At 64.7% G+C, this 57671-nt stretch carries 42 protein-coding genes (2 of these 42 cut by a window edge); 11 read left to right on the forward strand and 31 right to left on the reverse strand.

Going from position 1 to position 57671, the window contains the following annotated elements:
* Positions 1 to 2154 carry the 5' portion of a DUF1592 domain-containing protein gene (locus MJ601_RS03785; RefSeq protein WP_242123425.1) on the reverse strand. 324 nt of this gene lie to the left of the window's left edge, so 2154 of the gene's 2478 nt are visible here — the first part of the coding sequence; its start codon is at positions 2152 to 2154; its stop codon lies beyond the left edge, outside the window.
* A 335-nt stretch (positions 2155 to 2489) separates the two neighbouring features.
* Here MJ601_RS03785 and MJ601_RS03790 point away from each other — a divergent pair, with 335 nt between their 5' ends.
* Positions 2490 to 3950: an adenosine deaminase family protein gene (locus MJ601_RS03790; protein WP_242123427.1), complete on the forward strand. Its 1461-nt coding sequence runs from the start codon at positions 2490 to 2492 to the stop codon at positions 3948 to 3950.
* Here the strand turns inward: MJ601_RS03790 and MJ601_RS03795 are convergent.
* The 3 genes from MJ601_RS03795 to MJ601_RS03805 form a co-directional block, all read right to left on the reverse strand.
* Complete coding sequence (locus MJ601_RS03795; RefSeq protein ID WP_242123429.1) at positions 3937 to 5334, reverse strand: uracil-xanthine permease family protein; 1398 nt, start codon at positions 5332 to 5334, stop codon at positions 3937 to 3939. The genes MJ601_RS03790 and MJ601_RS03795 overlap by 14 nt on opposite strands.
* Positions 5331 to 6446 (reverse strand): purine nucleoside permease, encoded by a 1116-nt coding sequence (locus tag MJ601_RS03800; protein ID WP_242123431.1) that lies wholly within the window; start codon positions 6444 to 6446, stop codon positions 5331 to 5333. Before MJ601_RS03800 ends, MJ601_RS03795 begins: the two co-directional genes overlap by 4 nt.
* A 76-nt stretch (positions 6447 to 6522) precedes the next feature.
* The gene (locus MJ601_RS03805; protein WP_242123433.1) at positions 6523 to 8970 is read right to left on the reverse strand and encodes a TonB-dependent siderophore receptor; all 2448 of its coding nucleotides are present in this window, start codon (positions 8968 to 8970) and stop codon (positions 6523 to 6525) included.
* A gap of 530 nt (positions 8971 to 9500) precedes the next feature.
* Here MJ601_RS03805 and MJ601_RS03810 point away from each other — a divergent pair.
* The gene (locus MJ601_RS03810; protein ID WP_242123436.1) at positions 9501 to 10442 is read left to right on the forward strand and encodes a LysR family transcriptional regulator; all 942 of its coding nucleotides are present in this window, start codon (positions 9501 to 9503) and stop codon (positions 10440 to 10442) included.
* A 66-nt stretch (positions 10443 to 10508) separates the two neighbouring features.
* The gene (locus MJ601_RS03815; RefSeq protein ID WP_242123438.1) at positions 10509 to 11039 is read left to right on the forward strand and encodes a phosphoribosyltransferase; all 531 of its coding nucleotides are present in this window, start codon (positions 10509 to 10511) and stop codon (positions 11037 to 11039) included.
* 4 nt (positions 11040 to 11043) lie between these two features.
* Here the strand turns inward: MJ601_RS03815 and MJ601_RS03820 are convergent, their stop codons facing one another.
* The 18 genes from MJ601_RS03820 to MJ601_RS03905 all read right to left on the reverse strand — a co-directional run bounded on the left by MJ601_RS03820 (position 11044) and on the right by MJ601_RS03905 (position 30681).
* Positions 11044 to 11607, reverse strand: a complete 564-nt coding sequence (locus MJ601_RS03820; protein ID WP_242123440.1) for a nucleotidyltransferase family protein — start codon at positions 11605 to 11607, stop codon at positions 11044 to 11046.
* Positions 11608 to 11625: 18 nt separating this feature from the next.
* The gene (locus tag MJ601_RS03825; RefSeq protein WP_242123442.1) at positions 11626 to 12639 is read right to left on the reverse strand and encodes an adenosine deaminase; all 1014 of its coding nucleotides are present in this window, start codon (positions 12637 to 12639) and stop codon (positions 11626 to 11628) included.
* Between the two features lie 83 nt (positions 12640 to 12722).
* Positions 12723 to 13418: an HAD family hydrolase gene (locus MJ601_RS03830; protein WP_242123444.1), complete on the reverse strand. Its 696-nt coding sequence runs from the start codon at positions 13416 to 13418 to the stop codon at positions 12723 to 12725.
* On the reverse strand, positions 13415 to 14713 hold the full coding sequence (gene guaD / locus MJ601_RS03835) for a guanine deaminase (protein ID WP_242123446.1): 1299 nt from the start codon (positions 14711 to 14713) through the stop codon (positions 13415 to 13417). Before guaD ends, MJ601_RS03830 begins: the two co-directional genes overlap by 4 nt.
* On the reverse strand, positions 14710 to 15630 hold the full coding sequence (gene xdhC / locus MJ601_RS03840; RefSeq protein ID WP_242123449.1) for a xanthine dehydrogenase accessory protein XdhC: 921 nt from the start codon (positions 15628 to 15630) through the stop codon (positions 14710 to 14712). Before xdhC ends, guaD begins: the two co-directional genes overlap by 4 nt.
* Positions 15627 to 17936 (reverse strand): xanthine dehydrogenase molybdopterin binding subunit, encoded by a 2310-nt coding sequence (gene xdhB, locus MJ601_RS03845; RefSeq protein WP_242123451.1) that lies wholly within the window; start codon positions 17934 to 17936, stop codon positions 15627 to 15629. The genes xdhC and xdhB overlap by 4 nt, the downstream gene beginning before the upstream one ends.
* Complete coding sequence (gene xdhA, locus MJ601_RS03850; RefSeq protein ID WP_242123453.1) at positions 17929 to 19362, reverse strand: xanthine dehydrogenase small subunit; 1434 nt, start codon at positions 19360 to 19362, stop codon at positions 17929 to 17931. The genes xdhB and xdhA overlap by 8 nt, the downstream gene beginning before the upstream one ends.
* Before the next feature lie 2 nt (positions 19363 to 19364).
* Positions 19365 to 19697, reverse strand: coding sequence for a hydroxyisourate hydrolase (gene uraH, locus MJ601_RS03855; protein ID WP_242123455.1), 333 nt, complete (start codon positions 19695 to 19697; stop codon positions 19365 to 19367).
* A complete protein-coding gene (locus MJ601_RS03860) occupies positions 19694 to 21127 on the reverse strand; it encodes an FAD/NAD(P)-binding protein (protein ID WP_242123457.1) in 1434 nt (477 codons plus the stop codon). Before MJ601_RS03860 ends, uraH begins: the two co-directional genes overlap by 4 nt.
* Positions 21124 to 21576 carry a 2-oxo-4-hydroxy-4-carboxy-5-ureidoimidazoline decarboxylase gene (gene uraD, locus MJ601_RS03865; RefSeq protein WP_242123459.1) on the reverse strand — a complete coding sequence of 151 codons (453 nt, stop codon included), beginning with the start codon at positions 21574 to 21576 and terminating at the stop codon, positions 21124 to 21126. Before uraD ends, MJ601_RS03860 begins: the two co-directional genes overlap by 4 nt.
* Positions 21573 to 21953: an oxalurate catabolism protein HpxZ gene (hpxZ, locus tag MJ601_RS03870; RefSeq protein WP_242123461.1), complete on the reverse strand. Its 381-nt coding sequence runs from the start codon at positions 21951 to 21953 to the stop codon at positions 21573 to 21575. Before hpxZ ends, uraD begins: the two co-directional genes overlap by 4 nt.
* Positions 21950 to 22837: an allantoinase PuuE gene (gene puuE, locus MJ601_RS03875; RefSeq protein WP_242123463.1), complete on the reverse strand. Its 888-nt coding sequence runs from the start codon at positions 22835 to 22837 to the stop codon at positions 21950 to 21952. Before puuE ends, hpxZ begins: the two co-directional genes overlap by 4 nt.
* On the reverse strand, positions 22834 to 24015 hold the full coding sequence (locus MJ601_RS03880) for a pyridoxal-phosphate-dependent aminotransferase family protein (protein ID WP_242123787.1): 1182 nt from the start codon (positions 24013 to 24015) through the stop codon (positions 22834 to 22836). Before MJ601_RS03880 ends, puuE begins: the two co-directional genes overlap by 4 nt.
* A gap of 43 nt (positions 24016 to 24058) precedes the next feature.
* Complete coding sequence (locus MJ601_RS03885) at positions 24059 to 25294, reverse strand: allantoate amidohydrolase (RefSeq protein WP_242123464.1); 1236 nt, start codon at positions 25292 to 25294, stop codon at positions 24059 to 24061.
* Positions 25288 to 26838: a gamma-glutamyltransferase family protein gene (locus MJ601_RS03890; protein ID WP_242123789.1), complete on the reverse strand. Its 1551-nt coding sequence runs from the start codon at positions 26836 to 26838 to the stop codon at positions 25288 to 25290. Before MJ601_RS03890 ends, MJ601_RS03885 begins: the two co-directional genes overlap by 7 nt.
* Positions 26839 to 26867: 29 nt before the next feature.
* Complete coding sequence (locus MJ601_RS03895; protein ID WP_242123466.1) at positions 26868 to 28205, reverse strand: NCS2 family permease; 1338 nt, start codon at positions 28203 to 28205, stop codon at positions 26868 to 26870.
* A complete protein-coding gene (locus MJ601_RS03900; protein ID WP_242123468.1) occupies positions 28202 to 29545 on the reverse strand; it encodes an AtzE family amidohydrolase in 1344 nt (447 codons plus the stop codon). Before MJ601_RS03900 ends, MJ601_RS03895 begins: the two co-directional genes overlap by 4 nt.
* Positions 29542 to 30681, reverse strand: coding sequence for a bile acid:sodium symporter family protein (locus tag MJ601_RS03905; protein WP_242123471.1), 1140 nt, complete (start codon positions 30679 to 30681; stop codon positions 29542 to 29544). Before MJ601_RS03905 ends, MJ601_RS03900 begins: the two co-directional genes overlap by 4 nt.
* Before the next feature lie 283 nt (positions 30682 to 30964).
* On the opposite strand from MJ601_RS03905, the gene MJ601_RS03910 reads away from it, so the two are divergent.
* The 3 genes from MJ601_RS03910 (at position 30965) to MJ601_RS03915 (ending at position 35229) form a co-directional block, all read left to right on the forward strand.
* The gene (locus tag MJ601_RS03910; protein WP_348635555.1) at positions 30965 to 33817 is read left to right on the forward strand and encodes a TonB-dependent receptor domain-containing protein; all 2853 of its coding nucleotides are present in this window, start codon (positions 30965 to 30967) and stop codon (positions 33815 to 33817) included.
* An 87-nt stretch (positions 33818 to 33904) separates the two neighbouring features.
* Complete coding sequence (locus tag MJ601_RS21915; protein WP_281061200.1) at positions 33905 to 34027, forward strand: hypothetical protein; 123 nt, start codon at positions 33905 to 33907, stop codon at positions 34025 to 34027.
* A 188-nt stretch (positions 34028 to 34215) separates the two neighbouring features.
* Positions 34216 to 35229 carry an aldo/keto reductase gene (locus MJ601_RS03915; protein ID WP_242123476.1) on the forward strand — a complete coding sequence of 338 codons (1014 nt, stop codon included), beginning with the start codon at positions 34216 to 34218 and terminating at the stop codon, positions 35227 to 35229.
* Between the two features lie 40 nt (positions 35230 to 35269).
* Here the strand turns inward: MJ601_RS03915 and MJ601_RS03920 are convergent, their stop codons facing one another.
* The 5 genes from MJ601_RS03920 to MJ601_RS03940 form a co-directional block, all read right to left on the reverse strand.
* On the reverse strand, positions 35270 to 36175 hold the full coding sequence (locus tag MJ601_RS03920; RefSeq protein ID WP_242123478.1) for a LysR family transcriptional regulator: 906 nt from the start codon (positions 36173 to 36175) through the stop codon (positions 35270 to 35272).
* A 109-nt stretch (positions 36176 to 36284) separates the two neighbouring features.
* Positions 36285 to 37628, reverse strand: a complete 1344-nt coding sequence (locus tag MJ601_RS03925; RefSeq protein ID WP_242123480.1) for a family 8 glycosyl hydrolase — start codon at positions 37626 to 37628, stop codon at positions 36285 to 36287.
* Positions 37625 to 39151 carry a glycoside hydrolase family 43 protein gene (locus MJ601_RS03930; RefSeq protein WP_242123482.1) on the reverse strand — a complete coding sequence of 509 codons (1527 nt, stop codon included), beginning with the start codon at positions 39149 to 39151 and terminating at the stop codon, positions 37625 to 37627. The genes MJ601_RS03925 and MJ601_RS03930 overlap by 4 nt, the downstream gene beginning before the upstream one ends.
* A gap of 322 nt (positions 39152 to 39473) precedes the next feature.
* Entirely contained in the window at positions 39474 to 42713 is a 3240-nt protein-coding gene (locus MJ601_RS03935; protein WP_242123484.1) for a TonB-dependent receptor, read from the reverse strand.
* A gap of 218 nt (positions 42714 to 42931) precedes the next feature.
* A complete protein-coding gene (locus MJ601_RS03940; protein WP_242123486.1) occupies positions 42932 to 43681 on the reverse strand; it encodes a FadR/GntR family transcriptional regulator in 750 nt (249 codons plus the stop codon).
* Positions 43682 to 43869: 188 nt separating this feature from the next.
* Here MJ601_RS03940 and manD point away from each other — a divergent pair, with 188 nt between their 5' ends.
* The 3 genes from manD to MJ601_RS03955 all read left to right on the forward strand — a co-directional run bounded on the left by manD (position 43870) and on the right by MJ601_RS03955 (position 49203).
* Positions 43870 to 45087 (forward strand): D-mannonate dehydratase ManD, encoded by a 1218-nt coding sequence (gene manD / locus MJ601_RS03945; protein ID WP_242123488.1) that lies wholly within the window; start codon positions 43870 to 43872, stop codon positions 45085 to 45087.
* Entirely contained in the window at positions 45075 to 47705 is a 2631-nt protein-coding gene (locus MJ601_RS03950) for a glycosyl hydrolase 115 family protein (RefSeq protein ID WP_242123490.1), read from the forward strand. Before manD ends, MJ601_RS03950 begins: the two co-directional genes overlap by 13 nt.
* Positions 47706 to 48324: 619 nt before the next feature.
* Entirely contained in the window at positions 48325 to 49203 is an 879-nt protein-coding gene (locus MJ601_RS03955) for an OmpA family protein (protein WP_242123492.1), read from the forward strand.
* Between the two features lie 45 nt (positions 49204 to 49248).
* Here MJ601_RS03955 and MJ601_RS03960 read toward each other — a convergent pair whose 3' ends face one another.
* Positions 49249 to 50562, reverse strand: a complete 1314-nt coding sequence (locus MJ601_RS03960) for a sigma-54-dependent transcriptional regulator (RefSeq protein WP_242123494.1) — start codon at positions 50560 to 50562, stop codon at positions 49249 to 49251.
* Entirely contained in the window at positions 50559 to 52310 is a 1752-nt protein-coding gene (locus MJ601_RS03965; protein WP_242123496.1) for a sensor histidine kinase, read from the reverse strand. The genes MJ601_RS03960 and MJ601_RS03965 overlap by 4 nt, the downstream gene beginning before the upstream one ends.
* Positions 52311 to 52521: 211 nt before the next feature.
* Here MJ601_RS03965 and MJ601_RS03970 point away from each other — a divergent pair, with 211 nt between their 5' ends.
* Complete coding sequence (locus tag MJ601_RS03970; RefSeq protein WP_281061202.1) at positions 52522 to 53862, forward strand: dicarboxylate/amino acid:cation symporter; 1341 nt, start codon at positions 52522 to 52524, stop codon at positions 53860 to 53862.
* A 57-nt stretch (positions 53863 to 53919) separates the two neighbouring features.
* Positions 53920 to 55350: an alginate export family protein gene (locus MJ601_RS03975; protein ID WP_242123497.1), complete on the forward strand. Its 1431-nt coding sequence runs from the start codon at positions 53920 to 53922 to the stop codon at positions 55348 to 55350.
* Here the strand turns inward: MJ601_RS03975 and MJ601_RS03980 are convergent.
* Positions 55347 to 56690: an alkaline phosphatase family protein gene (locus MJ601_RS03980; RefSeq protein WP_242123500.1), complete on the reverse strand. Its 1344-nt coding sequence runs from the start codon at positions 56688 to 56690 to the stop codon at positions 55347 to 55349. The genes MJ601_RS03975 and MJ601_RS03980 overlap by 4 nt on opposite strands.
* Positions 56691 to 56694: 4 nt before the next feature.
* Positions 56695 to 57671, reverse strand: the 3' portion of a protein-coding gene (locus MJ601_RS03985) for a TonB-dependent receptor (RefSeq protein ID WP_242123502.1). Its footprint extends 1369 nt past the window's final position; only the last 977 of its 2346 coding nucleotides appear in the window; its start codon lies beyond the right edge, outside the window; it ends in the stop codon at positions 56695 to 56697.

Below are 57671 nucleotides of genomic sequence, written 5' to 3' on the forward strand. Positions count from 1 at the left end.
GCCCGCATCGGTCTGGCGGAAGCCGCCGACCGCGTCGAAATTCTCCAGCGCGAAGCCAAGCGGGTCCATCTTCACATGGCATGCCGCGCAACTGGGATTCTTGCGGTGCAGTTCGAGCTGTTCGCGCGCGGTCAGCAGGCGGCCGTCATGCTTGTCCTGAAGGGCGGGGACGTCGGGCGGAGGGGGAGGGGGCGGCGCTGCGAGCAGATTGTCGAGGATCCACTTGCCCCGCTTCACCACCGATGTGTGGTTGCCATAGGATGTGACGGTGAGGATGCTGGCCTGCCCCAGCAGGCCGCCGCGATGGGAGGCCGGGTCCAGGCTGACGCGGCGCATCGCGGTGCCGTTGACGCCGCCGATGCCATAATGTTCGGCCAGCCGCTGGTTGAGGAAGGTATAATCCGCCGCGATGAAATCGAGCAGGCTGCGGTTGGTCTGCAACACATAGCTGAAGAACATTTCGGTCTCGCGCGCCATGGCGCTGCGCAGCCGCGCGTCGAATTTGGGAAAGACGCTGATGTCGGGGCGCTGCTGGTCCAGATTGCGGAGGTAGAGCCACTGGCCGGCGAAATTCCTGGTGAGGGCTGCGGACTTCGGATCGGCCAGCATGCGCGTGACCTGCGCATCGATGACGCCGGGCTTCTGCAACTGGCCGCTTTCCGCGAGACGGAGCAGGGTGTCGTCGGGAATGCTGCTCCACAGGAAGAAGGAAAGGCGCGACGCCAGTTCCAGATCGGTGAGATGGCGCACCGAACCGGGCGTGCTGCCCGCGGGATCCCGTTCGACCAGGAAGAGGAAGTGGGGCGAGACGAGGATCGCCTCCACCGCCGCCTCGACGCCATGCTCGAAATCGGATTGTGCGCGTTCGCTGGCATAGACGCGCATCAGCGGGGCCATGTCGCCGGCGTTTACCGGACGGCGATAGGCGCGCCGGGCGAGCGTGGCGATGATGCGACGGGCGCAGGCCGGTTCGGCCGAGGCGCGGGAGGGCGTGCACAGGAAGATGCGCTGGCGGCTGGGCGTCCTGGCGATGCCGTGCGGTGAAAAGGGTCCGGCCACGTCAATCTGAAGCACGTCGCGCGGGAAATTCCGCTGCGAATAGCGCGGCGACATGCGATAGGATGGCACATCGACGGATTTCACCCGGACGCCATCGACGGACACGTCCATCGGCAGCATCACCGGCGCATCGGTGGGGATCGGCACCTTGTCCAGATCGTTGCGCACCGTCTGCACGCTTTCGTCGGGGGCAAGCTGGCGGCGGAAGGAGAGGCCGATGACATGCGTTCCGGCCTTCAGCGGCACCCGGACGCTGATCTTGTCCTCCTTCAACCGGTCCGTTTCATTGTTGGTGTTCGCGTTCAGCCAGCCGCTGATCTCGTAGTCGGCGTCATAGCGCGCATAATAGGTGAAGGCGCCGCCTCCCCGCGATCCGAGCGGCAGATCGTCGCTGGCGCGCTCATTATAGGCGGGGCGGCCGCTGTTCATGACCGAACCGTCCTTGGGCACTTCATAGGAAGTGACGAACTCCCTCGCGGAGGTGAGACCCGTCGCCATGCGGCCGACCTTGCCCGCGACGGCGACATAGCGGTCCATCAGGGTCGGCGAGACACTCAGCACATCGGCGATATTGTCGAAGCCATAGCCTGAATTGTCCTGCGGCAGGTCGCGGCTGACATCAATGTCGAGCGCCAGCAGGTCGCGCACGGCATTGGCATATTCGACGCGGTTGAGGCGGCGGATGGTGGCCCGGCCCGGATCGGGATGGGCAGCGGCATAGGCATCGAGCGAGCCTTCCAGCCACTGGACGAAGGCGGCCCTGGCGGCGGGGGTGGGCTGCGGCTTGTTCAGGGGCGGCATCTCCCCCTGCCGGACGCGGCGTAGCACTTTTTCCCAGATGTCGATATGGGCGCCGTGCTGAAGGTCCGCATTCTGCAGATCGTCCAGCGACAGATTGGCAATCCGGTCGCTGTCATTATGGCAGCGCGAGCAATAGTCGCCGAACAGATCGGGCGGAGCATCGGGCGCGACGGATGCGGTGGCGGCGGGCAGGGGCGGCGTCGCTTCCGGCCGGGCCAGGACGGATGCCGCAGCAACAAGGGCGCTCAACGCCAATATGCTTCCCGGCCAGGCCGGGCGCCACTTCAGGCTCATCAATGCCCCGTCCATTGCACGAACGGCATGTGCCGCTCATTCGGTCATAACGGACCACGGCCGGGCTTCCGCCGTTTGCCCGCCTGTTCCCCGTGCCCGTCGGCCTATTGTGGAACCGGAAGCGCGTCCATCGACGTTAATGGGACGACGGAATCGCAAAATTAGGGCGGCTTGCCGCCGCTCTGATTTAGGCAACGCGACGTCCGCAATATCCTCATTGAACATGATCTCGGCCGCCATCAGAAGGGCGGCACTATGGCTTCTGGGGCTTGGGGGTTAGGAAAATGCGCCGGTCTGCGTTGTTGATGGCATATTTGCTGAGTGCGGCACCGGTCATGGCCCGCACCCCTGCGCAGCCGCCTTCCAACGAGGCGCGGACCGCTGCCTATCTTGACAGCATCAAGGACAGCGGGCCGCGCCTGCGCGTGTTCCTGCAGGCCATGCCCAAGGGTGGCGATCTGCACAATCATGCGGGCGGCGCGAACTTCGCCGAGGATTATCTGCGCTGGGCGGCGGCGGACGGGCTGTGCATCACGGCCGAGGGCCATCATATCGTCGATCCCCCCTGCGACGCGCCCGGCCGGATGCCGGCGGCGGGGCTGGAGCAGAAATATCCGGATTATTCACGCGCCATCGACGCCCTGTCCACACGCGGTTTCGAGGCGGGTGTGGGTGATCCCACCGTGTCGGGCTATGACCGTTTCTTCGCGACATTCGATGCCTTCGGGCCTGCTTATGGGCGTCATGTCGGCGAGGCCATGGCGCTGGCCCGCGAGCAGGCGGCGGCCGATCACCTGTCCTATGTGGAACTCAGCACCGGGGCGCGGGCAGGCTGGGCGGTGGGCATGAAGATGGCCGACGCCGATGCGGGCGACCTACCCGCACTCTATGCCAAGGTCGCCCCGCTGCTGCCGGAGGCGGTGGCGAGCGCGCGGGCCGATTATGATCGCTATGAAACGGAGCGGGCGACGATCGACGGCTGCGGGACGGCGGCGGCGCGCCCTGCCTGCGGCGTGGAGATGCGCTACCTCTACACCGCCATCCGGACCAAGCCCGCCGCGCAGGTCTTCGCGCAATTGGCGTTCGGATTCGCGCTTGCGGAGGCCGACCCCCGCTTCGTCGGGATCAACATTGCCGCGCCCGAACATGACCCCGTTGCCGTGCGCGACTATGCGCTGCACATGCGGATGATCGCCTTTTTGAAAGCACGGCATCCCCAGGTGCCCATGTCCCTGCATGCCGGTGAACTGACGCTGGGACTGGTGCCTTCGCGCGATCTGGCCTTTCATATCCGCGACGCCGTGGAGGTCGCCGGTGCCCGCCGCATCGGCCACGGGATCGACATTTCCTATGAAACCGACGCGCCCTCGCTGCTCCGGCAAATGGCGCGGGACCGGGTGGCGGTGGAGATCAACCTCACCAGCAATGCCGTGATCCTGGGGGTGAAGGGCAAGGATCATCCGCTCGCGCTCTACCGGCAGGCGGGGGTGCCGGTGGTGCTCTCCACCGATGACGAAGGCGTGTCGCGCAGCGACATGACCAACGAATATCGGCGTGCCGTCACCGAACAGGGGCTGGGCTACCGGGATTTGAAGCAGATCGCGCGGGACGGGCTGCATTACAGTTTCCTGCCGGGCGCCAGCCTGTGGCAGGACCGCGCAGGCGGCACGCGTGTCGCGGCCTGCACGGTCATGGCTGCGCCCGGCTGCACTGCCTATCGTGCCGCCAATCCGAAGGCGGCGAAGGAATGGCAACTGGAACATGATCTCGCCGCGTTCGAGGCTATGCCGCGCTAACCCTTTCTCCCCGGCCGGGGAGGAGCAGGTTCAGGCCCACGGCGGTCACGGCGGCGGGCAACACGCCCGATCCCAGCAGGATGCGCAAGGTTTGCGGAAGCTGGCCGACGGCTTCGGGCTCCAGTTCCAGTCCCATGCCGATGGACAAGGCGATGCCGAAGATCAGCATGTTCCTCTGCGTCCAGGTGACGCCGGACAGCATGGCAACGGCGGCTGATGCCACCATCCCGAACATCAGGATAACGCCGCCGCCCAATACTTCTATGGGGATGGTGGTGATGAGCGCGCCGATCTTGGGCACCAGGCCGCACAGGATCAGGAACAGGGCGCCGATGGACACGACGTGGCGGCTCATGATGCCGGTCATGGCGATCAGCCCGACATTCTGGCTGAAGGATGTGTTGGGCATCGCGCCAAACAGTGCCGACAGCGCGGTGCCCACGCCGTCCGCACAGGTCGCGCCGATCAGTTCGCGATCGGTGGCTGGGCGGCCCGCCCCGCCTTCGCAGATGGCGGACACGTCGCCGATGGACTCGATCGCTGAAATGAAGCCCATCAGGCAGAAGCCGAGAATGGCCGATGCCGACAGGGAAAAGCCGAAATGGAAGGGGGAGGGGAGCATCACCCAGCCCGCGGAGCCGACCGTCGCGAAGGAAACCCGCCCCATCGCCACCGCCACGGCATACCCGGCGGCAAGACCCAAAAGGACCGATGCGGTCGACCAGATGCCCCGCGCGAAAAAGCTGAGGCCGAGCGTGGTCGCGATCACGACGATGGCCAGCAGCCAGCTTTCAGCCGCGCCATAGGCTGCCGTGCCGCGCGCGGGAACACCGCCTGCCGCATATTGTACCCCCACGCGCATCAGCGTGAGGGCGATCATCAGGACGACAAGGCCCGTGACCATGGGTGGCAGGGCGAAGCGGATGCGGCCGACAAAGCTGCTGAGGACGGCATGGAACAGCCCACCGAAAATGGCGGCGGTGGCCAGCGGCGCCATGGCGGACGGTCCATGTCCCGTGACGATCGGCAGCATCACCGGCAGGAAGGCGAAGCTGGTCCCCTGGACAAGGGGGAGGCGCGCACCGATCCGGCCGATGCCTACCGTCTGCAACAGCGTGGCGATGCCCGCGAACAGCATCGACATCTGGATCAGATAGATCAGTTCGCGCGGGTCGGGGGAGCCGAAGCCGAAACCGGCCGCCCCCGCCACGATGATGGCGGGGGTGATGTTGCTGACGAACATGGCCAGCACATGCTGGATGCCCAGCGGAATGGCGATCGCCAGCCCGGGAAAATGGTCCGGGTCGCGGGCCTCCGCCGCCGTCATCAAGGCACGGCCTGGCCTTGCCGACGGAGACAGGCCTTCGACCGCCGGGACCGTCATTGCGGGATCGTGTCCTCATAATGGTCCCAATGGGCCAGCAGTTCGTCGATGACCTTCGATCCGACGGCATAAAGGCTTTCGAGCGAGGCACGCATGCCCGAATAGCCCTCATTTTCATGGAGAAGATTGTCGGCGGCGGTGACGCCCGGCGGCGGCATGGTATAGTTGCTGCCCGCGCGCAGCACCATGAAGCGGTTCTTGTCCGCCCGCTTGATCCGGTCGAGATAGTCGATCGCCTGCCAGGTGCCGGTTTCCTCCATGGCGGATGTCACGAAATTGCCCTTGCCCTGGGTCCAGTAACGCACCCAGTCATTGGCCCAGTCGTTCATCAGCTTGCCGTGCCAGAAGGTGAGCGCCGCCAGTTGATCCCCTTCCAGGACGAAGGGCGGCCGCTGCGCATTGGGATAGCCCTGATATTTGGCGCGTTCTGCCTGGATGCCCGGATCGTCGGGCAGCTTCATGTTCTTGGTCAGGCCATAGGCCCAATCGGTCAGGCTGCGATTGACTTCGAATATCTCGCCATTGGGATGGGGCGGGCTGTTGTCGTTCGGACCCTGCTTATCGCGGGGGAAATAGCCATATTTCCAATCCTTGGGGATTTCGCGCGGATCGATTTCATGCGCCAGGTCTCCATCGACCAGATAGCGCGCCCAGGCCGCCGATCCGATCGACGCGTCTTGCGGATCAATCCCGGCAATGCCCGCGACCAACCAATAGGCGTGGCTGAGGTCGAAACGCTGGTCGAGGCCCAGCGCCATGGTGGCGGCTGCCGACTTGATGTTGCCGACGCCCGTGACCATGGCCAATATCTGGCTGTCCGGATTATAATAAAGGTCGTGATAGGATTGGGGGAAGGGGATTCGCATGTCGAGATGGCGGCGCTCCTTCCAAAGTTGAAATTCGCCGGGGGCGTCACCGCTGTCCTTGCCGATTTCGAACATGGTGACGATGACGACGCGCACCGGCAATGCATGAGCGCAAGGGCCGCCGGGGGCGCAGCTTTCCACTGCCGCGGGCGCGGCTTTCTGCTCCGTGGCGGCGCTGGCCATATTCTGCCAGCCGAAAAACAAGAGTGCGGCCGGGAGGATCGCAGCGCGTGACGGAAACTTCATGAAGTCATGCTTTCGAATGGGACAGGAAGTAGGTGCAGGGGGCGCCGGTTCGCACCGGCGCCCCCCGCGCATGTCGTCAGAATTTATAGCGGATGGTAGCCTGGAAGCTGCGCGGCTTTTCGGGCAGGACGATGGTGCTGCCGAACAGTTCGGTGAAGTTGGCGCGGAAATATTCCTTGTCCGTGACATTCTTCACCACCAGGCGGAACAGCCAGGGGCCGGTTTCATAGGATGCGCCCAGATCGAGCAGCGTATATCCCGGCAGCTTCACCGCCCGCGACTGGCCCGAATAGACCGAGTCCACCTTCACCGTGCTGGCACTCAGCGCAATGCCATTGTCGAACGCGTAGGTGGCGGTGGCGGAATAGGTGTTGGTCGGGATGCCCTGCCGCCGCGATGCTTCCTTGCTGGTGATCGGGATGAAACCACCGGGCTGCCCGCCCAGGAACAGCGTCGGGTCGGTGACGTTCACCATATCCTCGATACCGAAGAAGCTGAATGCGCGTCCTGCATTGTAGAAGGTCAGGTTATAGACCTTGGTATTGGTATAGGCGCCGGTCAGCAGAAGGTGACGATCGACCGACCAGCGGGCTTCGGCTTCGACCCCCTTGGTCTCGACGGCCTGGTTTACGGTCACCGACTGGGAACTATAGTCGGTGCGCTTCTGCTTGTAGACGGACAGGGCGGCATAGAGCCTGCCATTCAGCCAGCTGCCCTTGACACCGCCTTCATAGAGCTTGGACGCGCTGATGAAATTGCCGCCGGTGATGTTGCTGATGGCGACCTCCGCGCCCTGACCGGCGATGACGGTCGACTGGCGCGAGATGGTGCCATAGGGGATCAGGCCGAAGGGCAGCTTGTAGGAAATGCTGCCGGTCCAGGACCAGTCGCCATCGGTGTCGCTGGCGGTCAGGACGCTGGGTACGGTCTGTAATTTCGTCGGGTCGGTCGTCGATTTGACGTGGATGGAATCATACCGCGCGCCTGCGGTTACATCCAGGCCGAAATTGAAATCGAGGTCCATCAGGCCGGCCATGGAGAGATCGGTATAATAGCCCGTCAGATAGGTCGTATATTTACAGTTGCATTCGGTCGAGAGCAGGCGATCGGAAAGTGGCGTATAGCCCTGCGTCAGGTCGACGCGATGGAAATATTCGAAATTGAAGTCGTCGCCATGCCGGAAATGCGTGTAGCGGATCGATGGCGATGCCTGGAAGGAGAATTTGCCCAGATCGCTTTCGATCTTCTTCGAAATGGTGATCTTGTTTTCCATGACGTAGGAGTTATGGAACTGGGAAAAACCATAGGCATTCTCGTTCAGATTTTTATATCCGTCGTAGAAGAACTGGTTCTTGATCTCCCAATCATTGCCTGCATCATAGATAATGTCGAAATAAGCGGTCTTGGCCGTGTTGTTCAGCTTGTCATTGGGGCCGGTCAGTACGTCCCGGCGGCTCAATGTGGTTGTGCCCGTATTCTGCAACGCCAACCAGGGATAGGCAGTGAAGCTGGCATTGGTCACTGTTGCCGGACCAGCGAAGAAGAAGGGATTGAAACTGCCGACTGCCTGGAATTCGCTCTGTGACAACTGGCCGTCGCCGTTGGTATCCAGCGGTTTCGCCGTGCCGGTGATATAGGTGCCATGATCGACCAGCGCCTGCGTCAGGCGGTTCCAGCCGCCATTCTGCTGACCCTTGTAATCATGATACATGCCGCCGAATTCGATCCGCAGCGAACTGCTGAGATCCGCGTCGAAGGAGGACTGGAGGATGGTCTGCCGCGTCGACATGTTGCGGTAGTAGCTGCCTGAATCTTCCACCTCGCCATAGAGGCTGTATCCGAACTCTTGGCTGCCCAGCTTGGCCGGGCCGCGGACGCTGGCGCTCAGATCCTTCTTGCCCCAGCTGCCGGTGACGAAACTGATATCGCCTTCAGGTTCGGTCAGCAGCGACCCGCCCTTGCCGCGCGCCGATTTCGGCACGAAATTCATGTAGCCGCCGGTCTTGGACGGGCCGAAGATCGGCGAAGCCGGGCCGCGGACGATGTCGATGCGGTCGGAGGCTCCGATCGGCGTCGGATAGTTGCCCGGATTGTCGAGGCGGCGCATGCCGCGGAAATAGACTTCGCCCGGCGTGCCGCGAATGTCGAGCGCGCCGCCCACCCCGAAGAAGGAGTTTGTGAAGGTGCCCGGCGCCTGGGCGACCAGGTCGTAGATATCGGTAATGCCGAACCGTTCCATCTGCTCGCCGCTGATGCTGGAAGCAGAGCGCGGGGTTTCGAGAAGCGTCTTGCCGAAGCCGAAGACCGAACCGATATCGTCGGTGGGCAGGGCGTTGAGGGCGCCGGTGACGACGATCGTGTCGGCCGCGTTTTCCGTCCCGGCGGGGTCAGGTGCCTGTGCCCAAGCCGCCTGGGTCAGCGCGGTGCAGGAAAGCAGGCCCGCCGCGCTCAGAGCCATGGATCTGCGCAGATAGCCTCGCCGGAATTTCGCATCCTTGCTTACAGCAACTTTATGTATCGCCATCGAAATGTCCCCTTTTTTTGTCCGCCGAGCCATCGATTATGCGCAGCTCATCCGGCCATTTTACCCGGTCCCACATCCCTCCCACATATTTGAAAATCCGCGGCTCTTGGTCATTATGCCGCTTTCAGCAGCATCGAAATTTCAGTTGGCCGACCTGTTTTCCTGTTTTGATTTCGAAACACTGGAATCGCATCCAGTTACCCCTGGCACAGGAAGGGTCATTGCCTCCCCCGTGGATTTCCTGAATCGCACCTGCGGCCCGCATTCCCGTCCGGAAAAGGCGCGCGGACCCCGCCCTGTCATGATTGACAGCAGGAGGAACTGACGGTCCAGTTGCGGAGAATGGGGGCAGCGGCGGCATCAGCGTCGCCGGACGAGCGCATATATGCGCACCGATTGAAGCCGGAATATGGCCGGTCTGGTCACCCTTGCTATCACCCCCAAATGTTGCAGCAGAAATTAAACGCTTGACCTGATGCGTTCAAACGCAATGAACTCGACAGAGCGTTGCCATAATTAGAGTGGGTTCGATGCCGGCCTTTTCCCGTTTCCTGCGTTATTTCATGGCCGTCGGCCGATTGGGGTCGATACGCAAGGCGGCGGAGGAACTGAATATCTCCGCCTCGGCCATCGATCGGCAGATTCTGAATGTCGAAGCCGACATCGGCATGCCGCTGTTCGAACGCTTGCCCACCGGCCTGCGACTGACGGCGGCCGGTGAAATCATGATGGCGGCGGGCATGAAATGGCAGAAGAATCTGGTCGACGTGCGTGCCCAGATCGCGGATCTGCGGGGTTTGAAGCGCGGCCATGTGGACATTGCCATCATCGACGCATTGGCCAAGGGATATATTCCATCGGCGATACGCTCCATTCAGAGCCGTTATCCGGGCATCAGCATTGGCGTCAGGGTGCAGGAAAATGACGCGGTACGCGCGTCCATCGCCCGGGGCGAGGTGGATTTCGGCATATTGTTCGAACCGCGAACGTTCCGCGACCTGACCGTCAGGGCATTTGTGGAGGTAGTGCTGGGATTCCTGACCCCGGCGGGGCATCCGTTCGGTGCCCAGCGCGAGGCCCGCTTTTCCGACAGCTTCGGTTCACCCCTGATCGTCCCGGCCGAACCATTGGCGGTGTGCCAGCAGGTTGCGGTGCTCGAAGGGGTGAATGGCGTGGTCCTCGACCGGGCGGTCAGTTCGGACAATATCCAGATGATTACGTCTCTGGTGCTCCAGGGGGCAGGCATCGGTATTCTGACCTCGCTCGACGTGATTACCGAAGTGCGCCGTGGCCTTCTATCCTTCACCAAGATTTCCGACCCGATATTGCGTCCCATGACCCTTGCGCTGTGCACGGCGACGGCGCGTACTCCATCCTATGCGGCCAATATTGTTCTGGGGGAGATTGAGAACGGTTTTGCCGAGCTCAGCTATCCGGTGTCGATTGAGGCCGGCGCGGATATGGACAACTGATTGCTTGCGCGGTGCAGAGCCGATAAGCGAGGAGATCAACTTGACCCTTCAACTGGATTCGCCTTGATGAGCAGTTCTGCCGACCCTATTCTCCATCCCATCAGCTATGAGGCATTTCTGGCTGATGTGCAGACGCTGGCGCGCAAGATCGAGCAGGACGAGTGGAAACCCGACTTCATCATCGGCGTGGGCCGGGGCGGGTTGGTGCCGGCCGTCTATATTTCGCATCAACTCAAGCTGCCGATGCTCTCGGTCGATCACAGCTCCAAGGTTCCGGGATTTGCCGACGAACTGCTGGGCAAGGTTGCGGCCAAGAGCGCGGCGGGCGTCCGCCTGCTGTTCGTCGACGACATCAACGACAGCGGCGGCACCATCGATTATATCCGGCGGCTGCTGGGCGACAATGGCTGTGAGGCTGGCAATCTGCGCTTTGCCGTGCTGCTGAACAACAGCCGCTCCCGCGCTTCGGTCGATTACTGGTCGGACATGATCGATCGCGATGTCGACAAGCGCTGGTTCGTCTTTCCCTGGGAAGCGGTAGGCAAGAATGAGACTATCGTGGCGGAAGCGCTGTCCGTTCCCGAGCGTCTGGCCTGATCCTTCAACTCTGAAGAATAGAGCGCCGTAGCATCGGATAGCGGCGGAGCCAGCCTTTCGCCGCGATCCGGGCTTCGAATTGCGCATATTTGGCGCCGGAGAAGGCAGACGTCGGCGCCAGCTTCAGGGAGAACAGATCCTCCAGTCCCAGCGGTGCGTTAACCTCCAGCAGCCCGTCATCCGTCAGCCTGATTGCCACCGCGGTGGCCGTTTCCGGCCAGAAGGTCATGGCGTCGGCGACCGACCGGTAGGGCCGGTCTCCATTGCGTGTGTGCATCCGGGCCTGATTCTTGACGGACCAGTCGAACTGAGGCAATCGGCGCGAAAGACCGGTTCCGATTGCGACGTCCCATGCTGCATCCCGTCTATCGGGATTGAACCAGACCGTGTCGACATCGCCATAGGGTGGTCGCGGCGCATAACCATGAAGATGGTCCCAGACGGCGTCGCGCACAAAACCTGCGGCGATCCAGCAATCAGTGAGGCCGAGTGAGCGCACCGCCCGAAGCGCCGACAATCGCGCCGCGTCGGCCAGGATCAAGGCCGTCAGATCGCCCCGGTAGCGCATACGAGCGCCGATTCCGCCTCAGTGCGCCGCGAGCCAGGCATCGACCTGCTCCACATGCTTGCGGGCGATGTCGGCGGGCAGGAAAGAGCCGGTGAAGCTGTTGCGGGCAAGCTCGGCCAGTTCCGCCTTGCCCAATCCCCGTCCGGCGGCGATGGCGCGATAATTGTCGGCGACATAGCCGCCAAAATAGGCGGGATCGTCGGAATTGACCGTTGCCTTCAGGCCCAGCGCCAACATCCGGTCGATCGGATGATCCTCGATCCGGTCTACGACGCAGAGCTTGAGGTTGGAAAGCGGGCAGACGGTCAGCGTCATGCCGGATTGCACGAGGCGATCGACCAGCGCGTTATCCTCCAGTGCCCGGTTGCCATGGTCGATGCGTTCGACCTTCAGCAGGTCCAGCGCCTGCTTCACATAGTCGGGCGGGCCTTCCTCCCCCGCATGGGCGACAAGGCGCAATCCCCTGGCGGCGGCGGCGGTGAAGACTCGGGCGAATTTTTCCGGCGGATGTCCCAGTTCGGAGGAATCGAGCCCGACCGCCATGATACGGTCGAGCCAGGGCTCGGCCATGGCCAGCGTTTCGAAAGCGGTTTCCTCGCTCAGATGGCGCAGGAAGCTCATGATCAGGTTGCTGCTGATGCCATGCCGCGTCTCGGCCTCTTCCATGGCGGAAAGCAGGCCTTCGATCACCTCGGCAAAGGGGATTCCGCGATCGCTATGGGTCTGCGGGTCGAACATGATTTCGGCATGCACCACCCCGTCCGCGGCCGCCCGGTCGAAATAGGCGGCGGCGAGGTCGTGGAAATCCGCCCTAGTCCGCAACACGTCCGCGCCCGCATAATAGATGTCGAGGAAATCCTGAAGATTGCCGAAGGCATAGGCTGCCCGCACTTCCTCCACCGATGCATAGGGAATGGATATGCCATTGCGCCGGGCAAAGGCGAACATCTGTTCAGGTTCCAGGCTTCCCTCGATATGCAAGTGGAGTTCGGCCTTGGGCAGGCCGGTGATGAAGGCGTCGAGATCGGTCATCATCCTGATCTAGGGAGCCGTCAGCCGGGCGGCAAATGCAATATTCGCCATGGGGCGTTGCCCGGTTGCATGCGGAAAAGGGATCAGCCGATGCCGTCGATCCAGTCCGGCAGTTGCGCCAGCCGATGCAACTGACCGAAGCGGGGATGAGCGGACGGCATGGCGGCCTGTTCATGCGCCCACGCCCCGTCCTGCGGGATATAGGCCGCCCACGCGCCAGCGGTCAGTGCGGGGTGGATATCGGACCGCAGCGAATCCCCCGCCATCACCGTTTCTTCGCCCTGGACCGCATATTGGGCGAAGATGCGGCGGAAGGTGTCGGGCGTCTTGTCGCTGACGATCTCGATCCCGCTGAACAGGTCGCCGAGGCCCGATGCCGCAAGCTTGCTTTCCTGATGGAGCAGGTCACCCTTGGTCACCAGCACGAGCCGGCCCCGATCCGCGAGCCGCTCCAGCGTTTCCATCACATTGTCGAACAGCTCGACGGGATGCGCCAGAAGGGTGCGCCCCGCGTCCAATATGCCCTCTACCAGCGATCTCGACAGGGATTCCCCGGCCAGTTCGACGGCGGTCTCGATCATCGACAGGGTGAAACCCTTGGCGCCATAGCCATAGAGTTTGAGGTTGCGCGTTTCGCAGGCGATCAGCGTTTCGCGCGCCACATTGGCGTCGGCGAAGGGCTGGAGCATGTCCACGAGCGCATCTTCGGTGGCGTTGAAATGGCGCATATTGTGCCAGAGCGTATCGTCGGCATCGAGGCAGATCAGCTTGATCGTCATGATATTCGCTTCGCGTCGCGGCTCCAGGCGCATTCGCCCATGATGTAGGTCCGGGCGATGGCCCGGTCGTCCCCCAATATCTGCAACGCGAAGAGGCGTTCGGCAAGCGTTGCATCGCGCGTTCGCCGGGCGAGCAGCAGCGTGGCCGCATCGTCCAGCATCACGAAATCCGCCTCCTGCCCCGGCTCCAGTCCGCCCACCCGATGGTCGATATGGAGCAGCGCCGCGCTTCCCGCTGTCGCCAGCCAGAGCGCGCGGAACGGATCGAGCGCATGGCCACGCGCCAGCGCGGCCTGATAGGCAAGGCCCGCCGTATGCAGCATGGAAAAGCTGGTTCCCGCGCCGATATCGGTGGCAAGGCCGGTGCGCACGCCATGGCGGCAGGCCTGGCCGAAGTCGAAGAAGCCGGACCCCAGGAACAGGTTGGAACTGGGACAGACGGCGATGCCCGCGCCGCTTTCCGCCAGCCGCGTGCAGGACCGGTCGTTGAGATGGATGCCATGTGCGAAGACGGAACGCGCACCGACAAGGCCGAACCGGTCATAGACGTCCAGATAATCGGCCGCATCGGGAAAGCGGGCCGCGACGGCCGCGCATTCCCGTTCATTTTCCGCCAGATGGGTGTGGAGCAGGACGTCCGAATGCCCGGCAAGCAGCTCCCCGGCAAGGGCAAGCTGCGCGTCGGTCGAGGTCAGCGCGAAACGCGGCGTTACCGCATAGCCCAGCCGCCCCCGGCCGCGCCAGCGCCGGATCAGCGCCTCGCTTTCGCTGCGGGCACTGTCCACCGTGTCGCGCAGCCCTTCGGGACCAAGGTCCATCAGCACCTTGCCCGACAAAAGCCGCATGTTGCGGTCGAGCGCGGCATCAAACAGGACGTCGACCGAATGTTCGTGAACGGTGGGAAAGACGAGCGCGCTGGTGGTCCCGTTGCGCAGCAGTTCGTCCAGGAAGGCCCCGGCGACGGAGGCCGCATGAACACGGTCGGCAAAGCCCTTTTCCGCCGGAAAGACGTGGCGGTCGAGCCAGTCGAGCAACTGTTCGCCATAGGAGGCGATCCTGTCCATCTGCGGATAATGGACATGCGCATCGATGAAGCCCGGCACGATGAGACCGGGCAGCTTTTCCACCGCCAGCTTCGGATAGCGGCCGATCAGCGCATCATGATCGCCGCGCGCGATGACGATTCCATCTTCGACGACCAGCAGGCCGTCTCGCTCGTGCCGCACGGCTTCGGCATCGCCGCGCGGATCGCGCGGGACGGACAGCAATTCGCCGCGAAAACCCCTGATCGTCATATCGTCCTCAACTGGAGAAGTTGCGCCAGCGTGGCAATGGCGATCACGTCGGGTTCCTTGCCGACTATGCCTTCGACCCCGATCGGCGTTGTCAGCCGGGCACGGGATTGTGCTGGGATGCCGTCCCGTTCCAGCCGGGCGTGGAAACGGGCTTTTTTGGTCGCGGAACCGATCAGCCCGACGAAGTCGAGGGGCGGCCGGGTGAGCGCCGCCCGCGTCAGCCGGTAATCGAGCGCATGGTCATGGGTCAGGATGACAACGGCGCTGTCGTCCGGCGCTTCGGCGACGCATTGTTCGATGGCGGTTTCGGGCACGACGGCGACGCCCTCGATCGTCTCGAAGACCGGCCGCGTGTCGAACCAGGCGAGGCGGAAGGGCAAGCCATGGGCATGGCGGGCAATGGCCTGCCCCACATGACCGGCACCGAACAGATAGACGGGGCGGCGGTGCTGGCCGATGATCTCGGTCAGGCAGGCACCTTCGCGCGGGCGGTCCCCGCGGGCGGAAAGGGGGGTGGGCACGGCGTCTCCGCTGATGTGCCGATCGATGCGTTCGGGAAGAAGGCGGGAGACCAGCACCCGTTCCTCCCCCGCCTCGTTCAGCCAGTCCAGGGCACCGGCATCGACATGTTCCACCAGCAGCCGCACGCGGCCGCCGCAGCATTGGCCGAGCAGAGGCCCCAGCGGATAATCCTGAACCCGCCAGCTTCCGGGCGGCAGGGACAGGATTGCGCGGGCCTGTTCGATGGCCCGAAATTCGAGCTGGCCGCCGCCGATGGTGCCGAAAAGCGCGTCGTCCGTCACCAGCATCCGCGTGCCCGCACCGCGCGGCGCGGAGCCTTCGCTGGCGAGCACGCTCACCAGCGCTGCGGGTTTCCGGCCTGGAATGTCACGCAACCAGTCGAGCCACTCGCTCATGCGGCGCGATGCCCGGCGATGGCGCGCAATATCTTCTCCGGCGTTGCGGGCGCATCGAGGGGGGGGAGTGAGCGGATATCGGGCGCCGTTGCGGCGATGGCCCGGCTTAACGCTGAAAAAACCGAGATGGCGAGCATGAAGGGAGGCTCGCCCACGGCCTTGGAGCGGTTGATCGTGGGTTCCACATTCTCTCCGTCCCATAATGAAATGGTGAACTGGCGCGGCCGGTCGGAGGCGGTCGGGATCTTGTAGGTGGCGGGCGAATGGGTGAGCAGGCGGCCCTTGTCGTCGAACACCAGTTCCTCTGTGGTCAGCCAGCCCTGGCCCTGGATGAAGCCGCCCTCGATCTGGCCGATGTCGATGGCCGGGTTCAGCGAGCGGCCTACATCGTGGAGGATATCGACCGCCAGCACCCGATGCTCGCCGGTCAGCGTGTCGATCGCCACTTCGCAGACCGCCGCGCCATAGGCGAAATAATAGAAGGGCCGCCCCTGGTGCGTGTCGCGGTCATAGGCGATGTCGGGGGTCGCGTAAAAGCCGGTGGAGGAAAGCGGGACGCGCGCCAGATGCGCCTTGCGGCACAGTTCGCCGAAGCCCAGGCGCTGCTGCCCTACGGTCACGCCCTCGGGCGTGAAATGCACCTCATCCTCGGCGCAGCCGAAGCTGCGCGCGGCGAAGGCGGTCAGCCGGTCGCGTATCGCCATCGCGCCCTGACAGGCGGCCATGCCGTTGAGGTCAGCGCCGGATGAGGCGGCGGTGGCCGAGGTGTTGGGCACCTTGTCGGTCCGGGTGGCGGTGATCCGCACCTGCGTTACCGGCACCTGGAACACGTCGGCGACGACCTGAGCCACCTTGATGTAGAGGCCCTGCCCCATTTCGGTGCCGCCATGATTGATCTGGATGCTGCCGTCGGCATAGACCAGCACCAGCGCGCCCGCCTGGTTGAGATGGGTGGTGGTGAAGCTGATGCCGAACTTGACCGGCGTCAGCGCGATACCTTTCTTGAGGATGGGACTGGAGGCGTTGAAGGCGTCGATCTGCGCGCTGCGGGCGTCGTAGCGGGCTTCGCTGCGCAGCCGGGCGATCATCTGGGGCGCGATATTGTCGGTGATCGTCATGCCATAGGGCGTCACGTCCCGCCCCGGCCCATAGAGATTGGCCGTCCGCACCGTGATCGGATCGATCCCCAGATGCGCCGCGACGGCATCCATCACCCGCTCGATCGCGATCATGCCCTGCGGCCCGCCAAAGCCGCGAAAGGCGGTGTCGGACACGGTGTTGGTCTTCAGCCTTTCCGAGACGATCTCGACATCGGGCAGCCAGTAGCAATTGTCGCTGTGGAACATCGCCCGGTCGTTGATCGCCGGGGACAGATCGACCGTGGCGCCGCAGCGCGAGGCGAGGCGGAGTTGCAGCCCCAGCACATGGCCGTCATCGTCGAAGCCCGCATCATAGGCGATGTGGAAGGCGTGGCGCTTTCCGGTCATCACCATGTCGTCGTCGCGGTCGCAGCGGAACTTGGCTGGGCGCCCGCTATGGTGCGCGACGAGCGCGGCTGCGGCGGCGAACAGCGCGGCCTGCGTCTCCTTGCCCCCGAAGGCGCCGCCCATGCGCCGTACCTCCACCGTCACGTCGGCGGAGGAGCGGCCGAGCATATGGGCGACCAGATGCTGGACCTCGCTGGGATGCTGGGTGGAGCAGAGCAGATGGATCTGGCCATCCTCCAGAGGGGTGGCGACGCTGACCTGTCCCTCCAGATAGAAATGATCCTGCCCGCCCATGTCGAAGCTGCCCGGCAGGCGATGCGGCGCTGCTGCGAGCGCGGCTGCGGCGTCGCCGCGCGCCATGCGCTGGGTCGGTTCGATCAGCGATCCGGCCTCCCGTGCCGCTTCTATGGTCAGCAGCGCGGGCCGGGGCGCATAGTCGATCCTGCCGAGCCGCGCCGCCTGCCGCGCCGCCTGGCGGCTGGTCGCGGCGACCAGGAAGACGGGCTGCCCGACATGGATGACCTGCCCCTCCGCCAGCAGCCGGTCGTCGCCCGCGACCGGGCTGACATCGTTGGTGCCGGGGATGTCGGCGGCGGTGAGGACGGCGACGACGCCGGGGAAGGCGCGCACGGCGTCGAGGTCGATGGCAAGGATATCGGCATGCGCCTCGCTGCTCTGCCCGAAGGCGAGGTGGAGCATGTCGGCAGGCTCCGGCATGTCGTCGGCATAATGGGCTGCACCGGCGACATGCAGATGCGCGCTGTCATGGGGAAGGGCGGGCTTCACCAGCACGGGCCAGACGGGATCGCGTTCAGCCATGGCTTGCCTCCAGCGCGAACAGGTCGGCCTGTCCGCCCCGCGCCCGGTGCCACAGGCGGCGGAGCAGATTGGCGGCTGCTTCGGTCCGATAGGCGGCCGAGCCGCGCACGTCGGTCAGGGGCGCATAATCCCCGGCCAGTGCCTGCGCCGCGCGCTCGATCGTTTCGAAGGTGAAAGCATTTCCGGTGAGCGCGGCCTCGCAGGCGGACGCGCGGCGCGGCGTGGCGGCCATGCCGCCGAAGGCGATGCGGGCCGCCACGATCCGTCCATCCTTCACCTTGAGCGCGAAGGCGCCGCAGACCGCCGATATGTCGCTGTCGAAGCGCCGCGACAATTTGGAGATATGGACGATGTCGCCGGGGCCGGGGCGCGGCACGCGGATGCTCTCGACAAATTCCCAGGGGCGGCGGTCCTGCTGGCCATAGCCGAGGAAATAATCCTCCAGCGGCATGGTGCGCCGCCCGGCCGTGCTGCGCAGCGTCAGTTCGGCGCCCAGCGCGATCAGGGCAGGCGGGCCGTCGCCGATCGGCGATCCGTTGGCGATATTGCCGCCGACCGTGCCCGCATTGCGGACCTGAAGCCCGCCGATCCGGCGCGTCAGTTCGCCCAGGTCCGGATGGAGCCGGGCAAAGGCGGCATGCACGTCGGCATAGCGGACGGCGGCGCCGATGCGCAGGGCGTCCGGTGTCTCGTCGATCCCGCGCAATTCGGCGATGTCGCCGACGAAGACGAGCTTCTCCATGGTCTGAAGGCCCTTCGTCACCCACAGGCCGACATCGGTGGCGCCCGCCACCATGTGCGTGTCGGGATTGGCGGCCAATATCTCCGCCAGTTCATCCGCCGTGCGCGGCGCATACCATGTCCGGCCTTCATGAATGCCCGACGTGCAGGGCGTCCGGGCCAGCTGCCTCAGCCCCTCCAGCGTCGCTTCGTCGTCGCGGCGGAGGGTGGCGCATGTCTCGCCGGCCGCGAGGATCGGGCCATAGCCGGTGCAGCGGCAGAGATTGCCCGCCAGAACGTCCGCGACCGGCAATTCATGGCCGCTGGCACCAATGCTGCGGCCATAGAGCGACATGACGAAACCCGGCGTGCAGAAGCCGCATTGCGAACTGCCATTGGCCGCCATGCAGGCCTGAAGCGGGTTGAGCGCGCCGTCCCGCGCCAGGCTCTCGACCGTCAGCAGCGCCTTCCCGTCGAGCATCGGGAGGAAGAGGATGCAGGCATTGACCGATCGCCAGGCAACGGCCCGTCCGCCGGCATCCATTTCGCCCAGCAGCACCGTGCAGGCGCCGCAATCCCCCTCGGCGCAGCCTTCCTTGGTGCCGGTGCGCCGCATGCGGGTGCGCAGATGGTCGAGCAGCGTCGCGGTCGGATCGACGGCGTCGATGGCCACGACCTCGCCATCGAGCAGGAAACGCACGGTCATGTTCAACTGCCCCTGTAGGTCGAATATCCAAAGGGCGAGACGAGCAGCGGCACATGATAGTGGCCGTCCGCCTCCGCCACGCCGAAATCGATGGTGACGACGTCAAGGAAGGGTGGATCGGGAAGATCGGCGGCCCGCCCCCGGAAATAATCGGCGACGGCGAAGCTCAGCCGATAGCGGCCGGGGGTGAGCGGCGGCATGCCGGGGCAGCGGCCATCGCCGTCGGTGACGCCGGAAAACAGCGTTGCGCCCTCCGCCGTGTGGAGATGCACGGCCACGCCGGCCGCGGGGCAGCCATGGGCGGTGTCGAGAATATGGGTGGACAGGCTGGTCATTCGACGGCCTCCCGTGGCCATTCGCCGAGGAACTCCGCCTCGTCATAGGCGAGCAGCGCACCGACCAGCGTGTCCCGGTCGTCCAGGAAAAGCTGGTCCGCGATCCCGGTGACAAGGCGCGGCAGGGCATGGCGCAGGCCCGACAAGGCGGATGCGGACAGGCCCAGGCTGAGCAGGGCGGAATAGTTGAAGGCGAAGAGGCCGTGCACGCGCGCGGTGTCCTGCGGCGTGCGCGGCAGCAGTTCGAAACCCGGCCCCAGATAGGGGTGCGCGTCGATGAGGGCGTTGGCGCAGCCCGCAGGCGGCGGCACCCGGTCACGCCAGAGCGCGATGCCGTCGGCCACGTCGCGCAATTCGGGCCGCAGCGCCGGATCGCTGACAAGGCCGGTCGAGAGCACCACGAAATCGAAGCTATGCTCTCCCCCGGGCGTTGTCACCCGGACCTTGCCATCCTCTTCGGCGACATCGATCCAGGGGGAAGCCAGATGCAACGCGAAGCCCGGCCATGCGGCGGCGCGCTGGAAGGTGTCGTTGGTGGGCGGCTGGTTATGGCTGAGGAAGCTGGCCATCACCCGATATTTGGTGGCGTCGTCGGTCGCCGGATAGCGGGCGGTGAATCCGACCTTCTCCATGAAGCGGATCGGGTTGATGCGCGGCAGTTGCCGGCGCCGCATGAACACCTCGACGGCGGACGCGCCCAGGCCCAGCGCCCAGTTGGCATTGTCGAAGGCCGAAGCGCCGCCGCCCAATATGCCGATGCGCTTGCCCGCCAGCGCGGCATAATCGATGGCTTCGCTGGTATGGGCATAGAGGTGGCGGTGCAGTTTATCGCCGATCATCGGCGGCACATGCCATTCGCCGCCGCCCTGTATGCCCGTGGCCAGCACCACCTTGCGGGTCAGCAGGCTGGTGCCGTCCTTCAGGTGCAGGCGGTGCAGCCCTTCGCCCGCCAGCGGCTCGATCCGTTCCAGCCGCGCGTCGTTGCGCACCGGCAGGTCGAGCACGCGGCGATACCAGCGCAGATAGTCCATCCAGTCGCCGCGCGCGATCTTGTCGAGGGCCTCCCATCCCGCCGCGCCATGCTGCGCCTCCCACCAGGCGCGGTAGCTGAGGGCTGGCAGGCCGAAATCGATGGGGTTGAGTTCCTTGGGCGTGCGCAGCGTCACCATGCGCGCATAGGTGACCCACGGTCCTTCATGCCCTGGCGGATTTTCATCGATGACGAGGATGTTGGAAACGCGCTCGCGCAGCAGGCCGAAGGCGGCGGCAAGGCCGCTCTGCCCGCCGCCGACGATGACGACGTCGAAGACATGGCTCTGCCCATGGGCGCGCGGCTGTGTCCAGTCCGGACCGCCATGGCCGGTCAGCGCCAGTTGCCGCGCCAGTTCCGCTTCCAGCGCGGGGAGGCCGATGGGGGTTTCCTGCGTCATGCCATGTCCTTCAGGCGCAGGCGGACGATCTCCCCGATCTGGCCGATGGCGGTTGCGATTTCCATGTCGCGGCTGTTGGCGAGGCGCCCTTCCATCGCGGAGAGGATTCCCGCCTTGTCGGTCAGCCGCACGCAGATGATGAAGGGAAAGCCGAAGCGGTCCCGATAGGCGGCATTGAGCTGGTGGAAGCGCGCATATTCCTCCGGCGTCAGGCGGTCGAGCCCGGCGGAGGCCTGTTCGGCGGCGGACGCCTCCGTCAGGGTGCGGTCGATGGCGGCCTTTCCGGCCAGTTCGGGATGGGCGCGGATCAGGGCGAGCTGTTCCTCGCCGCTTGCGCTGCGGACGACGGCCATTAGGTCGGTCCAGCGGTCGCCGGAGGAGGGGCGGGCATCGGCGCGCTCCTCCACCCAGGGGCTGTGTTCGAACAGGGCAGGGTGGGGCGCGGTCAATGCGTGCTTCCTTCGAGGGAGACATGGGCGGAGACGACCTTCCAGCCATCCGCGAACTTGACCCAGCTTTGCGTCTGGCGGCCGCGGCGGTCGCTGTTCTCGCGGAAGAATTCGGCGTCGGCGGTGGCGAAGCTGTCGCCATAGACGGTGATGGCGACCCGGCCGAGCCTGCGCTGGGGAGAGCCGCCGCGCCCCTTGCGGAATTCGCGTATCGCCTCGATGCCGTAGAGCACCTCGCCCACGCCGTAGCGGTTGGTGGTGGGGGCGTCGTGGAACAGCGCGTCCATGGCCGGAATATCGTCCTCCATCAGCGCGCGCTCATATTCGTGGAAGGCGTCCGTCACTTCCTTGAGCAGGACCGGATCGTCGATCGTCATGCGGGATATTCCTTCATCCAGTGGCGGGCGATGTCGATGCGGCGCGCGACCCAGGCATCGCCCGATGCCGTGACATGGTCGAGGAAGCGGGCGAGGGCGCGGGCGCGGCCGGGGCGCCCGGCGATGCGGCCGTGGAGACCGACGGACATCATCCGCCCGCCTTCCTCCCGCAGCTGGTCGAACGTGTCGCGCAGATGGCGGAAGAACTGCTCGCCCTCGGTAAAGCCGTTATAGGCGACGATCTTCATGTCGTTGGCGTCGAGCGTATAGGGGACGATCAGTTGCGCGCGGCCATGGCGGCGGTCCCAATAGGGCAGGTCGTCGGCATAGCTGTCGGCATCGTAGAGGAAGCCGCCTTCCTCCGCGACGATGCGGGCCGTGTTGGGCGAGGTGCGGCCCTGATACCAGCCGAGCGGGCGTTCCCCGGTGAGGCGGGCGTGGAGGGCGATGGCCTCCGCCACATGCTGCCGCTCCACCTCTTCGGGTACATATTGATAGTCGATCCAGCGCAGGCCGTGGCTGGCGATTTCCCAATCGGCCTTGAGCATCGCGTCCACCACTTGCGGGTTCATCTCCATCGCCCTGGCGACGCCGAACACCGTGACCGGCAGGCCGCGTTCGGCAAACAGGCGGTGGAGGCGCCAGAAACCCGCGCGGCTGCCATATTCATAGAGGCTTTCCATCGCCATCGCCCGGCCGGGATGGCTTTGCGCGCCGACCATTTCGGAGAGGAAGGCTTCGGAGCCCTTGTCGCCGTTGAGGACGCTGTTTTCGGCGCCTTCCTCATAATTGACGACGAACTGCACGGCGACGCGCGCCCCGCCGGGCCAGCGCGGATTGGGCGGGGTGGCGCCATAGCCGGCGAGGTCGCGGGCGGGGGTCATGCGTCCCACGCCTCCATCGCGGCGGCGACGCCCTCTCCGGCGGGCAGGGCGAAGCCTTCGCGGCGCAGGCAGGCCTCAAGGGCGCCCAGCGTAATCAGCACCTTGTGCTTCATGGCATTGTAGCCCATCGCGCCGATGCGCCAGATGCGGCCCTGCAAGGGGCCGAAGGCGGTGCCGATCTCGATCTCGAAGGCTTCGCGCATCATGGTGCGGACGCGTTCGCCGTCCACGCCGCCCGGGATGAAGACGCCGGTGACGTTGGTCATGCGGTGGGCGTCGTCGCCGAAGACGGTGAGGCCCATGGCGCGCAATCCGGCGGTCATCGCCCGGCCGGCGGCGGCATGGCGGGCATAGCGCGCCTCCGGCCCCTCCCCCAGCATGATGCGGGCGCATTCGCGCGCGGCATAGAGCATGGACGTCGCCTCCGTATGGTGGTTGAGGCGCTTTTCCGACCAATAGTCCATCACCATGGCGAGGTCGAAATAGTTGGAGCCGATGCGGGGGCCCGCGCCGTCGCCGATATCGTCGCGGCGGATGCCTGCCTCGACATGGCGGCGGTTGAAGATATGGTCGGCAGCGCGATCGGAAATGGTGATCGGCGCGGAGCCGGACGGGCCGCCCAGGCATTTCTGCAGGCCGCCGGTGACGATGTCGACGCCCCAGCGGTCGGCGGCGATTTCCATGCCGCCAATGGTGGCGGTGGCGTCCACATAGCTGAGGGCGCCCGTCTTGCGGCACAAGGCGCCGAGTCCGTCGAGCGGCTGGGCCATGGTGGTGGAGGTGTCGCCATGGACGCAGGCGACCAGTTTCGGGCCGGTGCGTTCGATGGCGGCGGCGATGGCGTCCATCGGCACCACCTCGCCCCAGGGGGCATCGACCGTCTCGATCACGGCGCCGATGCGGCCCAATATTTCCTGGAGCAGCAGGCCGAAGCGGCCGAAATTGACCACCAGCACCCTGTCGCCGGGCGCGACCATGCTGACCAGAGCGGCCTCGATCCCGGCGCGGGCGGTGCCGTCGACCAGCATCGTCCAGCGATTCTGCGTGCCGAAGATCGGGCGGTAGAGCGCCATCACCTGGTTCATATAGCCGGTCATTTCCGGGTCGAACTGGCCCAGCAGGTCGGCCGACATGGCCCGCAGCACGCGGGGATGGGCGTTGACCGGCCCCGGGCCCATCAGCAGCCGCTGGGGCGGGTCGATCTCGCCGAAAAGGGAAGGATCAGGCGCGGTCAAAATTCTCTCCCAGTTTTTCCATGAAGCCCAGCATCGCCCGCAGCGCGATATCGGCGTCGGCGGGGTCGACATGCTCGGCCGGATTGTGGCTGATGCCAAGCTTGCAGCGGATGAAGAGCATGGCGGTGGGGCAGAGAGATGCCATCACCATCGCATCATGCCCGGCGCCGGAGACAAGGCGGAAGGGGGGATGGCCCGCATCGGCGATGGCGGCGTCCATCAGGTTCATGAGGGCGGCGTCGCAGGGGCTGGCGGGGAGGTCGTGGATCCTTTCCATCGCGAAATCCAGTTCGCGCCGGTCGGCAATGGCGGCCACGGCATCCAGCATCGCCTTGGCCGCGCGGTTGCGCCGTGCCTCGTCGCCGGAGCGCACGTCCAGGGTGAAGCGCGCCTCGCCGGGGATGACGTTGGCGGCGCCGGGCAGCGCCTCGATCCGGCCGACCGTGGCGACCAGATCGGAACCGTCCTCCCGCGCGATGCCTTCGATGGCCAGCATCGCCTCGGCCGCGCCCGCCAGCGCGTCCCGGCGCAGCGGCATGGATGTGGTTCCCGCATGACCGGCCATGCCGGTGAGGCTGATCCGGTAGCGGAGCTGGGCGGCGATGCCGGTGACGGTGCCGACCGCCAGCCCCTGCGCCTCCAGCACCGGGCCTTGTTCGATATGCGCCTCCAGATAGGCGAGCGTCGCGCCGGGCGCGCGGGCGGCGGACAGATAGGCCGCGATATCGACGCCCGCATCGGCAAGGGCGACGCCCTCGCCATCGGCCATGTCCAGCGCGGCGGCGTCCAGCGTCCCGGCCATCGCCCGGCTGGTCAGCATGGCGGCGGGGAAGCGGGAACCTTCCTCATCGCCGAAGGCGACGACCTCGATCGGGAAGGGCAGGCGCCGTCCGGCGCAATGCAGTGCATCGACCGCCTCGATACCCAGCATGATGCCCAGCGGCCCGTCATAGCGCCCAGCATCACGCACGCTGTCGATATGGCTGCCGATCAGCAGCGCGGGGGCGCCGGGGACGCCGCCCTCATAACGGCCGATCAGATTGGCGGCGGGATCGAGCCTTACCGCCATCCCGGCCTCCGTCATCCAGTGGCTCGTCCGGTCGAGCGCGGCGCGATGCGCCGGGGCCAGATAGCCACGATAAAGGCCGCCTTCCATGTCGCTATAGGGCGCGACGCCCAGAATGTCGCAGCGCGCCACCGCCCTTTCGCCGCCGGTCACCATGCCGCCACCTCGCCGTCGCTGCGGGGGTCGGTCGCGCCTTCCACGCGGCCGTCGCCATGACGGACGATCGCGCCCGCATGGCCCATCGTCGCGGTCAGCGGCCCCGCCCGTTCGACGTCATGGCCTGCCTGCGCCAGCGCCGGATAAAGGCCCTCATCGAAGCCGTCCTCCAGCTTCAGCGTCGTGCTTTCCTCGCCCCAGGTGCGGCCCAGCAGCCAGCGGGGGCGGGCGATGGCGTCCTGCAGATCGACCCCGAAGCGGGCATAGCGGGTGAAGATCGCGGCCTGCGTCTGGGGCTGTCCCTCGCCGCCCATGGTGCCATAGGCCATGACCCGCCCGTCGTCGAACCGGGCCAGCGCGGGGTTGAGCGTGTGGAACGGCTTGCGGCCGGGCATCAGCGCGTTCCAGCCTTCACGCGTCAGGCGGAAGCTGGACCCCCGGTTCTGCCAGGTGATGCCGGTGCGGGGCAGGACGATGCCCGATCCGAATTCGAAATAGGTCGACTGGATGCAGCTCACCACCCGGCCTTCGCCGTCCGCTGCCGCGAACCAGCAGGTGTCGCCCTGCGCCGAGGGCTGCGGCCATGGCAGCGCGGCCGCGGGGTCGATCCGCGCCGCCAGCGCGTCCAGCGCGGCTTCGTCATCGAGCAGGCCCTGATGATCGAAATCGTGGAAGGCGGGGTCGCCCACATGCCGGTCGCGCAGCAGGAAGGCCTGTTTGGTGGCCTCGACCAGGCCATGCACATGATCGAACCCATCCGCCGCCTGCGCCCGCAGCCGGTCGAACAGGGCGAGGATCAGCAGCGAGGCGAAGCCCTGGGTCGGCGGCGCGCTGTTGTAAAGGGTGGCGCCGTGGATCGAGGCGTGCAGCGGCGCCGGGCTGGTCGCCTCGTGCGACGCCAGATCGGCCCGTGCGACGGGGCTGCCCAGCGCCTCAAGGTCCGCCGCGATGCCGTGCGAAAGATCGCCGCGATAGAAGCTGTCGAGGCCATCCTGCGCCAATGTGCGCAGCGTGGCCGCCAGAGCGGGTTGGCGCAGCGTTTCGCCCGCGCGCAACGGATGCCCTTCCGGCTCGAAAATCGCTGCCCAGGCCCCCGGCTGGCCGCGCAGCTCGCCGCCCTTGGCCGCGGCGATGGCCGCGCCGCCCGCAGTCACGGTCACGCCCTGGGCGGCATGGTCGCAGGCATCGCGCAGCAGGCGCGGCAGCGGCAATGTGCCGCCCGCGCTTTCCAGTGCCATCGCCCAGCCGGAAATGGTGCCCGCCACCGTATTGGCCGCCAGCGGCCCGCGCGTGGGCACGGCGTCCAGCCCCGCATAGAGGGAGAGGTCGGCCTTCGCCGCCGCGCCGCCGCAGCCGTGCACGGCATGGACCCGGCCGTCCGGCTCCGCGATCAGCCAGAAACCATCGCCGCCAATGCCGGTCATGTGCGGATAGACGACCGCCAGCGTGGCCGCCACGGCGACGCAGGCCTCCACCGCATTGCCGCCGTCGCGCAGCACATCGCGCCCGGCGCGCGACGCCAGATGATGGGGCGAGGTCACCATGCCCCGCGAGGACCGGATCGTCCGGAGCGTCAAGCCGCGCCCATCCAGATGAAGCGCACGATGAACAGTCCCGCCAGCAGGAACAGGAACCAGTCCTTGCGCGTCGCCGTCCCGCGCAGCGCCTTCAGCGCGGCGTGGGCGGTGATGCCGAAGGCCAGGCCGTTCGCGATGGAGAAGGTGAGGGGGATCATCGCCACGGTCAGGAAGGCGGGGATGGCCGACATCGGGTCTTCCCACTCCACCTCCGTCAGCGGCAGGATCATCAGCCCGCCGACGATGATGAGCGCGGGGGCCGTGGCGGCGATCGGCACGATCTGCGCATAGGGCGCCACGAACATCGTCGCCAGGAACAGGATGCCGGTGACGATGGCGGTCAGGCCGGTGCGCCCCCCGGCCTGCACGCCCGCCGCGCTTTCGACATAGCTGGTGACGGTGCTGGTGCCCGCCATCGACCCGACGATGGTCGCCGTGGCGTCGGTGATGAGGATGCGGTTCAGCCCCGGTATCCGCCCGGCCGCGTCCATCAGGCCCGCGCGCTTGGTGACCGCGACCAGCGTTCCGATATTGTCGAACAGGTCGACGAACAGGAAGACGAACAGGATTTCGACGAGGCCAAGCCCATGGCTGCCGGTCAGGCCGAAGACGCCGGGCAGATCGAGCTTGAAGGCGGTGCCGGTCAGCGCCGCCAGGCTGTAGGGTTCGGGCTTCACCGTCACCATGCCCATCAGCCAGCCGAGCGCGGTGGTGGCGAGGATGCCGATCAGCATGGCGCCGCGCACGTTCCACACCGACAGCGCGCCGATCAGCAGCAGGCCGAACAGCGCCAGCGCCGCGCCGGGCGCCTTGAGGTCGCCCAATGCCACGAAAGTCGCCGGGTTGGCGACGATGATGCCGGCATTCTTGAGGCCGATGAAGCCGATGAAGAGGCCGATGCCGCCGGCCACGGCCGCGAACAGATAAGTCGGGATGGCGGTCACGATCAGTTGGCGTATGCCCGTCACCGTCAGGATCATGAACGCCACGCCGGAAATGAAGACGCAGCCCAATGCGATGGGCCAGGGCACGCCCATCTGCTGCACCACGGTGAAGCTGAAATAGGCGTTGAGGCCCATGCCCGGCGCCAGCGCCAGCGGCGTATTGGCGACCAGCCCCATCAATATGGAGGCGAAGGCGGCGGCGAAGCAGGTCGCGGCGGCGACCGATGCGACCGGCATGCCCGCCTGGCCCAATATCGCCGGGTTGACCAGCACGATATAGGCCATCGTCAGGAAGGTGGTGAAGCCCGCCAATATCTCCGTCCGGGTCGACGTGCCCCGTTCGGTCAGTGCGAAATAGCGGTCCAGCCGGTCCGCCCTGATCTGTCTCATGTCTCTTTCCCCCGAAACCCTTCAGGCGGCGGAGAGACCCCGACCAGCCCTTTTTCTTCCAGCATGGCGGCGAACCGGAACAGCACCGGCTCGGTTCCCGGCCTGCCGATCAGTTGCAATCCGATCGGCAGGCGTCCGGGACGATATAATGGCACGGCGAGCGAAGGGAGTCCGGTAAAGCTGATCGGCTGGCTGTGGATGCCGAGGTCCGCCCGCGCGGGCGTCAGCGCGCCGTCTATCCAGATGCGCGGATCATCGACGCGCGGCGCGACGCAGGGCGTGGCGGGAGCAAGGAGGATGTCGAAATCCGCGATCAGGTCGAGGATCGCCGTTTTGAACCGTGCCCGGAAGTCCTGCGCCTGGTCGTGGATCGCCTCCGGCAGCAGCGCGCCCGCCAGCAGCCGGTCGCGGGTTGCGGGGTCGAAGGCCAGCGCGTCGCGTGCCAGCGCTTCCCGATGGAGCGCGCCGCCCTGCGCCGCGGTGATCAGGAAAGCCGCCGAGCGCGCCCGCGCGATATCGGGGAGGTCGACGACCGGCGCGCCGGGCGCGATGCGATCCATGGCGTCTGCCTGATCGGGATCGACATTTTCGCCGAAACGTCCGCCCAGCCGCGCGACGCGAAAGGAACGGATGCCGGGTTCGGGCGCGGCCTTGCCGGACAATATCCCCCAGACCAGCTGCATGTCCCGCACGGACAGGGTGAAGGGGCCGACATCGTCGAAACTCTCCGCGAAGGGGAAGACCCCCTCCATCGGCAGCCCTTCATGTGTGGGTTTGAGGCCGTAAATGCCCGTCAGGCTGGCGGGCACCCGTACCGATCCGTTGGTGTCCGATCCCAGCGAAAAGGGCAGCAGTCCCGCCGCCACGACGGCGGCCGACCCGCCCGACGACCCGCCTGCCAGCCGGTCGAGATCGTGGGGATTGCGGGTCGTGCCGTGGCGCGCGTTGATCGTCGCGAAGCCATAGGCGAACTCGTCCATGTTCAGCGTGGCGACGAGTACCGCCCCGGCGGCGCGCAGGCGCCGGATCGCCTCCGCATCCTGCGCGGCGGGTGGCGCCCCGGCATAAAGGGCCGATCCGGCGGTGGTGGAAAGGCCTTCAATGTCGAACAGATCCTTGACGCCATAGGGCACGCCCGCGAGCGGCCCGGGATCCTGCCCGGCCGCCATCATGGCATCGACGGCGGCAGCCTCCCGCCGCGCGCGGTCGGCCAGGAGGCGGGTGACGGCCAGGAGCGGGGGGCTTTCCGCCGTCAGCCGGGCCAGGCATTCGTCCAGCACGGCCATCGCGCTTGTCCGCCCGGCGCGGACGTCGGCGGCGATTCCGATGGCCTGCTTCATGGCTGGGGCGCCAGCAATATGCCTGCATGCCTGTCCAGAAGCGCGAGATTGGCGCGCACTCCGGGCATGCAGCTTTCGGGAATGGGCAGGCCCTTGGCCAGCGCGACCCGACCGATGGCGTCATCATCGAGGGGAAGGGCGGGACGGACCGGGTCCGCCCCGCCGGTCCCGCGCGCGAAACGGCCCGCCATGGCCGCGCACAGGAAAAGCTGAAGCTGGTGGAAGATCATGAGCGGCAGGATCACCATTCCCACCTGTGCCGCCGGGAACAGCGCGCCTGCCATCGGCACGCCGGACACGAGGCTCTTTTTGGAGCCGCAGAAGAACAGCACGATGGCGTCGTCGCGGGGCAACCCCGCCAGCCGCGCCGCCAGCGCGTTGGCGCCCATCACGATCGCCAATATGGCCATGCTGGACGCCAGCAGCAGGAGCAGGTCGCCCGGCCCGACCTGCGACCAGATGCCGTTCACCACCGCCGCGCTGAAGGCCGAATAGACGACGAGCAGGATCGATCCCCGATCCACCGGCATCAGCAGGCCCCTGTGACGGTCGATGAAACCGCCGATCACCGGGCGCAGCAAATGGCCCGCGATAAATGGCGCCAGCAGCTGGAGCGCAATCGCCTGCACCGAATGCCAGGATGAGAGCGACTGGCCGGAGGGCAGGTGCATGAAGAGGCCGACCAGCAGGGGGGTAAGCGCGATGCCGAGCAGATTGGACAGGGAGGCGCTGCACACGGCCGCCGCGACATTGCCGCCCGCCATGGCGGTAAAGGCGATCGAGGACTGCACGGTGGATGGCAGCAGGGTGAGGTAGAGGAGGCCCGACAGCAGCAACGGGTCCGCCGATCCGCGCAACAGCGCCGAAAGCGCAAGGCCGATGACGGGAAACAGGATATAGGTGGATGCAAGGACCAGCAGGTGCAGGCGCCAGTTGCCCGCGCCCTGGAGGATGGACGCGCGCGACAGTTTCGCCCCATGCAGGAAGAAGAGCAGCCCGATGGCGATATCGGCGAGAACGCCGGTTGCCGCCGCCGCCTCTCCGCGCACGGGAAAGAGCGACGCCCCGCCGACCACTGCGACGAGGCATAGAAGAAAGGGGTCGATAAGGGCAGGGAATTTCAGCGGCCGGGCCATGTCCGCCTTATGCAGGCATGAGACCTGCCGATCCAATAGAATGACTGGCACGGATCGTTGCAAAAATTAGAGATGTCCTGTCACGATGGCGTGGATGCATGTCCGCGGTCTTTGCCGGGTTTGCGTGACATCACGGTCGTCGACCGGTCGGCAGGCAGGCTGTTGCCACAATGCAACGATTTGCAATATTTAGTCATATTGTTGCAATCTGCGTTGCGGTGCAACAGCATAACGGCGACACTTTCCCCATTCAGGGTGTGAAATGGGGAAAGAAATCATGCATATGAAGCATATTCTGCTGGGTAGCGTTGTTTTTTCCGCAGCCATGTGGTCGCTGCCCGCTGCAGCGCAGTCGGAGCAAGCGCCAGCGGACGATGGCGCCGCCATCATCGTCACCGGCTCGCGCATCCGCATCAATCCGCTGGAACAGCCGTCGCCCGTCGTGACGGTCGATCAGACTGCGATCGCCCGGACAGGCCTGTCCGCGGTCGCCGATGTTCTGCAACGCCTGCCAAGTGCTAGCGGCGGCCTCAACAGCAAGGTCAACAATAGCGGCAATATCGGCAATCCGCCCGATGGCGGCGGCGTGGGTGCCGGTTCGGCCGAAATCGACCTGCGCTATCTGGGAGCCAAGCGCACGCTGGTGCTGGTGGACGGCATGCGTTACGTAGCCGGAGCGTCGGCGAGCGGCATTCCGGCGACGGTCGACCTCAACACCATTCCCGCCAACATGATCGAGCGGATCGAGGTGCTGCAGTCGGGCCAGTCGCCGCTCTACGGTTCGGACGCGCTGGCGGGCGTCGTCAACATCATCACCAAGGCGACCCAGGAAGGATTGCAGGCATCCGCCCAGTTCGGCACCTTCCGCCAGGGCGACGGCCATACCCAGGACTATCAGGTCAGCTACGGCATCAAAGGGCCGACCACCAATCTTGTCTTTGGCGCCAGCTATGTGAAGCAGGAGGCGGTTCGTACGCGTGACCGCGCGATTTCGCAGTTTCCCAATCCCGGTCAGACCAGTTGCACCGATCCCGTCGGTGGCTGTTCCAGCGCGACGCTCAATGGCTTTATCGACCTGGGTTCCGGGCCGGTGCTGACGCCCAAGAATCCGCCGCTCACAACCCGTGGCCGTTACGATCCGCTGGACCCCACAGGCCCGAACAGCGACTTCCGCGCACTGACCACGGCGGATCGCTTCAACTTCGCGCCTTATAACTATTTCCTGACGCCTTCGGAACGCTATGGCGGCTTCATCAGCGTGAAGCAGGAATTGAGCGACGCGGTCAATTTCCGGGCGAAGCTCGTCTATAATCGCCGCAACAGCCAGAACCAGGCGGCCTTCCTGCCGTTGTTCATCGGTCCCGACGCGGGCAATGGCAATCTGCTCGACACCATCTCGATCGACGTGACCAATCCCTACAATCCGTTCGGCTACACCCTGTCATCGGGAGCGGACGGTTCCACGCCCACCTATTCGACGGTTCGCCGCCGCCTGATCGAAGCGGGTCAGCGCACATACAGCCAGACGGTCGATACCATGACGATGACCGGCAGCTTCGACGGGTCGTTCCATGTGGGGTCGCATAAATGGTATTGGGACGTCAACGCGATCATCGGCTTCAATGACGCGAAGCAATTGTTCACCGGCAACATCAATGCCGCCCGGTTGCAGCAGGCGCTGGGTCCGGTTGCCAATTGCGTATCGCCCTGCGTGCCCTTCAATATCTTTGGCGGCGCCGGATCGATCACGCCGGCGATGCTGGCCTATGTAGGGTTCGACGAACATGACCGCAGTTCGCAGGAATTGCAGGATTATACCGCGAACCTGTCGGGCGACCTGTTCGATCTGCCGGCGGGCCCGGTCGGTGTCGCCGTCGGTTACGAGCATCGCTATCAGCTGGGCAGCTTTACCCCCGATCCGGTCATCACGGCCGGACTTGGCGCCGACATTCCGGCCCAACCAGCTCGCGGACACTATAATGCGGACGAAGTCTACGCCGAAATCCGCGTCCCGCTGCTCAAGGACACACCCTTCTTCTATGCGCTCGATCTGGACGGGGCGGTGCGGCACGCCCATTACTCGACCAGCGGCAGCAGCACGACCTTCACCGGAAGCGCGCAGTGGAAACCGGTTTCCGATCTTCTCCTGCGCGCCTCCTATGCCGAAGGATTCCGCGCGCCCAGCATCGGGGAACTGTTCGGCGCGGCATCGCGCAGCGACGCACCGATAGACGATCCGTGCACCAATGTGGCAGGATCGCCGTTCCAGACCAACAGCACCGTTCGCGCCAACTGCATCGCCAACGGCGTTCCCGCCAATGGCAGCTATCAGGAGCCGACGGGCGGCCAGCTGGGCGTGCTGACGGGCGGCAATTCCAGCCTGAAGCCGGAAACGTCGAAAACCTGGCTGTTCGGCGGCGTCTATAGCCCCGGCTGGGCGCGCCGCACCGGCTTTGCCAGCCTGCTGAGCCTGGAGGTCAATTATTACGACATCACCGTCGACAATGCGATTTCCAACATCGCGCCGCAAACGACGCTGGAACGTTGCGCCTTCCTGGCGGATGCGCTGAGTTGCGCATCGGTGACGCGCACCTCCAATGGTCTGATTTCGCGCATCAACGGCGTGCTGCAGAATATCGGCAACATCAAGACCCGCGGCATCGACGTCACGTTCAACTATCGCACGCCGGAAACCACGGTCGGCAGCTTCGGTTTGTCGGCCAATGGCAATTTCCTGCTGAAATATACGGAGACCTTCCCCAGCGCGACCGGGTTCGACACGACGGACTATCTGGGAACGACGCGCGGCTTCCCTGACCAATCCTATCCCAAGTTCAAGGGTAATGCCGTACTGGACTGGAACCTGAAGGATTTCAGCGCTTCCTTTACCGGCCGTTACATCAGCGGCGTGGTTGAAAGCGACGGGCACAAGCTGAGCAATACTTTCTACGGCGACATCCAGCTGGTGTTCACGCCGGGCTTCCTGGACAAGCGCACCACCTTCACCATCGGCGTCAACAATGTCTTCAATCAGGATCCGCCCGCCTGCAACACCTGCACGGGACCCAATTTCGATCCCACAACCTACGACATTCCGGGACAGTTCGGCTATGCCCGCATAGCCTATAAGATGTGATTTGATGGAAGGAGGCGGGTTCGGTGCGACAGACCTGTTCCGCACCGAACGCGCCTACTTCTCCGCTGCTTTCACGAGCAGGATATGATGGGCGATGATCTTTCGCGCATCATCCTGCGGGTTCTGACCCCCGCTGTTCATTTCCAGAACATCGGACACGGCCCGATCGGGCAGGGCGCGGAGATCGCCTGGTGTAGCCCATCCGCCTGAAATCTGATAGATGACCTCATGGCGGCCTGTTCGACGGGTTGGCGCCGGAGCTTCATAGGCTGTGCCGGTTTGTGAACCGGCTTCCAAGGTTTTGAGATCGCCGCCTGGCTACTGCCGGATGTCATCAGAGCATATTCCATTCCCGACGCCGGACATCGGGTCCGGCACGGAATTGAAAGGTTGAGACAATGGCCCTCAAGGATATTCTGCCGGGTGAACTCGGCTTCGGCGCGGCGCCGCTTGGCAATATGTTCCGCGACATTCCGGAGGCGGAAGCGCTTGCGACGGTCGAGGCGGCATGGCAGGACGGCGTCCGCTATTATGACAATGCCCCTTTCTACGGCGCGGGTCTGGCCGAGATCCGCATGGGCGAGGCGTTGAAGGACAAGCCGCGCGCCGATTATGTCATCAGCACCAAGGTCGGCCGGTTGATCCTCGACGAGATTGAGGATGTGGGCGCGCGCGACCTGGGCGAAAAGGGCGGCGTCTTCCAACATGGCCGCCCCAACAGGATCGTGAACGATTATTCGGAAGATGCGACCTACCGGTCGATCGAGGACAGCCTGAAGCGTCTCAAGACCGACCATGTGGACATTGCCTGGGTCCATGACATCGCGCAGGATTTCTATGGCGACGAATGGCTCGCCATGTTCGAGAGCGCCCGGCGCGGCGCGTTCAGGGCGCTCGACCGGATGCGCGATGAAGGCGTGATCAAGGCCTGGGGCCTTGGCGTGAACAGGGTCGAGCCGATCGAACTGCTGCTCGCCCTTGAGGCACCCCGTCCGGACGGTTTCCTGCTGGCGGGGCGCTACACGCTGCTCGATCACGACCATGCGCTCCAGCGTGTCATGCCGATGGTCGCCGAGCGCGGTCTTGGGATTGTGGTTGGCGGTCCCTATAGTTCGGGCGCCCTCGTGGGCGGACCCAATTTCGAATATGCGCCCGCAACCCCCGCGATCCTCGACAAGGTTGCGCGCATCAAGGCGATCGCCGACCGCCATGGCGTGAGCATGAAGGCGGCAGGGCTGCAATTTGCGCTCGCCAACCCCGCGGTCGCGGCGGTCATACCGGGCGCCAGCCATCCGGGCCGCATCGCCGAGGACCGCGCCGCGCTCCAGGAAAACGTGCCCGCCGATTTCTGGCGCGAACTGCGGGCCGCCCGGCTCGTCAATCCAGCCGCCCCGCTGCCCATCGCCGACTGACCCGCAAGGCCGGAGGTGGCCGGGTCATGGCCCGGCCGCCTCATCCTTCGGCGAGGAAGGCCTGCATGCGCGGCACGGTGAAGTCGAGAAAGGCCCGCACGCGGGCCGGCAGGAATTGCGAACCGCGAAACAGGGCGTGAATATCATCTGCTTCGTCAATTTCGCCGTCGGCGAACAGTTCGATCAGTTCGCCACGCGCCAGGGCGCCGCGCAGATGATAGTCGGCGGTCCTGACGATGCCGACGCCCGCAATGGCCATCCGTCGAAGCGTCTCGCCATTATTGGCCAGAAGCGAACCGCTCAACATCCGCTCCACGATCCGCCCGCCTTCGCGCATCGGCCAGACCGGCATGGCGCGCCGGAAATTGAAACCCAGGCAATTGTGACCCGCCAGTTCCTCCGCCGTTCGCGGCGTGCCGTGGCGCGCGAGATAGGCGGGGGAAGCGACGATCCGCCGTCGTGTCTGGCCGATCCTGCGCGCCATCAGGCTCGAATCCTGGAGCTTGCCGACGCGGATGGCGACATCGGTGCGGTCGAGATACAGGTCGACGACATCGTCCGACAGGGACAGGTCGACGACGATCCTGGGGTAAGCCTCGAAGAAGGCGGGCAGGATCGGTTCGAGTGCCGTGGCTCCAAACGTCACCGAGGAGGTGACGCGGACCACGCCTTCGGCAGCGGCGCCGCCCTGCGCGATCTGTCGTTCCGTCTCCTCGATCCGGGCGAGCAGGGCCTGGCTGCGCTCATAATAATATTGCCCTTCGCCGGTCAGCGCCAGCCGCCGGGTCGATCGCTCGATCAGGCGCACGCCCAGCCGCGCCTCCAGCCGTGCGATCAGCTTGGACACGGTGGAGGGCGTCATCAGCATCAGCCGCGCCGCTTCGGAAAAGCTGCCAGCCTCCACGACCCGAACGAATACCATCATCTCGCCGGCTCGATTGTCCATGACCCACCTGTGATCCGGTTTCTCAAAAAGCGGAGGGATTATGCCTGCGCTGCGGGGGCATGTCGCCTGAATCCGTGAAGCAGGCTATCAGGTGACGAGGGAATGCTCCTCATCCATGGCGGGCGCGGCTATGGGGCGGCGCATCGGCACCATAGGCGCGGAACCGGCCCGACACATGCAGCGTCGCCAGAAACTGGAGCAGTCCGCTATAGTAGCGCCACTTCCCCGAAGGGGGCGACAGAGCCCACAGATCGGCCACGAAGCGAGGCCAGGGCATCCCCTCGACAGCGAGGGTGGCGACGGCGTTGCAGGCGACCAGTCCCCCAGCGGCTTCGGTGCTGACGGGCGTGCCATCGATGCGGTACAGCGCGGAATAACCCTCATTGCCGCGTGCCTGGAAAAAGCCGAGCAAGCGGTTGCTCAATGCCGCGGCGTTGGGATTGCGTCCCCACCACGCCTGATCGACCGACCAGTTCGCCGCCGTCCGGAAGGCATCGAACCGGAAGTCGCCATGCCCATGGTTGTGCCGCGGCTGCCCGTCAAATTCGGCATAATCGGGAGTCAGCGCGGTTTGCGGATGGGCGGCCTTGTCGAAGAAGCGGCGGCTTGTCTCGGCGATTTCCCGCCAGCGGGCGCGATCCTTCGGTTCGGGCGCGAACCGCGCCCATAGTTCGTAGAAGGCGGGCAGGTGATAGGATGGATCGGTGAAGGTGGCAGCGCCGCCGACCGGCACGAATACCACCTGCCCATGCTCCGCCGAGAACAGGGACCGCACGCCGTCGACGACACCGCCGTTCATGGCTTCCTTGTGCAGCATCGTGGTGAGCAGGGCGTCCGCCTGCGCGGCATAATCGTAGATGCCCCGGCCATTGCCCCAGCGGGCCGACGCCATGATGAGCGCGGTGGCGAAATATTCCTCACCGTCCGATGCGGGCACGGCGTCCCGCGCGCAGCCGGACGGCTGGCAGGTCCAGCGGAAATAACCGGCGCGTGGCCCCTGCCTGTAGCGCATGTGCGTGGCGGCCCAGTTCCACAAGGCGTCGAAGGCGGCCTTGCGGTTCATCTGCACGGCGATCATCATCCCATAGGACATGCCCTCGCTGCGTATATCGTCATTTCCCGTGTCGAGAATATAAGCCGCCGGGCCGTCAGGCGTGGCGGGCGCGGGATAATAGACGCGGTGATCGGCATCCCCCTCGAACAGCGATGCCCAGTAGCTCTGGAGCTTGCGGTCGATATCGCGTTTGCGCAGGCTTGGCCGCCATTCGCGGAACATGTTGCGATATAGGCCGGTTTCCGCCGCTCCGCGCGCGGACTCGGCCGAGGCGGGAAGGGATGCGGCGCAGATGACGGCGCAGGCGATAAGGCCGAGGAGGCGGCTGATCGCCGCACGGGCGGATGATCGGATCTTGCCGTGCATTCCGGCGTCCCTCGCGATGCCCGAGAAGATCATGGCCGGGGCTCCGGCAAGGCGGAGAGGGTGAAACTGTCTATGTCCAGCCATCCCCGGCTCGGTTCCTGATTATAGCAGGAGAGGGCGAATTGCTGCCCCTGGAAGGTGCCGGTCCGCCAATCATAGACCAGCGGGAAATCGCCGCCGACCTCGGTCCATCGGCGCCCGTCGAGGCTGTAGGCGACGCGGCCCGCAGCCTCGACGAAATCCATGTCGGTGCGCAGCCACAGCCGGTCGCCGCTGATCGGGACGGACGGGACGCGAATCTCCGTCCTTGGGCCGTCGCGCGTCGAATCCGTGACCTGCATGGTCAGCGCGCGGCGTCCGCCGGCGCCGCGTGTAACCGAAAGCTGGGCGCTGATCTTGCCGAAGGTGCCGAAGCCGCAAATATCCCCTGCGCGAATATGGGCGATGTCGAGCTTTGCGACTGCCCGGCTGCGCGGCCCCTGTCCCTTCTGCAACAGCGTGTTGCGCGCGGTCCAGATGCCGTCGGCCTGGGTCGGGCGCAATCGCAGGAAACCGGGGCGCTGGTTCAGCGACCAGCGGTCATCCTGGGGATTGTGATTCCACTGCCATTGCTTGCCCAGCGCCGGGCTGGAGAAATCGTCGGAGGCGGCCGGTTCGACAAAAGCCTTGCCCTGGATGGGCTTGGTCGCACGATCGGGCACGCGGCCGGGCGCCTGCGGCGTTCCCCAGACCGGCCAGTCGTCCTGCCAGAAGACCGGGCTGATGTTGGTCATGCGGCCGATCGGTCCAGCATCGACCATGACGAAGCCATAATAGTCGCCGTTCGGCAGATCGACGAGCGCGCCCTGATGGCCGCCCGTCCTGTCGTCGATCTGGGGTCGCGTTTCCCAGGGACCGGTCGGGCTGCGCGCGCGGGAGACGGTGAGGGCGAGCTTTCCCGGAATGGCGTTGAAGAGATAGTACCAGCCGCCGCGCTTGACGATCTTCGATCCTTCCGCGCCCTTGTTGAAATAGACGATCTGCGACTTTTCGACCGCCGTGAAATCCCTGTTCAGCGTCAGCAGCGTTACCGTGCCGTTCGATCCGACCGAAGTGGCGATATAGCCTGTGCCGTCATCATCGATGAACAGGCCGGGGTCGAACGCCTGCCGATCGAGTTCGCTGTAGGTCCATGGTCCGTCGGCCGATCTTGAGCGATAGATGCGTGTCTTCATGCCGACCGGCGTCACCGCGATGTAGAAGGTTCCCGCATGATGGCGCAGGCTGGCGGCGAAAAATCCATGGCGATAGGAGCCGCCGTCCTGCAGATCGAACTTCGGACTGCCGTCGAGCCGGGGCAGCACATGCCCCGCCAGCCGCCAGCTCACCAGATCCTTCGAATGAAGCAGGGTGATGCCAGGCGAATTGGCGAAGGTGGTGGACACGAAATAGAAATCCTCGCCCACACGGATGATGTCGGGATCGGGATAGTCCGCGAACAGTACCGGATTGCGATATGTGCCGTCGCCCTGGTCGGAGCGCCACGCCTGTGCGTCCACCGTGCTGGTGCCGATCATGCTTGCCAGTATCGAGAGGGCAGCCAGGCCGAAACGCTGCGCTATTCGTCCTTGATGCCATTTTTTCCGTATCGGGGAAATGGCCGCGGCAGATGTCAACCTGTTCCTGACCCGTATCATGCTGTTCTTTCCATTCGACGGGATAATTATCCCGTGGTTGACCGTTGAAATATTCAGTCACGGCGGGTGACAAGATGAGAATGGAAATTCCTGCTCCATATCTCGACTTGGTACCGACTCATCCAATTTTGAGCCGTATCAATCTGGTCTCCTGCAAAAAATGGGCACGGCATCGCTGATACCGTGCCCCAGTTGGGAGGATTTACCAGTTCGCGCGCAGGCCGATCACGAAATTTCGTCCGGCATATTGGCCGTTATAGGGGCGAGCCTCCTGCTTGTCGAAACGCGTCAGATTCACCTGCTTCAACAGATTCTGCGCCTGGATGGTGAAGATGAACCGATCATAGAATGGCAGCGGGAAAGAGACTTGCGCGTCCAGATAGTCAGTGGCGATGGTATAGAGGTCGCCGTTGACATTGTCGCATGGACAGACGCGGTTGAGATTTTCGTCCCGATGCACATAGGAAAGGCGCAACTGAATCGCCTTGCTCTCATAATAGGCTGTAGCATTGTAAGTCCACGGCGCCAGACCGGCGAGAAGAGCGTTGGGATTGAGTGTCGGGGGCACATTGCCCTGAAGCTTCTGCTTGATGTGCGTGACGTTGATGTTGAACCCCGTTCCCTTCACGAGGAAATCGGTGGGCTGTACCCACTGAAACTCCTGACCGGCCAGTTTGATGATGAGATCGGTATTGAGGCGTTGTGCCACCTGAATGACATAATTATTCGGTCCGCCACCAGCTGTAATGGCGGCCCGCTGGCGATCCGTCAGGGCATCGAAATTGATACCCAGTTCGCGGAAGGGGCGCTGGGTGTTCAGTATAAAGGGATAGTTGTAGATGTTTTTCCACCAGGCATTGAAAGTCAGGACGGTGCGCGACCGTGGATACCATTCTATGCCCAGATCATAATTATCGGCATAGAAAGGTTGCAACTTGGGGTTGCCGCTGCTGAAGGTGGTGGCATCCAGATCGAGGCTGAAATTGGGTTGCAGGTCTGCTGGATTGACGCCTGTCACTGTGCGCGCGGCCGCTCCGCGCAGCACGAGATTGCGTTGCAGCATATAGGCAAAGTTGGCGCTGGGCAGCCAACTGTCATATTTGTTGGAGAAGCTGCGGATCGTAACGCCCGTGCCGCCGATCAGGATGATATCGTTCACCCGGCCATTGGCGCGTTGAAAGGTATTGGCATAGCGCACGCCAGCGTTGAAGCGCAGTTCCCGGCCAAAAATCTCCTTGGTGCCGTCAACCATCAGATAAGCGGCATGGGTGTCTTCCAGCAGGTCGCGCCGCGCGAAGGAACTGAGATAGCTGGTCGGATCGGTCCCCGGATTGATACTTTCGCGGAAATAGTTGATGTCGACGGTATCGGCGATCTTGTCGAAGTCCGGCACCAGCCAGCCATTGTTGAATCCGGCGTCGAAGGGCGCGCCCTTGAACAGCGACATGGAGGGCAAGGGTACCATGTAATTGGAGAGCTGCGAGTCCGGAATCGCTTCCAGCAACGACTTCTCGGTCGATGTGAAGGTCGTGCCGCACTGGCCGCGCATGAAGCACCCGGCCGTCAGGCCGCCGCCATATTGGGTGATGCGACGATCGAACCGGTTTCTCATATAACCGACGGAAAACTGGATATCCTTGGCATCGCCGGCGACCAGGTCGAAACGATAGGCCTTCTGTTCCAGCTTCTGGCGCGTGATGCTGATCGAGGCGCTGTTCCACGAATAATTGTTGAACGACGCCAGGTCGATATTGCTGTCGATGGACGGGGTGAGATCGCCGGGCCGATAGGTGTAGGTCGCATATTGCCCGGTGGCGACCGGGGTCAGGTCGACCGGCGGCAAGGTCTGCTGTGGAATGCCGGCCGGACTGAAATTCAGGGGAACGCGGCCGGGCGCCGACTGCATCGTATATTGCAAGGCTTCGTTTGTCAGGCGCCCGCTGTTCATCATCCCCGACATGGAGAAGCGCAGATTGGGCCCAATATCCCAATCCATGCCCGCCGAACGGTAGAAGAGGCTGGAGGGGGTGTTGCCGCCGTCCGACTGGTTCAGGAAATAGGTGTTGGCGAAAGTACCCGATGTCAGAACTTTCTGGTCGTTCAACTGAAAATCAATCGGAATCTGGTTATTGTAGCTCCGCACGACCATCATCAACTGATGCTGGCGGAATCTGTTCTTCACGTCGCTGAACAAGGTATCGACGTGGAAGCGCAAATCCGGATTGGGACGATATTCGAAGTTGAACGATCCCCCCAGGCGACTGCGCTTGCCCACCGTTTGTTCCGCACGCATCAGGCGCGGAACCAGCGCGTAGCTCAGGTCCTGGCAACTGAGGCCCGACGTACCCCCGGGCGCATTGTTGAGGCACATGACGAGGGGGCTTCCTGCGGGGCCAAGGCCCAGCTCGCCCGGAACATTGGCCGGGACGGTCCTCAATGTGGCGCCGGCGCCGCCGCCATAGCCGCCGGTGAGGAGATTGTTCGAATTGCAGCCGGTGCTGGGATTGGCGGTCGTCGGACGCGGGCAGACCTGCGAGACGTTGAGCGTCGTCCAGCCGATCGTATCGAAGCTTTCGCTGCGGTAATTCCGTTGGGCATAGGCGAGCGCGCCCAATATCCCGAACTCGCCGATGCCCGTGTCGAACGTATCGCTGACGATCATGGCCGCGCGCGGAGTCGTGGAACCGTTCGCGTCCTGATATTGCCCTTGCGCCTGAAGGCTGATGTTGAACCCTTTGCGGTCGAAAGCCCGCAGAGGCTGGAGGTCCACGACGCCTGCGGTGCCGCCCTCGACCATGTCCGCGGTGGGGGATTTGCTGAGCGTGAGGCGGCGGAACAGTTCGTTCGGCAGGACATCCAGCCCCGATCCGCGTCCTTCATTGCCGGAAAATGCCGAAGTGGTGGTCGCAAACCCGTTGATCGTGGTGACGGTGAAGCCGGCGCTGAGGCCGCGGACATTGATCGTGGTTCCTTCCCCGGCGCGGTCGCGGTCGATTTGCACGCCGGGCAGGCGCTGCAGCGATTCCGCCAGATTGAGGTCGGGAAACTTGCCGACATCTTCGGCATAGATGGAATCGATGAAATTGGTCGCGCTCTTCTTGGCGTTCGCCGATTCGGCGAGCGACTGACGATAGCCGGTGACGATGATGTCGGAGGGTCGAACGTCTCCGATACCGGTGGACGAGCCTTCTCCCTGCCTGCCGCTCTCCGCGCCATCTTGTAGGGAGCCGCCGGTTGCCGGTGCGCTGGCAGCATCCGGAGGAAGCGAATTCTGCCTGTCGCCTGCGCTTCCCTGGGACTGGCTTGTCGAACTTGGAGTTGCGGTCTGCTTGGTGTGCGGCGCTTCCTGCGACCGCGACGGCGCTGAGTAAAGCGTGGCGACAGCCAACCCCGCCGTCGTCAGATGTTGCGCCAGACGCAACCGGGCTACCCTGGCCTTCATGATCCCTCTCCCTGTTATCGCTCCACATCGCGAGCATATTTTTCGCCTGGTCGCACGAACCCGGCCCCACAGCCCCGATCACCGGGGTAATGGTGTAGTTAGCGTTACCAATTTTTCGCGAACGTTGACGTCTTGCGCGTCACGAGTCTGACCAATGACTAAATATTGGTCAGATAGATTTCAACAAGAAAATTCACGGGGATAATGGAAAGGTCCGTTCAGGCCTGTGTGCTGAACTTTCTCCGTTGCGCGGCGACGCGCTGCTTGGCCAGTTCGACCTCATGAACTTCGGTTGCCAGCAAAATCGAATCCAGCACGCGGGTCAGGTGCTGGCGCATGGCATTTCGGGCGGCGGACGCATCCCTTCTGGCAAGGGCGGCATGGATCCGGGCGTGCTCCTCGATCCGGGGGATCACGCCGGCGGCATGGGCCTTGCTGGCCATCAGCCTGTATTCGGGAGAATGTTCGCGTGCCGTCCAGAGCGCCTCGACCGCATTGACGAGCGCACTGTTCTGGGTTGCTTCAGCGATCAGCAGATGAAATTCCCGGTCGGCCGCTTCGGATCGCGAGATATTGCCCGTTGCGCCTAACTCTATGTCATCAAGAAGCTTTGCGAGCGAACCGAGCTGCTCTTCGGTAATGCGGCTGGCGGCCAGTGCGCATACCTCGCCTTCGATCAGCCTGCGGGCTTCCAGAATCTCGAAAGGCCCCATTCCCGCCTCTCCGGTTTCGGCCGGGGTAGAGGAGGAGAGGATATACACGCCCGCCCCCACCCGCACTTCGACCAGTCCTTCGGTTTCAAGCGCAAACAGCGCCTCGCGGACGGTGGGCCGCGAAACGCCATATTCGGCCGCCAGCAGGCGCTCTGCCGGCAGGCGCTGTCCGATGGAGAATTCTCCGCTGCAAATCCTCTCCCGCAGGGCGGCTGCAATGCGGGCGTACAGGCGACTGGTGCCGGATGAAGACATGCTTGCCGCTTAACCCGAGCCGCGTCGGTGTCAACGGTCGGGCTATTTTTATTGAATTGGTCAGGCAAATATGCCACCTGTGGTCAGTCATATCGGAAGAGGATTGGTGATAGATGTCGGCGAATAAAGGTTGGCCATCGGAGAATGATCGGGATCAGAGCGGTCCAGCCCCAGCGTCGCCACACGGAATGCGAAGCGCCAGGATCATGGATGCGAAGGTGATCGTGACCTGTCCCGGGCGCAATTTCGTGACGCTGAAGATCGTCACGGAGGAGGGGGTATACGGCCTTGGCGATGCGACGCTGAACGGCCGGGAGCTGTCCGTGGTGAGCTATCTTCAGGATCATGTCATCCCCTGCCTGATCGGGAGGGACGCGCACCGGATCGAGGATATCTGGCAATATCTCTACAAGGGCGCCTATTGGCGGCGGGGTCCCGTCACCATGACCGCCATTGCCGCGGTCGACATGGCGCTGTGGGACATCAAGGGCAAGATTGCGGGCCTGCCCGTCTATCAGCTGCTCGGCGGGGCCAGCCGGGAGGGGGTGATGGTCTATGGCCATGCCAACGGCAAGACGATCGAGGATACGATCGAGGCCGCGCTCGACTATCAGCGTCAGGGCTACAAGGCGATCCGCATCCAGTGCGGCGTGCCGGGCATGGCGTCCACCTATGGGGTCAGCAAGGACAAATATTTCTATGAGCCTGCCGACGCCGACCTGCCGACCGAGAATGTCTGGAATACGTCCCGCTACCTTCGCGTGGTGCCCGAACTCTTCAAGGCGGCCCGCGAGGCGCTGGGCTGGGACGTGCACTTGCTGCACGACATCCACCATCGGCTGACCCCGATCGAGGCGGGGCGGCTGGGCAGGGACCTGGAACCCTATCGCCCCTTCTGGCTGGAGGATGCGACGCCTGCGGAAAATCAGGAAGCCTTCCGGCTGATCCGCCAGCACACCACCGCGCCGCTGGCGGTGGGCGAGATCTTCAATTCGATCTGGGATGCCAAGGACCTGATCCAGAACCAGCTGATCGACTATATCCGCGCGACGGTGGTGCATGCGGGCGGCATCACCCATCTGCGCCGCATCGCTGCCCTGGCCGATCTCTACCAGGTCCGCACCGGCTGTCATGGCGCGACCGACTTGTCGCCCGTCTGCATGGCCGCCGCGCTGCATTTCGACCTGTCGGTGCCCAATTTCGGCATCCAGGAATATATGCGCCATACCGCGGAGACCGATGCGGTCTTCCCCCATGCCTACAGCTTCGCCGATGGCATGATGCATCCGGGCGACAAGCCGGGCCTGGGCGTCGATATCGACGAGCAACTCGCCGCCCAATATGAGTATCAGCGCGCTTTCCTGCCTATCAACCGGCTCGAAGACGGCACCATGTGGAACTGGTGAGCACGGTGCCGGTCGGTTGGCGCCCCATGGGAGCTGGGGCATCGTGGCTGGCAGGCGGGTTGCTTGCCCTTTCCGTTCCGAGCGTGGCCCATGCCTGTTCCGCGCCGGTCAGCATTTGCGACAGGGCGACGGCGGGCGGCATCCCCTTGATCGCCAAGGGGCGTCCGATATCCGTCGTCGTGGATGCCGGGGCCGATCCGGCGGTGCTGGCGGCCGCGCAGGGCTTTGCCGGGGACATCGGCCGCGTCGCGGGGAGCGCCGCCGCGGTGCTGGACCGGCCGTCGACAGCGGCGGATGCGGTCGTGCTGATCGGGGAGCTGGGCCGCAGCCCGATGATCGACCAGCTGGTCGCCGCCGGCCGGATTTCGTCTTCGGACCTTGCCGGGCGATGGGAAGCCTATCGCCAGATCATTGTGGACCGGCCTTATCCCGGCATCGCAAGGGCGCTGGTCATCATGGGCGCGGATCGGCGGGGCACCGCCTTTGGCGCCTACGACCTGTCGGAAAAGATCGGGGTGTCGCCCTGGAACTGGTGGGCGGATGTCCCGGTGCGCCGTCGGTCCGACCTCTTCGTGACGGCGGGCACCCGTACCGATGCCCCCAGGGTCAGATACAGAGGCATCTTCATCAATGATGAGGAGCCTTCCTTCGGCACCTGGGCGCGCACGAAATTCGGCGGCGTGAATGCGAAACTCTACGCCCATGTCTTCGACCTGATTCTGAGGCTGAAGGGCAATTATCTCTGGCCCGCCATGTGGGGCAAAGCGATCGGCGCGGACGATCCTGAAACGATGAGGCTGGCCGACGCCAGAGGCATCGTCCTGGGCACCTCCCATCACGAGCCGATGACGCGGGCGCAATCCGAATGGCATCGCGACAGGGAAAGGGGCGTCACGGGCGGGGCGTGGGATTATACGACCAACGCGGACAATCTGCGCAGATTCTGGCGCGGCGGCATCGAACGGATGATATCGGACGGCAGCCGTGCCCGGCCGATGGAGCAGCTCGTCACGATCGGCATGCGCGGCGACGGCGACGAGCCGATGGGCGAAGGCACGGCCATCGGCCTGCTGGAGCGCATCGTCACCGATCAGCGCCGCATCATCGCCGAGGTCACGAAGCGGCCGGCCGCCGATACGCCGCAGGTCTGGGCGCTCTACAAGGAGGTGCAGGATTATTACGACAAGGGGCTGAAGGTTCCGGACGACGTCACGCTGCTCTTCGCCGACGACAATTGGGGACAGGTGCGCCGTCTTCCCACCAGCGATCTCCATCGCTCCGGCGGCTACGGCGTCTATTATCATTTCGACTATGTCGGCGGCCCGCGCAGCTATAAATGGATCAATACCAACCAGATCGAAAAAACCTGGCAGCAGATGGACCTGTCCTATCGGCGGGGGGCGAAGGCGCTGTGGGTGGTCAATGTCGGCGATCTGAAGCCGATGGAATTTCCGATCGACTTCTTCCTGAAGATGGCCTGGAACCCCGAGGCCATGACGCCCGAGGCGCTGGCCACATTCCCGCGCGAGTGGGCGAGGGCGATATTCGGAGACGGGCTGGCCCCGGCGATCGGCGATCTTGTCAGCGACTATTCCCGCCTTGCCGCGCGCCGCAAGCCGGAATTGGTCGATGCCGGAAGCTTCGCGCTGGGAGCGGTTTCGCCCCGGTCCCTGGACGGTGGCGAATTCGCGGCCATGGTCGATGAATGGGATGATCTGGCGCGGCGGACGGCCGCGATCGGGCGCCGATTATCTCCGGACCAGAAGGATGCCTGGTTCCAGCTTGTCGAATATCCGGTCGCTGCCATGACCAATCTCTACCATCTCCATTATGCGGTGGCGTGGAACCGGCGACTGGCCGCCGCCCAGGATAGACGCGCCAACGCGTTTGCCGACGAGGCGGAGGCGGCCTTCCGCAAGGATCGCGCCCTCGCTGATGCCTATCATGCGCTCAATGGCGGCAAATGGGACGGCATGATGCTTCAGACCAAGTTCGGCTACACGTCATGGAACGATCCCAAGACGGAAGTGATGCCTGCTTTGGTCCGCATCGGGACCGTCGGGACGAAGAGTCCTGCGATCCATTTCGCCAAAGTGGGTCGAGCGCCGGGGATTGTGTCTGGCGTGGAGGCATCCGAATTCCTCCAGAAGGCCGGTGGTGGTGGTCTGGAATGGCAATTCATCCCGCGCCTTGGCCGAACGGCGGGCGCCGTCGTCGCATTGCCGCAGGGGCGTCCCGCTACCAGCCCGGCGGACGGTGTTCGCATCGACTATCGGATGAGGCTGGCCAGCGCAGGGGAGGCGACGCTGCGCCTTTACATGATCCCGGCGCTCGACACCGATGGCGGCGGCGGACTGCGGATCGGCGTGTCGGTCGATGGCGGGCCGGTCAAGGTCGCGACCATGAATCTGAAGGTCGATGGCCCTGACTGGTCGCGGGCGGTCCGGGACAATGGCTTTCCCCTTGATGTCGCGGTGGGGAAATTGGCGGCGGGCCATCACAAGGTGAGCCTGTGGCGCATCGATGACAATATGGCGGTGCAGAAACTCGCATTGTTCAGTGGACCGCCGCCCTTGGACTATCTGGGGCCGGCAACGGGCGCATCATCAGGCCGTTGACAGGGGAAGTGCGGGCTGAAGGCGCTCGGAATGGGGGCGTCTTCAACGTGCGCGTTAGCCCGCCGGTCGGCGTCATATCCACGTCTCCAGCCTGACCGTCTTTGGGCGGCCATAGTGTATATTGGTGCCGGGGTTGCGCGCAGCTTTGATCCGGAGGGGGACGCCCTGACGGTCGATGTCGGGTTCGCGTGGCCTGAAGACGGAAGCAAATGAATGTTTTGGAAGGATAAAAATTCTTCCGATGAATTTCTCCCAATAGATTCAATGCTCATCCCTTTGCAACAAATGGCCGCCCCTCAAGGCAATAGCTCTCAAATCTGTTGCTCGCCGCTTCCAGTCATGGATGTGCGGTTCGCGGCGGGATAAGCCTCGGTTCGTCGCGCGAACTACTCCAATGGCCTGCCCAAGTATCGCTGACCCCCTTCTGTTCATGCGTGAGAAAGGTTAATCTGAACAGGCAGGAATGAACCATGGCGCCCTTTCGCGGCGCCGTGGCGCACGTTTTATGAAGGTTAATGGAGGGGGTTCTGACAGCCGAAAACGCCAATCACGCGGACGGCAGTCGGACGGAAGCTGCGGTCATGCAGGCCCGACGGTCGAATTTTGAAGGAGTAGCGTGATGCGTATCATTTCCACAAAGCCCAAATATCTCCTGATGCTTGCCCTGCTTTCCGGTGCGGCATCGACGAGCCTGTCCGCTCAGGCGCAACAGGCGCAGGAACCACCCGCCGCCGACGTTTCGGCGAGCGTCGCCATGCCTGCGGCGGAGACGACCGCGGGGCCGGAGATCAAGGGCATCATTTCCGCGCGCAGCGGCGACAAGATGCAGGTGACGGCCGCCGACGGCACCAAATCCGTCATCGTCATCAACGACGCCACCAAGATCAGCGCCAGCAAGGGCTTTTTCGGTCTCAACCGCAGCAGGCTCGCCGCGACCTCGCTGCTGAACGGCCTGCCGGTGACGGTCAAGACGTTGCAGTCGGGTGAAGGACTGGTCGCGAGCCAGATCAATCTTCAGAACAAGGATCTCAAGACCGCCTCGATGATCCGCAACGGCACCGAGCAGGGCTTTGCCGAACAGACGGCGGCAACCGAGGCGCTGCGTGGGCGCATGGGCGAGATCGACCAATATAATGTCAAGAGCACGACGAACGTCAATTTCGACACGGGCAAGGCAGTGCTGTCGCCCCAAGCGAAGAATGATCTCTGTGCCGCGGCAACCGCTGCCCAGGGCATGAGCAATGCCCTGCTGCTGGTCGTCGGCTACACCGATTCCACCGGCGACGAAGAATATAATCAGGTGCTCAGCGAAAAGCGCGCCGGTCGCGTCGTCAATTATCTTCAGCAGGCCTGCGGCTGGAAGCCCTATCGCATGCTGACGCCCACCGGCATGGCCGAAGCGGACCCCCTGGCGAGCAACGATACGCCCGAGGGCAAGGCGCAGAACCGCCGCGTCGCGGTGAATATCCTGGTCAGCAAGGCCGTCGACGGGCTGTGAGCTGCGCGGGGCGGGCCATGCCCGCCCCCGACTTTCCACATCCCATCATCTATATTCGCCAATCTCTATGCCATGGCGATTGAGCTTGTCGTAGAAGGTCTTGCGGGGCAGGTGCAGTGCCGCCATCGCTGATCGGGCATCGCCTCTCACCCGCTCCAGCACCTGTCGGATGACGGATGCCTCATATTGATCGACCCGTTGGCTGAGCGGCAGGCCGGTATCCTGCTTCACCTCTTCCCTTTCCATGCCCAGCAGGACTCGCTTGGCGTAATTGGCCAGCTCCCGCACATTGCCGGGCCAGTCATGCTCGCTCAACCGCGCCCGCACCTCGGCACCGACGTCAGGCACCTGCCGTCCCAGCTGATCCGCCGCCTGATGCAGCAGATAGCCGAACAGCAGGGGCACATCCTCCCGCCGGTCGCGTAAGGGCGGAATGCGCAGGCGCACCATGTCGAGGCGATAGAGCAGGTCCGCGCGAAACCGTCCCTCCGCCACGCTGCTGTCGATGCCGGGCTTTGTCGCGGCGATCACGCGCATGTCCAGCGGCTGCGGCTGTTCAGCGCCCACGGGATGGATTTCCCGTTCCTCCAGCACGCGCAGCAATGATCCCTGAAGCCGGGCGGGGCTGCTTTCGATCTCGTCGAGGAACAGGGTGCCGCGATGGGCGCGGGCGATGCGTCCGGACTGGGTGAGCTGGGCGCGACCCTCCTGGCCGAAAAGGTCCGCCTCCGCGATGGTATCGGGCAAGGCGGCGCAGTTGATGGCGACGAAGGGGCGGCCGCGGCGGCGGCTCCAGCGGTGCAGCAGCGTCGCGACCAGTTCCTTGCCCGTCCCGGTTTCCCCTTCGATCAGGATATCGACATCGGCATCGGCGATCTGGCGCATATGTTCGCGCAGCCGCACCATGGCCGGGCTTTCGCCGATGAGCGGTTCGCCCCCCGCGCTTTCGGCGGCGGCGGCGCGCAGGCGTCGATTGTCGAGCACCAGCGCCCGCATCTCCAGCGCACGGCGGGCGGCCGCGATCAGATGGTCGGTGGCGAAGGGCTTGGCGATGAAATCGAATGCCCCCTGCTTGAGCGCGGATACCGCCATCGCCACGTCGCCATGCCCAGTCATCAGGATCACGGGGATCTGGTGGTCGACGGCCGATATGCGGCGGAACAGTTCCAGCCCGTCCATGCGCGGCATGCGGATGTCGGAGATGACGGCACCGGTGAACTTCGCGTCGAGTTGCGCAAGGGCTTCGGCGGCATCGGCAAAGCATGTCACCGGTATGTCCGCCAGATCGAACGACTGCGCCAGCGCGCTGCGCAGGGCATCGTCATCGTCGATGAGCAGGAGATGCGGAATATCGGTCATGCCTTCACCAATGTCATGCGAAAGACGGTGTGGGGGGCGTCAGCGACAAGATCGAGCGTGCCGCCAAATTCCACCATGATGTCGCGCGCTATATGGAGGCCGAGACCCAGCCCACCCGGTTTGGATGTCGCGAAAGGGACGAAAAGCTCGTCGCGCAGGGCGGGATCGATGCCCGGCCCGCTGTCCCGCACGTCGATGCACAGGCGGTCGCCATGATCGGCCAGATCCACCGCGACCCAGGCGTCTTCCCGGCCCGCCACCGCATCGAGGGCATTGTGGAGCAGGTTGACCAACACCTGTTCGAGCCTGATCCGGCCCGCTCGCACGGTCAAGGCCGGGTCTGGGTCAGGCAGTGTCAGCCGGACGCCCGCGTTGCGGAACCGGTCGGCGACCAGCACGCGCACGCCCTCCATCGCCTGGATGAGAGGCACGGGGCCGACTTCCCCCACGCCGCGCCGCGCGTAACGGCGCAACTGCGCGGTGATGCTGCCGATCCGGTCGGTCATGGCAATGATTTCGCGCAGGTTGGCGCTGGCCTTGTCCGGCCTGTCCCGTTGCAGGAACAGTTCCGCATTTTCAGCGAAGGTCCGGATGGTGGCGACGGGCTGGTTGATTTCATGCGCGACGCCCGCCGACACCGTACCCAGCGTGCCGAGCCGGTTGGCATGGGCCAGCTCTTCCCGCGCCTGGCGGTAGCGCCGGTCGGCAAGGGTCCGCGCCTCCATCTCATGCCCCAGCGCTTCCGTCCTCAGCGCCACCTCCCGTTCCAGCCGTTCGCGGTATCGCGCGGCCCGGCGGCGGCGCACGATCGTCCAGCCGACGGCGACGCCCAGCAAGGCCAGGAGGGCGGCGAAGAGGATGGTCGCGATGCGCGCGCGTTGCCGGACGGATGCCAGGCCCTCGCCAATGGGGGTCACATAGTAAAGCCGCCATCCGGCCACCGGCACGGACAGGCTGGCGCTCATCGCTTCGCTGCCGTCACGCATGCGGGCGCTGCCGTCGGGCCGCATCTGCATGCCGATCGGGGTCAGGGGCGCGCCGCCGAACTGCAAGGCGCGCTGGATGCGGCCGCGCAGCGCGCCGGGCACCGGCCGCAGCGCGAAGAAGCGCCGGACAGGATCGCTGCTCAGCAATAATATGCCGTTCTGGTCCGCCACGAACGTCCAGGCCCGCCGATCGGCCCAGGCGCGTTCGATGGCGTCGAATTCCACCTTGACCACGATGACGCCGATCGGTCCCTCGGCATTTTCGACACGGCGCGAGAGATAGAGGCCTGGACGCCGGCTGACCGTGCCCAGCGCAAAATATTCGCCGCCTCCCTTGCGCCATCCCAACTGATAATAGGGCCGGAAGCTATAATCCTGTCCGACGAAGCTGTCGGGTTTGCGCGCGTTCGATGCCGCGATGGTGCGGCCGGATGCGTTCAGGATGAAGATCGCGGCCGCACCCGTCTTGTCCGCCAGCAGCGCCAGCTTGTCGTTGAGCGCCATGCCGACATGACCCGAGCGCAGTGCTTCATGAAGGTCGGGATATTCGCCCAGCACGACCGGAATGAGGCGGAATTTCTGCAATTCCGACTCCAGCAGCCGCAGTCTTGCACGGGTCTGCGTGATCGCGTCTTCGCGCTGGTCGGCGAGAAATTCGGTCCGGGCGCTTTGTTCGTAGCGGGCGGCGAAGAGCCAGCAGGCGCCGATCGCGGCGATCAGCAACAGCAGGGGCATCCAGGCGGAGAATCGCGTGAGGCGCATTTGTGTGGATTATCACACAATTGTATATCTGGCGATGTCGAAAATGAAACTAATGGCGCCGTCCAATATCCGAAATTCCACATAAAATATCATATAATCAATATGATAATGGAAATTTCCGCCCTGATTGCATCGGCCGGATCAAAGCGCGACCATCGCGGTCAATCGTCGGCGGGCAAAGCCGGCGACCCTGGAGATGGAGCGCCTGCACATGATCAGCCCGAATTTCACCCCCAGCGATGGTCCGCCGCAAAAGCGGGGCTTCGGCTCGCAGCTTTACGTGCAGGTTTTGGTCGCGATCATGGCGGGCGCCCTGCTGGGCCATTTCTGGCCAGCCTATGGCGAAGCGCTCAAGCCGCTGGGCGACGCGTTCATCAAGCTGGTGAAAATGGTCATCGCCCCCGTCATCTTCCTGACGATCGTCACGGGGATCGCGGGCATGAAGGAACTGGGATCGGTGGGCCGCGTCGCGGCCAAGGCCTTCGCCTATTTCCTGACCTTTTCCACCCTGGCGCTGATCGTCGGCCTGATCGTCGCCAATCTCGTGCGGCCCGGCGCCGGCATGAACATCGACCCGGCGACGCTCGACGGCGCGGCCGTCGCAGATTATGCCGCCAAGGCGCATGAAACCACGCTGACCGGATTCCTGCTGGACGTCATCCCCTCGACCCTGCTGGGGGCTTTCACCGGCGGCAATATCCTGCAGATCCTGCTGATCGCCATCCTGTTCGGCATCGCCATCAGCCTGGTCGGCGAGCCCGCGCAGCCGGTCGTCCGTTTCCTGGAGCGTCTCAGCCTGATCGTCTTCAAGCTGGTTGCCATCCTCATGCGCGCCGCCCCGATTGGTGCGTTCGGCGCCATCGCCTTCACCATCGGCAAATATGGCATCGGCAGCCTGGCGAGCCTGGGGGCGCTGGTCGCGACCTTCTACCTGACGTCGGCGCTGTTCGTGGTCGTGGTGCTGGGCACGGTCGCGCGCCTCAGCGGCTTTTCGATCTTCCGGCTGCTGCGCTATCTGAAGGCGGAACTGCTGCTGGTGCTGGGCACATCCTCCTCCGAAGCGGCGCTGCCCAGTCTGATCGACAAGATGGAGCGGGCCGGGTGCGAGAAGTCTGTCGTCGGGCTGGTGGTGCCGACCGGCTACAGCTTCAACCTGGACGGCACCAACATCTACATGACGCTGGCCGCGCTGTTCATCGCGCAGGCCACCGGCGTGGAACTGACGCTGGGGCAGGAAATCCTGCTGCTGGGCGTGGCGATGCTCTCGTCCAAGGGCGCGGCGGGCGTGACCGGAGCCGGGTTCATCACCCTGGCGGCGACGCTTTCGATCGTGCCGACGGTGCCGGTGGCGGGCATGGCCCTGATCCTGGGCGTCGATCGCTTCATGAGCGAATGCCGCAGCCTGACCAACTTCATCGGCAATGCGGTGGCGACCATCGTCGTCGCCCGCTGGGAAGGCGCGCTGGACCGGCGCAAGCTGGACGACGCCCTGGCCGGCCGATTGCCCGCCGCTCCCGCGATCGAAATGGTCGCCGAGCGGGCCGCCGCCTGATCATAGAATAAGAAGGGCGCGCCGCCCGAGGCAGCGCCCTCCGACTGGAGAGGATATATGACCCTACGCCCGCTCTGCTGGGTGGCGGCGCTTGCCTGCGCGACGCCCGCTTTCGCCGAAACGCCCGCCTATCCCGCCGCCGCGCAGGGCGACGGCGCCACGGTCAACGGCTATAATCTGTCCCGCTGGGCCGAGGACTGGCGGGTCTATCGCGACCCGGCGAAGCGCGACGACCCGCTCGACCGGCTCAAATATATCCCCTTGGACGATGATGGCGACATCTACCTGACGTTGAGTGGCGAAGCGCGGCTGCGCATGAACCTGACCGGCAACCCGCAACTGATCGAGGGACCGGAACAGCGGCAGGACATTTTGCGGCTGGTGGCGGGCGCGGACCTGCATGTGGGCGATCATCTGCGCTTCTATGGCGAAGTGGCGCACGGCCAGATCAGCGGCAGGAATATCGGAACCCCGTCTGGCACCTTCAACAACCGCTTCGTCTATCAGCAATATTTCGCCGAAGCGACGGGCCGGATCGCCAATGTCGATCTGGGCGTGCGCTATGGCAGGCAGGAATTCATCGATGGTCCGAACCTGCTGATCTCCCAGCGGGACAACAACACGATCCGCTTCGTGCTGAACGGCACGCGGGTCTGGGCGCGCACGCCCACGATGCGCGCGACGCTGTTCGACTTCGAGACGACGGATCTCGGCAATGGGGGGCTGGGCGACGATGTTCCCGACAGGAACCGGCGCTTCAGCGGCGTTTCGGCTGGCTTGGTGGTGCCGCAGAACTGGCTGGGCGGATCGAAGCTCTTTTTCGACCCCTTCTTCTGGCGGAGGCGCAACCGCGTCGGCACCTGGGGCGGGATCGTGGCGCCTGCGGTACGCTATTATGCCGGGGCGCATCTGTGGGGCGATGTCGGCCGCCTGGCGATCGATTGGACGCTGGTGCACCAATATGGCGAGTTTCAGGACCGGCCGATCAATGCCTGGCAGGCCTTTTTCGCGCAGAACTGGCGGATCGGGGAAGGAAAGACCGCACCCCGCGTCGGTCTGCATGCCGATTATGGCAGCGGCGGGGGGGGCTATAGCCAGGGAACGCTGCGCAACGCCTATGCGCCCTATGGCAACAATATCTATTTCAGCTACGGCCTGTTCCTGACCGCGACCAACATGATCGCGGTGGCGCCCAACATCAGCTTCAGTCCGGCCAGCAAGCTGCGCGCGTCGGTGGAATATCAGTTCACCTGGCGCGACGATGAGCGCGATGCCGTCTATCGCGCGAACTACACCCCCTATGTCGGGACGCAGTCGGTCGCGGGGAAAGCGGTCGCCCAGCTCGCTCGCGCGCAACTGGTCTACAGCATCGCTCCGCGGCTGACGCTGACGACCCGCGCGGAATATCTCCGGGCGGGAACGGTGCTGCGTCGCGCAGGTTATGCCGATTCCGCTTTTCTGGGAACGTGGATCAGCTTCCGCTTCTAGGGCGCCAGGTCGATGGATTTCACCTCCGCATCGGGAAGCGCGAAGCCCATGATCCGGGCCAGGGTCGGCGCGATGGACAGCATGTCGATCTCGCCGAGTTTTCTCCCCGCCGGGATGCCCTTGCCCATGATGAGAAAGGTCGATCGCAAATTGGCCGGTCCAGGGAAATAGCCGTGCATGCCCTTGACCGGCGTGGGCGCGACGACCGGAGCGCTGGCGCCGCGGAAGATGTCGGTGACGAAACCGGGCTTGAGATTGACATAGAAGCTGGCCTGCGGATTGCCGCCCATGTGCGCGATCTTCAGCCGGTCGGCTATTTCGGCGATACCGTTGGCGGGGTACGCCGCGAGCCGGTCGAGCAGCTTTTTGACCCGCGCCGTCAGAGCGGCATCGTCCGGCCGCGCCAGCATGATCGCGGCCGATCCGCCCGAAATCCACGGCATGGCGAGCCAGGAGGCGACTTTCCCGTCCGCGTCCAGTGTGATGAGTTTCTCATCGATGAAGGGACGAAACAGGTTCAGCCCCATGCTCGTCGCTTCGAAACCATGGTCGCTGACGAGCGCGATGACGGCATCGGGACGGGCTGCCTGTTCGGCATCGACCAGCCGGCCGACGATCGCGTCGATCTTTTCCAGCACCGCCTTCGCTTCGGGCGTGCCCGGACCCCTGGCATGTTGTTCATGATCGAGGGCGGTCAGGTAAACGGTCAGGAAATCCGGCTTGTGCGCGGCGATCAGCGCCGTGGCGAACCGGCCGCGATTTTCATCGCCCGGCAGGCTTTCGTCGATGCCCGTCGCATAGGGCTCGCCGACGGTCTGCTCCAGTTCCGTCTTTAGGCCCGGCGTCGCCAGCGCATCGAGCAGCAGCGCATCATCCGCATGGCCGGTGCGCCAGATCTGGGGCAGGTTCCATGTCACGCCCTTCGCCGCGACCGAGACCGGCCAGTGGACATTGCCGGTCGAAAGGCCAGCCTTCGACGCCGCTTCCCACAAGGTCGGCGCCTTGATGGAGGAGGCATACCAGAACCAGCCGCCCTGGTTCATCTGCATGGGGTCGAAGCTGTTATTGGCGACGATGCCGTGTCGCGCGGGCGAAACGCCGGTGATCAGCGTCGTGTGGCTGGGATAGGTGAGCGTCGGGAGCACGCCCGTCACGCCGGAGGCCCAGGCGCCCTCCTTCACGAAGCGGCGCAGATGGGGGATGGCAAGGCCGCGCTGCTCCGCCTCCAGCACATCGCCGGGCCGGAGACCGTCGATGGAAATGAGCAGCACCGGTTCCGCCAGCGCAACGCCGGGAGCCGTGGCGGCAAGCATGGCTGCCAGCAGCGCGAGCCTGTTCATCGGTTCAGAACCCCGCCCTGATCGTGGCGAAGAACTGGGCGGGCGCGCCGACCAGCAAGGTTTGCGCGTCGCCGCTGTTGCCGAAGCCGCCCGAACCGATGGTGCCGACATATTTCTTGTTCAGCAGGTTGGTGGCGTTGAGTTGCAGTTCGAGGTGCGGGTTGAAATGATAGCCGACGGTCGCGTCGACGATGACGCGGCCCGGCACCGACTGGTCGTTGGTATAGGTATAATAGCGGCGCGACATATAGTTGGCGCCGATCCGGCCATAGGCGCCGTCATGTTCATAATTGATCTCGCCCCGCGCCATATGCCTGGGGCTGTCGACCACGGTCTTGCCCTTGATCGCGGCCACCAGCGTTCTGACCGGATTGCCGCTGGCGTCCGTCGTGTTGCTGTAGACGTCATCGCGATAGGTGGAATCGGTATAGCTGTAGGAGGCGTAGAGGCCAAAGCCGCCGCCCAGCTTCAGGTCGCCCGCTGCCTCCACACCCAGGGCGCGGACATTGCCGACATTCTGCAAGGCGGATGCAAGGCCCTGGATCGGGCTGCCCACCGTCACCGCCAGCAGGCGGTTGCGGAAATTGACCAGATAGGCGCCGATCACGCCGTTGAAGACCGAATTATGATAGCGAAGGCCGAGTTCGTAGGTGTCGGATGCTTCCGGCTTCAGGCTGTCCTTGATCGCATCGAATCCGGTCTGGCTGGTTGAGAAGGGGCCGGTTGTCGTCGCGCTGGCGAAGGCGCGGGTCGCCTGGGTGAAGCCGCCGAACAATTCGGCCTCCGGCGAAAATTCGACGGTGAAACCGGCATGGGGCTGGAACCAGTCCTCCGCCTTGATCCGGCCTTCGGGGAAACTGGCCTTAACGACGGCGTCGGCCTCATTCGTGGCCTTGAAGCCCTTCCAGCCCAGATTGATCTTCACCATGCCCAGATCGATCTGATCCTGCACATGATATTGGATCGTGTCGGTCGTGAAAT

Source organism: Sphingobium trunci, assembly GCF_022664535.1.
Taxonomy (GTDB): Bacteria; Pseudomonadota; Alphaproteobacteria; order Sphingomonadales; family Sphingomonadaceae; genus Sphingobium.

Coding starts and splice junctions, on each gene's coding strand:
- MJ601_RS03790 (WP_242123427.1), top strand. CDS start 2,490: ATGGCCCGCACCCCTGCGCAGCCGCCTTCCAACGAGGCGCGGACCGCT.
- MJ601_RS03795 (WP_242123429.1), bottom strand. CDS start 5,334: ATGACGGTCCCGGCGGTCGAAGGCCTGTCTCCGTCGGCAAGGCCAGGC.
- MJ601_RS03800 (WP_242123431.1), bottom strand. CDS start 6,446: ATGAAGTTTCCGTCACGCGCTGCGATCCTCCCGGCCGCACTCTTGTTT.
- MJ601_RS03805 (WP_242123433.1), bottom strand. CDS start 8,970: ATGGCGATACATAAAGTTGCTGTAAGCAAGGATGCGAAATTCCGGCGA.
- MJ601_RS03810 (WP_242123436.1), top strand. CDS start 9,501: ATGCCGGCCTTTTCCCGTTTCCTGCGTTATTTCATGGCCGTCGGCCGA.
- MJ601_RS03815 (WP_242123438.1), top strand. CDS start 10,509: ATGAGCAGTTCTGCCGACCCTATTCTCCATCCCATCAGCTATGAGGCA.
- MJ601_RS03820 (WP_242123440.1), bottom strand. CDS start 11,607: ATGCGCTACCGGGGCGATCTGACGGCCTTGATCCTGGCCGACGCGGCG.
- MJ601_RS03825 (WP_242123442.1), bottom strand. CDS start 12,639: ATGACCGATCTCGACGCCTTCATCACCGGCCTGCCCAAGGCCGAACTC.
- MJ601_RS03830 (WP_242123444.1), bottom strand. CDS start 13,418: ATGACGATCAAGCTGATCTGCCTCGATGCCGACGATACGCTCTGGCAC.
- guaD (WP_242123446.1), bottom strand. CDS start 14,713: ATGACGATCAGGGGTTTTCGCGGCGAATTGCTGTCCGTCCCGCGCGAT.
- xdhC (WP_242123449.1), bottom strand. CDS start 15,630: ATGAGCGAGTGGCTCGACTGGTTGCGTGACATTCCAGGCCGGAAACCC.
- xdhB (WP_242123451.1), bottom strand. CDS start 17,936: ATGGCTGAACGCGATCCCGTCTGGCCCGTGCTGGTGAAGCCCGCCCTT.
- xdhA (WP_242123453.1), bottom strand. CDS start 19,362: ATGACCGTGCGTTTCCTGCTCGATGGCGAGGTCGTGGCCATCGACGCC.
- uraH (WP_242123455.1), bottom strand. CDS start 19,697: ATGACCAGCCTGTCCACCCATATTCTCGACACCGCCCATGGCTGCCCC.
- MJ601_RS03860 (WP_242123457.1), bottom strand. CDS start 21,127: ATGACGCAGGAAACCCCCATCGGCCTCCCCGCGCTGGAAGCGGAACTG.
- hpxZ (WP_242123461.1), bottom strand. CDS start 21,953: ATGACGATCGACGATCCGGTCCTGCTCAAGGAAGTGACGGACGCCTTC.
- puuE (WP_242123463.1), bottom strand. CDS start 22,837: ATGACCCCCGCCCGCGACCTCGCCGGCTATGGCGCCACCCCGCCCAAT.
- MJ601_RS03880 (WP_242123787.1), bottom strand. CDS start 24,015: ATGGGCCCGGGGCCGGTCAACGCCCATCCCCGCGTGCTGCGGGCCATG.
- MJ601_RS03885 (WP_242123464.1), bottom strand. CDS start 25,294: ATGGTGACCGGCGGCGAAAGGGCGGTGGCGCGCTGCGACATTCTGGGC.
- MJ601_RS03890 (WP_242123789.1), bottom strand. CDS start 26,838: ATGGTGACCTCGCCCCATCATCTGGCGTCGCGCGCCGGGCGCGATGTG.
- MJ601_RS03895 (WP_242123466.1), bottom strand. CDS start 28,205: ATGAGACAGATCAGGGCGGACCGGCTGGACCGCTATTTCGCACTGACC.
- MJ601_RS03900 (WP_242123468.1), bottom strand. CDS start 29,545: ATGAAGCAGGCCATCGGAATCGCCGCCGACGTCCGCGCCGGGCGGACA.
- MJ601_RS03905 (WP_242123471.1), bottom strand. CDS start 30,681: ATGGCCCGGCCGCTGAAATTCCCTGCCCTTATCGACCCCTTTCTTCTA.
- MJ601_RS03910 (WP_348635555.1), top strand. CDS start 30,965: ATGAAGCATATTCTGCTGGGTAGCGTTGTTTTTTCCGCAGCCATGTGG.
- MJ601_RS21915 (WP_281061200.1), top strand. CDS start 33,905: ATGGGCGATGATCTTTCGCGCATCATCCTGCGGGTTCTGACCCCCGCT.
- MJ601_RS03915 (WP_242123476.1), top strand. CDS start 34,216: ATGGCCCTCAAGGATATTCTGCCGGGTGAACTCGGCTTCGGCGCGGCG.
- MJ601_RS03920 (WP_242123478.1), bottom strand. CDS start 36,175: ATGGACAATCGAGCCGGCGAGATGATGGTATTCGTTCGGGTCGTGGAG.
- MJ601_RS03925 (WP_242123480.1), bottom strand. CDS start 37,628: ATGATCTTCTCGGGCATCGCGAGGGACGCCGGAATGCACGGCAAGATC.
- MJ601_RS03930 (WP_242123482.1), bottom strand. CDS start 39,151: ATGATCGGCACCAGCACGGTGGACGCACAGGCGTGGCGCTCCGACCAG.
- MJ601_RS03935 (WP_242123484.1), bottom strand. CDS start 42,713: ATGAAGGCCAGGGTAGCCCGGTTGCGTCTGGCGCAACATCTGACGACG.
- MJ601_RS03940 (WP_242123486.1), bottom strand. CDS start 43,681: ATGTCTTCATCCGGCACCAGTCGCCTGTACGCCCGCATTGCAGCCGCC.
- manD (WP_242123488.1), top strand. CDS start 43,870: ATGCGAAGCGCCAGGATCATGGATGCGAAGGTGATCGTGACCTGTCCC.
- MJ601_RS03955 (WP_242123492.1), top strand. CDS start 48,325: ATGCGTATCATTTCCACAAAGCCCAAATATCTCCTGATGCTTGCCCTG.
- MJ601_RS03960 (WP_242123494.1), bottom strand. CDS start 50,562: ATGACCGATATTCCGCATCTCCTGCTCATCGACGATGACGATGCCCTG.
- MJ601_RS03965 (WP_242123496.1), bottom strand. CDS start 52,310: ATGCGCCTCACGCGATTCTCCGCCTGGATGCCCCTGCTGTTGCTGATC.
- MJ601_RS03970 (WP_281061202.1), top strand. CDS start 52,522: ATGATCAGCCCGAATTTCACCCCCAGCGATGGTCCGCCGCAAAAGCGG.
- MJ601_RS03975 (WP_242123497.1), top strand. CDS start 53,920: ATGACCCTACGCCCGCTCTGCTGGGTGGCGGCGCTTGCCTGCGCGACG.
- MJ601_RS03980 (WP_242123500.1), bottom strand. CDS start 56,690: ATGAACAGGCTCGCGCTGCTGGCAGCCATGCTTGCCGCCACGGCTCCC.